The 57671-nt window shown below is 69.9% G+C and carries 49 protein-coding genes (1 of these 49 running past the window's edge); 34 read left to right on the top strand and 15 right to left on the bottom strand.

The features are described from left to right. Together Aco04nite_RS28185 and Aco04nite_RS28180 are read right to left on the bottom strand one after the other, a co-directional pair. Window positions 1-1391: the 5' portion of an SCO2524 family protein gene (locus Aco04nite_RS28185; protein WP_213000287.1), read on the bottom strand. The gene continues 442 nt to the left of window position 1, outside the view; 1391 of the gene's 1833 nt are visible here — the first part of the coding sequence; the start codon lies at window positions 1389-1391; its stop codon lies off the left edge, out of view. Between the two features lie 33 nt (window positions 1392-1424). Next, a complete protein-coding gene (locus Aco04nite_RS28180) occupies window positions 1425-2264 on the bottom strand; it encodes an SCO2525 family SAM-dependent methyltransferase (RefSeq protein WP_213000286.1) in 840 nt (279 codons plus the stop codon). 334 nt (window positions 2265-2598) lie between these two features. Between Aco04nite_RS28180 and Aco04nite_RS28175 the strand changes: the two genes are divergently transcribed. Then, window positions 2599-3960 carry a glycosyl hydrolase family 18 protein gene (locus tag Aco04nite_RS28175; protein ID WP_213000285.1) on the top strand — a complete coding sequence of 454 codons (1362 nt, stop codon included), beginning with the start codon at window positions 2599-2601 and terminating at the stop codon, window positions 3958-3960. Window positions 3961-4025: 65 nt separating this feature from the next. On the opposite strand, the gene Aco04nite_RS28170 is transcribed toward Aco04nite_RS28175, so the two are convergent. Continuing rightward, window positions 4026-4868 carry a hypothetical protein gene (locus Aco04nite_RS28170; protein WP_213000284.1) on the bottom strand — a complete coding sequence of 281 codons (843 nt, stop codon included), beginning with the start codon at window positions 4866-4868 and terminating at the stop codon, window positions 4026-4028. A 37-nt stretch (window positions 4869-4905) separates the two neighbouring features. Between Aco04nite_RS28170 and Aco04nite_RS28165 the strand changes: the two genes are divergently transcribed. From Aco04nite_RS28165 to Aco04nite_RS28150, 4 genes are all read left to right on the top strand, one after another. Next, window positions 4906-6846, top strand: a complete 1941-nt coding sequence (locus Aco04nite_RS28165) for a glycoside hydrolase family 76 protein (protein ID WP_213000283.1) — start codon at window positions 4906-4908, stop codon at window positions 6844-6846. Between the two features lie 118 nt (window positions 6847-6964). Beyond that, window positions 6965-8059 (top strand): LLM class flavin-dependent oxidoreductase, encoded by a 1095-nt coding sequence (locus tag Aco04nite_RS28160; RefSeq protein WP_213000282.1) that lies wholly within the window; start codon window positions 6965-6967, stop codon window positions 8057-8059. Continuing rightward, entirely contained in the window at window positions 8056-8661 is a 606-nt protein-coding gene (locus Aco04nite_RS28155) for an FMN reductase (protein WP_213000281.1), read from the top strand. The genes Aco04nite_RS28160 and Aco04nite_RS28155 overlap by 4 nt, the downstream gene beginning before the upstream one ends. A 201-nt stretch (window positions 8662-8862) precedes the next feature. Further along, on the top strand, window positions 8863-9432 hold the full coding sequence (locus Aco04nite_RS28150) for a histidine phosphatase family protein (RefSeq protein WP_213000280.1): 570 nt from the start codon (window positions 8863-8865) through the stop codon (window positions 9430-9432). Between the two features lie 105 nt (window positions 9433-9537). Here Aco04nite_RS28150 and Aco04nite_RS28145 read toward each other — a convergent pair whose 3' ends face one another. Then, window positions 9538-10632: an ROK family transcriptional regulator gene (locus Aco04nite_RS28145; RefSeq protein ID WP_213000279.1), complete on the bottom strand. Its 1095-nt coding sequence runs from the start codon at window positions 10630-10632 to the stop codon at window positions 9538-9540. Window positions 10633-10679: 47 nt separating this feature from the next. Here Aco04nite_RS28145 and Aco04nite_RS28140 point away from each other — a divergent pair, with 47 nt between their 5' ends. The 4 genes from Aco04nite_RS28140 to Aco04nite_RS28125 all read left to right on the top strand — a co-directional run bounded on the left by Aco04nite_RS28140 (window position 10680) and on the right by Aco04nite_RS28125 (window position 14431). Continuing rightward, window positions 10680-11951, top strand: coding sequence for an MFS transporter (locus tag Aco04nite_RS28140; protein WP_213000278.1), 1272 nt, complete (start codon window positions 10680-10682; stop codon window positions 11949-11951). Window positions 11952-12826: 875 nt separating this feature from the next. Then, entirely contained in the window at window positions 12827-13324 is a 498-nt protein-coding gene (locus tag Aco04nite_RS28135; RefSeq protein ID WP_213000277.1) for a hypothetical protein, read from the top strand. 233 nt (window positions 13325-13557) lie between these two features. After that, on the top strand, window positions 13558-14001 hold the full coding sequence (locus Aco04nite_RS28130) for a GNAT family N-acetyltransferase (protein ID WP_213000276.1): 444 nt from the start codon (window positions 13558-13560) through the stop codon (window positions 13999-14001). A 16-nt stretch (window positions 14002-14017) separates the two neighbouring features. Next, a complete protein-coding gene (locus Aco04nite_RS28125) occupies window positions 14018-14431 on the top strand; it encodes a hypothetical protein (protein ID WP_213000275.1) in 414 nt (137 codons plus the stop codon). Here the strand turns inward: Aco04nite_RS28125 and Aco04nite_RS28120 are convergent. The 4 genes from Aco04nite_RS28120 to Aco04nite_RS28105 form a co-directional block, all read right to left on the bottom strand. After that, window positions 14357-16105, bottom strand: a complete 1749-nt coding sequence (locus Aco04nite_RS28120; protein ID WP_213000274.1) for an L-lactate permease — start codon at window positions 16103-16105, stop codon at window positions 14357-14359. The two genes, Aco04nite_RS28125 and Aco04nite_RS28120, sit on opposite strands and share 75 nt — an antisense overlap. Window positions 16106-16255: 150 nt before the next feature. Further along, window positions 16256-18715: a glycoside hydrolase family 3 C-terminal domain-containing protein gene (locus tag Aco04nite_RS28115; protein ID WP_213000273.1), complete on the bottom strand. Its 2460-nt coding sequence runs from the start codon at window positions 18713-18715 to the stop codon at window positions 16256-16258. A 48-nt stretch (window positions 18716-18763) separates the two neighbouring features. Further along, window positions 18764-19297: an NUDIX hydrolase gene (locus tag Aco04nite_RS28110; protein ID WP_213000272.1), complete on the bottom strand. Its 534-nt coding sequence runs from the start codon at window positions 19295-19297 to the stop codon at window positions 18764-18766. Window positions 19298-19312: 15 nt separating this feature from the next. Beyond that, on the bottom strand, window positions 19313-20593 hold the full coding sequence (locus tag Aco04nite_RS28105) for a hypothetical protein (RefSeq protein ID WP_213000271.1): 1281 nt from the start codon (window positions 20591-20593) through the stop codon (window positions 19313-19315). Window positions 20594-20778: 185 nt separating this feature from the next. Here Aco04nite_RS28105 and Aco04nite_RS28100 point away from each other — a divergent pair, with 185 nt between their 5' ends. Beyond that, window positions 20779-21228 carry a hypothetical protein gene (locus Aco04nite_RS28100; RefSeq protein ID WP_213000270.1) on the top strand — a complete coding sequence of 150 codons (450 nt, stop codon included), beginning with the start codon at window positions 20779-20781 and terminating at the stop codon, window positions 21226-21228. Between the two features lie 60 nt (window positions 21229-21288). On the opposite strand, the gene Aco04nite_RS28095 is transcribed toward Aco04nite_RS28100, so the two are convergent. Further along, a complete protein-coding gene (locus Aco04nite_RS28095; protein ID WP_244876358.1) occupies window positions 21289-21918 on the bottom strand; it encodes a hypothetical protein in 630 nt (209 codons plus the stop codon). A gap of 167 nt (window positions 21919-22085) precedes the next feature. Between Aco04nite_RS28095 and Aco04nite_RS28090 the strand changes: the two genes are divergently transcribed. The 7 genes from Aco04nite_RS28090 to Aco04nite_RS28060 all read left to right on the top strand — a co-directional run bounded on the left by Aco04nite_RS28090 (window position 22086) and on the right by Aco04nite_RS28060 (window position 29676). Beyond that, window positions 22086-23426 carry an efflux RND transporter periplasmic adaptor subunit gene (locus tag Aco04nite_RS28090; protein ID WP_213000269.1) on the top strand — a complete coding sequence of 447 codons (1341 nt, stop codon included), beginning with the start codon at window positions 22086-22088 and terminating at the stop codon, window positions 23424-23426. A 61-nt stretch (window positions 23427-23487) separates the two neighbouring features. Next, entirely contained in the window at window positions 23488-24237 is a 750-nt protein-coding gene (locus Aco04nite_RS28085) for a response regulator transcription factor (protein WP_280519388.1), read from the top strand. After that, on the top strand, window positions 24237-25736 hold the full coding sequence (locus Aco04nite_RS28080) for a sensor histidine kinase (RefSeq protein ID WP_213000268.1): 1500 nt from the start codon (window positions 24237-24239) through the stop codon (window positions 25734-25736). The genes Aco04nite_RS28085 and Aco04nite_RS28080 overlap by 1 nt, the downstream gene beginning before the upstream one ends. A gap of 65 nt (window positions 25737-25801) precedes the next feature. After that, window positions 25802-27028, top strand: a complete 1227-nt coding sequence (locus tag Aco04nite_RS28075; RefSeq protein WP_213000267.1) for an efflux RND transporter periplasmic adaptor subunit — start codon at window positions 25802-25804, stop codon at window positions 27026-27028. Next, window positions 27025-27750 carry an ABC transporter ATP-binding protein gene (locus tag Aco04nite_RS28070; RefSeq protein ID WP_213000266.1) on the top strand — a complete coding sequence of 242 codons (726 nt, stop codon included), beginning with the start codon at window positions 27025-27027 and terminating at the stop codon, window positions 27748-27750. The genes Aco04nite_RS28075 and Aco04nite_RS28070 overlap by 4 nt, the downstream gene beginning before the upstream one ends. Before the next feature lie 85 nt (window positions 27751-27835). Further along, entirely contained in the window at window positions 27836-29050 is a 1215-nt protein-coding gene (locus tag Aco04nite_RS28065) for an ABC transporter permease (RefSeq protein WP_213000265.1), read from the top strand. 8 nt (window positions 29051-29058) lie between these two features. Further along, window positions 29059-29676 (top strand): hypothetical protein, encoded by a 618-nt coding sequence (locus tag Aco04nite_RS28060; RefSeq protein WP_213000264.1) that lies wholly within the window; start codon window positions 29059-29061, stop codon window positions 29674-29676. On the opposite strand, the gene Aco04nite_RS28055 is transcribed toward Aco04nite_RS28060, so the two are convergent. Next, window positions 29677-30453, bottom strand: a complete 777-nt coding sequence (locus tag Aco04nite_RS28055) for a thioesterase family protein (protein ID WP_213000263.1) — start codon at window positions 30451-30453, stop codon at window positions 29677-29679. A 128-nt stretch (window positions 30454-30581) separates the two neighbouring features. On the opposite strand from Aco04nite_RS28055, the gene Aco04nite_RS28050 reads away from it, so the two are divergent. From Aco04nite_RS28050 to Aco04nite_RS28040, 3 genes are all read left to right on the top strand, one after another. Continuing rightward, window positions 30582-33335, top strand: coding sequence for a helix-turn-helix transcriptional regulator (locus tag Aco04nite_RS28050; RefSeq protein ID WP_213000262.1), 2754 nt, complete (start codon window positions 30582-30584; stop codon window positions 33333-33335). A gap of 218 nt (window positions 33336-33553) precedes the next feature. Then, entirely contained in the window at window positions 33554-33799 is a 246-nt protein-coding gene (locus tag Aco04nite_RS28045; protein ID WP_213000261.1) for a hypothetical protein, read from the top strand. Window positions 33800-33970: 171 nt separating this feature from the next. Next, complete coding sequence (locus tag Aco04nite_RS28040; RefSeq protein ID WP_213000260.1) at window positions 33971-35626, top strand: S8 family peptidase; 1656 nt, start codon at window positions 33971-33973, stop codon at window positions 35624-35626. A 342-nt stretch (window positions 35627-35968) separates the two neighbouring features. Here Aco04nite_RS28040 and Aco04nite_RS28035 read toward each other — a convergent pair whose 3' ends face one another. Both Aco04nite_RS28035 and Aco04nite_RS28030 read right to left on the bottom strand, forming a co-directional pair. Next, a complete protein-coding gene (locus Aco04nite_RS28035) occupies window positions 35969-36976 on the bottom strand; it encodes a TerC family protein (RefSeq protein WP_213000259.1) in 1008 nt (335 codons plus the stop codon). 108 nt (window positions 36977-37084) lie between these two features. Beyond that, window positions 37085-37855, bottom strand: coding sequence for a dioxygenase family protein (locus Aco04nite_RS28030; protein WP_213000258.1), 771 nt, complete (start codon window positions 37853-37855; stop codon window positions 37085-37087). Between the two features lie 168 nt (window positions 37856-38023). Here Aco04nite_RS28030 and Aco04nite_RS28025 point away from each other — a divergent pair, with 168 nt between their 5' ends. The 4 genes from Aco04nite_RS28025 to Aco04nite_RS28010 all read left to right on the top strand — a co-directional run bounded on the left by Aco04nite_RS28025 (window position 38024) and on the right by Aco04nite_RS28010 (window position 44032). Further along, complete coding sequence (locus Aco04nite_RS28025) at window positions 38024-38680, top strand: GOLPH3/VPS74 family protein (protein WP_213000257.1); 657 nt, start codon at window positions 38024-38026, stop codon at window positions 38678-38680. Window positions 38681-39047: 367 nt separating this feature from the next. Continuing rightward, a complete protein-coding gene (locus tag Aco04nite_RS28020; RefSeq protein ID WP_244876356.1) occupies window positions 39048-40766 on the top strand; it encodes an APC family permease in 1719 nt (572 codons plus the stop codon). Then, a complete protein-coding gene (locus tag Aco04nite_RS28015; RefSeq protein WP_213000255.1) occupies window positions 40766-41341 on the top strand; it encodes a GNAT family N-acetyltransferase in 576 nt (191 codons plus the stop codon). The genes Aco04nite_RS28020 and Aco04nite_RS28015 overlap by 1 nt, the downstream gene beginning before the upstream one ends. Window positions 41342-43243: 1902 nt before the next feature. Beyond that, entirely contained in the window at window positions 43244-44032 is a 789-nt protein-coding gene (locus tag Aco04nite_RS28010) for a VOC family protein (protein WP_213000254.1), read from the top strand. A 619-nt stretch (window positions 44033-44651) separates the two neighbouring features. On the opposite strand, the gene Aco04nite_RS28005 is transcribed toward Aco04nite_RS28010, so the two are convergent. Next, window positions 44652-45197, bottom strand: a complete 546-nt coding sequence (locus Aco04nite_RS28005) for a cysteine hydrolase family protein (protein WP_213000253.1) — start codon at window positions 45195-45197, stop codon at window positions 44652-44654. Window positions 45198-45421: 224 nt separating this feature from the next. Here Aco04nite_RS28005 and Aco04nite_RS28000 point away from each other — a divergent pair, with 224 nt between their 5' ends. Then, window positions 45422-45979: a TetR/AcrR family transcriptional regulator gene (locus tag Aco04nite_RS28000; RefSeq protein WP_213000252.1), complete on the top strand. Its 558-nt coding sequence runs from the start codon at window positions 45422-45424 to the stop codon at window positions 45977-45979. Here the strand turns inward: Aco04nite_RS28000 and Aco04nite_RS27995 are convergent. Further along, a complete protein-coding gene (locus Aco04nite_RS27995; RefSeq protein ID WP_213000251.1) occupies window positions 45968-46708 on the bottom strand; it encodes a GntR family transcriptional regulator in 741 nt (246 codons plus the stop codon). The two genes, Aco04nite_RS28000 and Aco04nite_RS27995, sit on opposite strands and share 12 nt — an antisense overlap. A 174-nt stretch (window positions 46709-46882) precedes the next feature. On the opposite strand from Aco04nite_RS27995, the gene iolC reads away from it, so the two are divergent. Genes iolC through Aco04nite_RS27945 form a run of 9 tightly spaced genes read left to right on the top strand, consistent with a single transcriptional unit; the run spans window position 46883 to window position 57145 of the window. Continuing rightward, window positions 46883-47827 carry a 5-dehydro-2-deoxygluconokinase gene (gene iolC, locus Aco04nite_RS27990; protein WP_213000250.1) on the top strand — a complete coding sequence of 315 codons (945 nt, stop codon included), beginning with the start codon at window positions 46883-46885 and terminating at the stop codon, window positions 47825-47827. Then, window positions 47820-48692, top strand: a complete 873-nt coding sequence (locus tag Aco04nite_RS27985; protein WP_213000249.1) for a Cgl0159 family (beta/alpha)8-fold protein — start codon at window positions 47820-47822, stop codon at window positions 48690-48692. Before iolC ends, Aco04nite_RS27985 begins: the two co-directional genes overlap by 8 nt. Then, the gene (gene iolB / locus Aco04nite_RS27980) at window positions 48689-49567 is read left to right on the top strand and encodes a 5-deoxy-glucuronate isomerase (protein ID WP_244876355.1); all 879 of its coding nucleotides are present in this window, start codon (window positions 48689-48691) and stop codon (window positions 49565-49567) included. Before Aco04nite_RS27985 ends, iolB begins: the two co-directional genes overlap by 4 nt. Further along, window positions 49564-51810 (top strand): 3D-(3,5/4)-trihydroxycyclohexane-1,2-dione acylhydrolase (decyclizing), encoded by a 2247-nt coding sequence (locus Aco04nite_RS49095; protein WP_244876354.1) that lies wholly within the window; start codon window positions 49564-49566, stop codon window positions 51808-51810. The genes iolB and Aco04nite_RS49095 overlap by 4 nt, the downstream gene beginning before the upstream one ends. Continuing rightward, window positions 51797-53293, top strand: coding sequence for a CoA-acylating methylmalonate-semialdehyde dehydrogenase (locus Aco04nite_RS27965; RefSeq protein WP_213000247.1), 1497 nt, complete (start codon window positions 51797-51799; stop codon window positions 53291-53293). The genes Aco04nite_RS49095 and Aco04nite_RS27965 overlap by 14 nt, the downstream gene beginning before the upstream one ends. Before the next feature lie 18 nt (window positions 53294-53311). Beyond that, window positions 53312-54304, top strand: coding sequence for a sugar ABC transporter substrate-binding protein (locus tag Aco04nite_RS27960; protein ID WP_213000246.1), 993 nt, complete (start codon window positions 53312-53314; stop codon window positions 54302-54304). Further along, window positions 54301-55365 (top strand): ABC transporter permease, encoded by a 1065-nt coding sequence (locus tag Aco04nite_RS27955; RefSeq protein ID WP_213000245.1) that lies wholly within the window; start codon window positions 54301-54303, stop codon window positions 55363-55365. Before Aco04nite_RS27960 ends, Aco04nite_RS27955 begins: the two co-directional genes overlap by 4 nt. Beyond that, complete coding sequence (locus Aco04nite_RS27950; protein ID WP_213000244.1) at window positions 55362-56132, top strand: ATP-binding cassette domain-containing protein; 771 nt, start codon at window positions 55362-55364, stop codon at window positions 56130-56132. Before Aco04nite_RS27955 ends, Aco04nite_RS27950 begins: the two co-directional genes overlap by 4 nt. Further along, window positions 56132-57145, top strand: a complete 1014-nt coding sequence (locus Aco04nite_RS27945) for a Gfo/Idh/MocA family oxidoreductase (RefSeq protein ID WP_213000243.1) — start codon at window positions 56132-56134, stop codon at window positions 57143-57145. The genes Aco04nite_RS27950 and Aco04nite_RS27945 overlap by 1 nt, the downstream gene beginning before the upstream one ends. Here Aco04nite_RS27945 and Aco04nite_RS27940 read toward each other — a convergent pair. Continuing rightward, window positions 57127-57390, bottom strand: a complete 264-nt coding sequence (locus Aco04nite_RS27940; protein ID WP_213000242.1) for a hypothetical protein — start codon at window positions 57388-57390, stop codon at window positions 57127-57129. The two genes, Aco04nite_RS27945 and Aco04nite_RS27940, sit on opposite strands and share 19 nt — an antisense overlap. Between the last annotated feature and the right edge of the window lie 281 nt (window positions 57391-57671).

Below are 57671 nucleotides of genomic sequence, written 5' to 3'. Positions count from 1 at the left end.
AGCAACCGGCCGCGCTCGGTGCCGTCGGACAGCAGACCGGCCAGGCTCAACGTCCGTTTGAGCAGCAGCGGCGACAGATCGGCGACCGTCCACGCGAGCCGGGGCCCGCCGTGGCTCTCGCTGCCCTCCAGGGGGAAGCTGAGACCGGGATGGTGCACGTCGAGGGCCGTCTCCCGCTCCGACGAGCGCCGGGTGATCCGGCTGCGGTTGGCCAGCTCCTCCAGGACGTTGGCCATCCGGGCCATGTCGGCGTTGGGCGCGCGGGTGGCGATCATGTTCTGCATGACCATCCCGCCGACCAGCAGCGTGAAGTAGTCGAACTCGATGCCGTCGGTGGTGCGCCACGGCAGGTCCTCCAGCGGCCACCGGCCGGAGCCGAACGTCGCCACCGCCGCCCAGTAGGACCGGGTCAGCTCGAAGCGCAGCTGCAGCGCCTGGGCCAGTTTCAGCTGGGCCTCGTCGAGCAGGCCCAGCAGCCGGGTGCGCTCCGAGCTGAGCGCCTGGATCGCCTCCAGGGCCACCGTGGTGAAGTAGAGATAGGGGGCGTTCTGCGCGACGCCGTCACGCTGGACCCCCACGTCGGAGGTCTCGATCTGCGGGGCCTCCCGGACGATGCCCCACGACCAGCCGCACTCGAAGAGGCGGTTGGGCAGGTCGAGGTCGCTGCTCTCGGCGGCACCGGACCCGATGGTGACGTCGTCCCGGAGCCGGGCGTTGATCTCCCGCAGCGCCGCGCGCAGCTCCTCGACGACGACCCGCGACGGCCGCCGCTCCTGGTTGACCATGCGGACGAGCTCCTGGCCGAACGCGTCGTCGGCGGAGAACACGTTGACCGCGAAGCTGCGCAGCAGCCCGACCATCGCCGCGGTCAGCCGTTTGCTCGCCATCGCCTCGAGATCGTCCACCTCGGCCTGCAGCGCCGGCCGCGTGACGACCTGGCGGAAGACCCGGGTGAAGCCGACGACTGCCAGCGTCAGCGTGATGCTCACCGAGAACGAGTCGACGACGTCGAGGCCGCGCTGCTCCGCGGTGATCTCGTCGTCGAGCTCCTCGGACCGGAAGTAGGTGCCCCCGGAGAAGACCGGCGTCCCGTCGTCGGAGGTGTAGCGCTTCAGATAGCTGGCGAGGGCCCGGATCATGCGCTGGGGAACCTGGATGTCGTCACCGAGCGCGTCGAGCGCGTCCAGCACGTCGCGGTTGGCCACGTCCGGATTGTCGAGCCGGAAGAGCGGGATCTCCGTGGCGGGTGCCAGGATGCAGAGCAGCTGCTCGGCGTCGCTGATCGAGTTGGCGCCGTCCCGGCCGCCGAACCGCCAGCGATCGTCGGCGTAGGACAGTCGCGCCGTGGCGCGCCAGATGTCGAGGAGCTGTTGCCGTGGCTGGATCTGCATCGGTGTGCCGTCACCTACCCGTCCATCGGTCCGCTACATCTTCTTGCGTCCCGTAACAACGATCATGCCGCCGTAACCGTCGCGCAGATCGTTGCTCTCGACCGGATTGATTGTGACATCCCGCGCAACCCCTGAGAGCGCCCGGAGGATGTCATTCTCGTCCACCGAGCACGCCGGGAACGTGTTCTCACCGACGCGATAACCCGAGGAATTCTTCATGAACGCCGCGGCGAACGGCGCGTGCGCCCGCAACGAGTTGACGAACATGCGGGTCGCGCGCTCGAACTCGTCATCGCGCGTGGTGATCGACTCCGCGACGAAGAACATCGTCCCGATGTCGTACTGCTCCGGCTGGAGACCGTAGACGCTGCCCTTGACCACGCGGGCCCGGCGCGTCAGCAGGTTCAGCGGGTCGTTGATGGTCTGGTACGCACTGCGGCCCCGGATCATCTCCGCCCAGAACTGCTTCCACGTCGGACTCGGCCCGTCCTCCTGCTCCATCTGCTCCGTCAGCCAGGCACGGTTGGACGACGCCCGCTCGTAGAGCGTGATCTCGCCCGTGAACGGCAGCATCGTCAGCGCGGGATAGAGGTTCGCCCCGGCCCCGACGTCGATCGCCTTGGGGCGCCACGTGTCCGGCCACTGCTGCTTCTGCTGCTCGAAGAAGTCCGCGACGATCCGGATGATCTCGCCGTCGTCCGGGCGCAGGGTGCTGTAGTTGTGTGCGAAGTACGCCGCTGAGTCGAAAAGATCCCAGTCGACATCCTCGTTGAGCCGCGGGCCTGCCGCGCTCTCCGCCTGTGCTGCTCCGGCAGGGTTGCCCACGGTTCTTCCTCCGGCGATCTGGGCGGTCAACGCTGGAGTCCCGTTCACGCCGCTCTCGTTGAGCGTAGGTCTCCCACGTGGCGGCCGTTAGGCACGAAATTTCACATGACGTCACCGGCTGGCGGGCCGGCCCAGGTGTGACTTTTAGGTTCTATTGTCGCGTTGTCGGTTTTATTGTCACGTTGTCGGCCGGCGCATGGACCCGATTGCGGTAACGAGCGCTACGGCGTTCAGGAAACGCACAGTACAGGGGGTTGTCATGGGTCAACTCGGCGGGGTCGGACATTGCCCGGACTGGATCTGTTAACAACCCTTGATAAAGATGTTCACAAACGTCAAGATGTGGAGGACCTGCCTGGTCATCGATGTTTCGGGAGTCGCCATGGGCAAACGTCGTACCGTATCCGTGCTGGCCACCGGCGTCTCGCTGGCGCTGGCGACCGTGGTCGCCCTGGCTCCCGACGGCATGGCAGCCACCACAGTGGGTGTTCCTCTGCGCGCGGCGGCCGTGACCTGCACAGCTCCGGCGTGGGCCGAGGGCAGCACCTACACAGTAGGCACGCAGGTCACCTACTCCTCGCGGCTGTATTCGGCACTTGTCACACATACGGCGTACGTGGGAGCAGGCTGGAACCCCGCCGCGACCCCCTCGCTGTGGAGTGACCTGGGCGCCTGCACCGGCACGCCCACAACGCCACCTCCGACGACCACGCCCCCGACAACCACGCCTCCTACTACGACGCCACCCACCACCACCACGCCGCCGACCACCACCCCGCCCGGTGGCAGCACCTGCGCCGTCAAGTCGCGGCCCACCGGGAAAGTCCTCGCCGGATACTGGGAGAACTGGGACGGCGCGAGCAACGGCGTCCACCCCGGACTCGGCTGGGTCCCGATCACGGACAGCCGCCTCGCGCAGCACGGCTACAACGTCATCAACGCGGCCTTCCCGGTGATCCGCTCCGACGGCACGGTGCTGTGGGAGAACGGCATGGACGCGGGTGTGCAGGTGTCGACCCCGGCGCAGATGTGCCAGGCCAAGGCGAACGGCGCGACCCTGCTGATGTCCATCGGTGGCGCGGCGGCGGGCATCGACCTCAGCTCCGCCGTGGTCGCCGACCGGTTCATCGCGACGATCGTGCCGATCCTCAAGCAGTACAACTTCGACGGCATCGACATCGACATCGAGACCGGCCTTACGGGTAGCGGCAACATCAACACGCTCTCGGCGTCGCAGGCCAACCTGATCAGGATCATCGACGGCGTGCTCGCCCGGATGCCGTCGAACTTCGGCCTGACGATGGCCCCGGAGGCCGCGTACGTCACTGGCGGCAGCGTCACCTACGGCTCGATCTGGGGCTCGTACCTGCCGATCATCAAAAAATACGCGGACAACGGCCGCCTCTGGTGGCTCAACATGCAGTACTACAACGGATCCATGTACGGCTGCAGCGGCGACAGCTACTCCGCGGGCACCGTGCAGGGCTTCGTGGCGCAGACCCAGTGCCTCAACGCGGGCCTGACCATCCAGGGCACGACGATCCGCGTACCGTACGACAAGCAGGTCCCCGGCCTGCCCGCCCAGTCCGGTGCGGGCGGCGGCTACATGGCACCGGCGCTGGTCTCGCAGTCGTGGAACAGCTTCAACGGCGGCCTCAAGGGCCTGATGACGTGGTCGGCCAACTGGGACGGCTCCCGCAGCTGGACCTTCGGCGACAACGTGAAAGCCCTCCAGGGCCGCTGAAAGGCGTTCTCACCGGCCACGGCCCGCTGTCGCCCCGTCCCCAGGGCGGCAGCGGGCCGTCCCCCTCACCGGTCGGTGGCGTCGTTCCACATCTGCTCGAAGCGCCGCTTGCGATCCTCCACCCGCCAGTCCGCGACGAGCGTGACGCTGGTGATCAGCGGCGGCACGTCGGGGTCCGGGGCGGACGCGGCGCGCAGCTCGTAGCTGAGCCGCCCGTCGAAGACGATGAAGTCGTAGAGGTCCGTGCGGGTCAGCGAGTCCAGCTGCGACGAGCGCAGCACCCGGGTGCGTACCCCGATCTCCTTGTGCGGTTTCACCAAGTCGTCGATCCAATCGTCACCGGCGTCGGAGGCGTCGTCGATGACGAAGATCCGCCGGATGGCGACGTGGCGCTCGGTGATCGCCTGCCGCTGCCGGGCGAGGTAGTGCCGCCCGAGGTCGGTCGCCCAGAACAGGCCCGCGTCGGCGAAGTTCCCGGGCGCGTCGAACGAGGTCATGCTGGTGGCGTCGATCGTCTCGTACGCGCATTCGGTCAGGTTGAGCAGCCAGTCCCGGTCCTCGCCCTCGTAGACCGCCCACCCCTCGCGCAACCCGTCGAGGGTCTGCGCGAGCCGGCTGAGCTCGTGATCCGCGAACCGGCGCAGCACGACGTCGCTCGAGTCGATGCTCGCGGACGCCGCGACGAGCCGGTCGATGTGGTCGGCCCGCAGCCGCGATTTCCCGGGTCCGGTGTAGAGCTCTGTGACGGCCAGATTCAGATCGACCAGGATCAGAGCCACGAGCACGATGCCCGCGACGAAGACCGCCATCGTCAGCTGCCAGATCTCCGCCTGGCCCGCGGCGCTGGTGAGCAGATAGGTGAGGCCACCCGCGATCGCGGTGACGAGAATCTTGAAACGGACCTTCACGGGCGCCCCCTGAGCCGAGTCACGTTGATTTCACCCGATGGTGCTACCCGGCCGCAATCGGGCGGGCGGCTCATTGATTCTGTTAACAAGACTGTTCATAGACGTTGATAAGCGTCAATATGAACAGATGCTGCGAACCCTGCTCGTTGTCGCCCTGATGGCCACGGCAGTGCCGGCCATCGCCCCGTCCTCATCTGCCCCGGCCGCGTCCGTGACCGCCGCCGCGACCGTCTGCTCGGTGTCGTGTGACACCCGGGATCCCTCGACCGCTCGCCAGGACACGTTCCCGGTTCCCGACAAGACGCAGAACGGGCGGCGGATCTCGCTGCACCTCTCCGATGCCGACGCAATGGCGTGGGGGAGTATCGACAACGGGGGCGCCGGGGATTCCGTGTGGCTCGATCGGAGCTGGGACGGGGGTTCCAGCTGGGACGGGCTGCTCGGAAAGGCGAGCATTCCGGCGACCTGGACCGGCACGCGGACACTGATGTACAACCTCGCGGATCCGTCGCACCACAAGCGTGGCATGGTTCGGGCGTGCGGGGACGCGAGCGGGATCCAGTGCACCGAATGGGTGCGCCTCAAGGCGTGCGATGTGGTCTGTGACGGCGAGACCGCGAACGTCGGTGACGCGGTGCCGGTCCCTTCCGCCGCACTCAGCGGGCGCACCATTTCGTTGCACGCCGACCAGCGCGGAATGCTCTGGGGAACCATTTCCGGCGGGGCCGCGGGCGACGAGATCTGGCTCGACCGGTCGTGGGACGAGGGTGTGAGCTGGCCCGGGGGCTCGTCGCTCGGGCGCACGAGCACCCCGGGCGGCGCGAGCTCGGCGCGCACCGCACTCTTCACTTCCCGAGACATCAGATCCTTGATGTACGCGGGGAGCGTGCGCGCCTGCGGTCGTGCGGTCACCGGATCCAATGGCAGTTGTACGCAATGGGCGCGACCTGCCGCCGACCGTGCCGCCGCGGCCGCTGACGCGTTGATGTACTCGTATCAGCCGGATACCGCGTGGTGGCCGTCGAGCTGGTGGAATTCCGCGGTCGCCGTGACGACGATGATGGACTGGATGGCGCGCTCCGGGCGTACCCAGGAATATGGGTGGGTAGTTGATCGGACCTTCGAAGTGAACAAGGTGGCCTTCCCGGCCGGGGTGAAGAGCAGCGACGCCATCGAGGGGCATTTCATCAGCCGGGCCATCGACGATGCGGCGTGGTGGGGGCTCGCATGGGTGAAGGCCTACGACCTGACGGGTAACCCGAAATACCGCGACGAGGCAGTGATCATCGCCAATTACGTCAACGGCTTCTGGGACACCTCGACGTGCGGCGGTGGCGTGTGGTGGGACCGCGAACGTACCTATAAGAATGCCGTCACCAGCGGTCTGTACGTGCGGCTGGCCGCGTCGTTGCACAACCGGTTGCCGGGCGACACGACGTGGCTGAATCGGGCCGTGACCGGGTGGAACTGGTTCGCCGCCAGCGGCCTGATCAATGCCGCCGGGCTGGTGAACGACGGGCTCACCACTGCTTGCGCGAACAACGGGCAGACCGTCTATACCTACAATCAGGGGCTCGCGATCGGGGCCTCGCTCGAGGTGTGGCGCGCGACGGGGAACGCGAATGCGCTCGCGGCGTCGCGGCGGCTGGCGGACGCGGCGATCTCGTCACCCGTGCTGACCAGGGGCGGCATCCTGACCGAGTCGTGCGACGCCGCCGATCGGACCTGCGACGACAACGGGAAACAGTTCAAAGGCGTGTTCATGCGCTATCTGGGTGACCTCGCCGATGCCACGGGGGAGGCTGGGTACCGGACCTACGCGCGTACCCAGGCGGACAGCATCTGGAATGCGGATCGTGACTCCCTCAACCGGATCGGGCAGCGATGGAGCGGGCAGACGTCCTCGGCGTACCCGAACGCGCGGGACTGGCGCACCCAGGCCTCCGGGTTGGGTGCCCTGATCGCCGCGACCGGCTGAGTGTGACCGAGGCCGCACTTCCCAAAAAGTGTTTGCTCGTGAAATATTTGACGAAGCAAAGAGGTTGTGCGGGTCAGATCGGGACGAGAGGTCCCGGCGGGAAAGCCAGGAGCGGGTCATGCAGTTCGGGATCTTCAGCGTCAGCGACATCACCACCGACCCGACCACCGGTCACACGCCGACCGAGGCCGAGCGCATCAAGGACATCGTCACCATCGCCAAGCACGCGGAGGAGGTGGGCCTCGACGTCTTCGCCCTGGGTGAGCATCACAACGAGCCGTTCTTCTCCTCCTCGCCCACGACGACCCTCGCCTACATCGCCGCGCAGACCTCGACGCTGCAGCTCAGCACGGCGACCACGCTGATCACGACGAACGACCCGGTCAAGATCGCCGAGGACTTCGCCATGCTGCAGCACCTGTCGGACGGCCGCGTCGACCTGACCCTGGGCCGCGGCAACACCGGGCCGGTCTACCCCTGGTTCGGCAAGGACATCCGCGCCGGGATCCCCCTGGCCATCGAGAACTACGCCCTGCTGCACAAGCTCTGGCGCGAGCACACCGTCGACTGGAAGGGCAAGTACCGCACACCGCTGCAGTCCTTCACCTCCACCCCGCGCCCGCTCGACGAGATCCCGCCGTTCGTCTGGCACGGCTCGATCCGCAGCCCCGAGATCGCCGAGCAGGCCGCGTTCTACGGTGACGGCTTCTTCGCCAACCACATCTTCTGGCCGGCCAGCCACACCCAGCGGATGATCGCCCTCTACCGCGAGCGCTGGGCGCACTACGGCCACGGCGACCCGGACACCGCCATCGTCGGCCTCGGCGGCCAGGTCTTCATGGCCAAGAACAGCCAGGACGCGGTCAAGCAGTTCCGCCCCTACTTCGACAACGCCCCCGTCTACGGCCACGGCCCTTCCATGGAGGACTTCACCCGGGAGACGCCCCTCACGGTCGGCAGCCCCCAGGAAGTCATCGACCGTACGCTCGGCTTCCGCGATTACGTCGGCGACTACCAGCGTCAGCTCTTCCTCATGGACCACGCCGGCCTGCCGCTGAAGACCGTCCTGGAGCAGCTCGACCTGCTCGGCTCCGAGGTCGTCCCGGTGCTCCGCAAGGAGTTCGCCAACCTCAAGCCGGCCCACGTGCCGGACGCTCCCACCCACGCATCCCTGCTCGCCGCTAAGTCTTCCCCGGAGGTCTCGGTAGCATGAACCAGCGCTCTCTCGTCGTCATCTCGGCGGGGCTGAGCCAGCCGTCGTCCACCCGCCTGCTCGCGGACCGCCTGTCCGCGGCGGCGGTGGACCAGGCCGCCTCCCTCGGCGTCGACCTGACCGTGCGCGTCGTCGAGCTCCGCGACGTGGCGCACGACCTCATGAACCACATGCTCACCGGCTTCCCGCCGGCGGCGCTCAAGGACGTCATCGAGGCCGTCGAGGCCGCCGACGGGATCATCGCGGTGACCCCGGTCTTCAACGCATCCTTCAGCGGGCTGTTCAAGTCGTTCTTCGACGTCCTCGACAAGGACGCCCTGGTCGACAAGCCGGTGCTGATCGCGGCCACCGGCGGCACGGCCCGGCACTCGCTGGCTTTGGAGCACGCGCTGCGGCCCATGTTCGCGTACCTGCGGGCTGTGACCATGCCGACATCCGTCTTCGCCGCCACCGACGACTGGGGTGGCTCCGAAGATCTTCTCCACGGCCGCGTCGACCGCGCCGCGAGCGAGCTGGCCAGGGAGATCTCCCGGCGCGAGCCCGCCGTGGTCACCGACCCGTTCGCGCTGACCACGTCGTTCGCGGACATGCTCGGCGCCTGAACCGGCCCACTCGGGCTTGGGTCGCCCGGCTCGGGCTTGGGTCGCCCGGCTCCGGCCTGGGTCGCCCGGCTCCGGCCTGGGTCGCCCGGCTCCGGCTTGGGTCGCCCGGCTCCGGCCTGGCAAGATCAACATGCATGACGTTCGTCTCGCTTCGCGCGTGCTCCGAGCGGGGTAGAAATAACGGGACGACAGGGGGACACCATGGGTGAGATCGTGCTCATCCGGCATGGCCAGACCGAGTGGAGCGCCAACGGGCGCCACACCTCGTACACCGATCTGGACCTGACCGAGACCGGCGAACAGCAGGCCCGCGAGGCCGGCAAGCGGTTGCAGGGCCGCACATTCGCAGCGGTGATCTCCAGCCCGCGCAAGCGGGCCCTGCGCACGGCCGAACTGGCCGGCCTCACGGTCACCGAGACCACCGAGAACCTCGCCGAGTGGAACTACGGCGACTACGAGGGCATCACCTCGGCAACCATCCACGAGACCGACCCCGGCTGGAAACTCTGGACCGACGGCGCCCCCGGCGGCGAATCCCCGTCCCAGGTCGCCGCCCGCCTCGACAAGGTCCTGGCCCACGCCCGCACCTTCCTCGACCAGGGCGACGTCGCCCTGATCGCCCACGGCCACAGCCTCCGGGTCGCCGGCGCCCGCTGGATCGGCCTCCCCCCGGCCGGCGGCGCCCTCTTCCGCCTCGACACCGCCACACTGTCAACCCTGGGCTTCGACCACGGCGAGCCCGCCATCGACACCTGGAACGCCGCTTCCTGACGGCTCTTCCCCAGGCCGGTCCCTCTTCTCGGGGCCGGCCTGCCGTCGCTCCACATCCCTCTCGGACCGGCGCGAGCCCTTCCCCGGACCGGCACGAGCCCTTTCTCAGAGCGGCGCGAGCCCCGGAATGCCGTAGCGCGCATCGAGCACCTGCATAGCCGCCCCCGCCGCGATCACATCCTCGCCCAAACTGGACAGCGTCACCTCCACCGTCAGCCAATCCGCCCGCGGCACCTGAGTGCGAACAGCCTCCTCGACCGCGTCCCGGTAGACCTTCGCGTGCCGCAGCAGATCCGCCCCCGCCAGCACCACATGCTCCAGATCGAGCGTCTGCAACAGATTGACCACGCCGACCCCGAGCACCTCCGCGGCCCGTCCCACGTCACCGGCCTCGACAGCCGCGTCGTGCACCGCCTCGATGCACCCCCGCCTCCCGCACGCGCACCGCGGCCCGTCCAGCGCGACGACCGTGTGCCCGAACTCGCCGGCATTCGTGTGGGAGCCCCGATGCGCCGCGCCGCCCAGCCACAACCCGGCCCCGACGCCCGACTCCACCATGATCAGCGCGGCGTCCCGGAAGGCCGCACCGCGCCGCCAGGCTTCCGCCGTCACCCCCGCAGTCACGTCCTTGTCGAGGTGGACCGGCAGACCGAGCACATCCTCGGCGAAAGCCCCCAGCGGGATATCGTGCCAATGCCGCATCCTGTGCGCGTCGCGAACGGTGCCGGCCGCATGGTCCAGCGGCCCGATCATCCCGATGCCGACCCCGGTCAGCCGCCCGTCGATCTCATGCTCCGCGCGCACCTTGTCGATCAGCCCGGCCATCCCGTCGAGCAGATCGCCCGGCGTGAAATCGGCCGGCAGCGCCATCACGGCCGACCACAGCACGGTCCCCGCAAGATCAACCAAGACCATCCGCACCGTACGCCGTGACACGTGCGCCCCGATCGCATAGCGACTGTGGGGGACCAGCTCGTAGACCCCGGCGGGCTTGCCGATCGCGGGCCGGCGCACCCCCGCGGGCGCGACCACGCCCTCCTCGACGAGCCGGGCGAGAACCTTCGAGACGGCCTGCGGGGTCAGCCCGGTCGCGTCCGAGACGGTGTTGCGCTCGAACGTGCGCCAGGTGCGGGCAAGGGCCATGACCAGGGCCTCGTTGTAGTCCCGGAGGAAGGTCAGGTCCGCGGCGATGCGGTGCATAGGATCACACTACCCCCTAACGCAACAGCGTTGCTAAAGTCGTCCCCGTGGAACTTCTCAGCCCCCGTCACCGCTGGACAGCCCTGCTCGCCCTCGCCTTCGGCGGCGTGGCGGTCGGGCTGACCGAGTTCGTCGCCATGGGGCTGCTCCCCGACATCGCCCGCGGTCTGCTCCCCGCCGACTACGCTGCCTCCTCCACCGACGCGGTGGCCAAGGCAGGCTGGATGATCACGGCATATGCGCTGGGTGTCGTCGTCGGCGCCCCGCTGATCGCCGCCCTGACCGCCCGCGTGCCCCGCAAGAAGCTGGTCCTGGGCCTCCTGGTGCTGTTCGTGGTCGGCACGATCGGCTCGGCGGTGGCCCCCACGTTCGGTCTCGTCCTCGTCGCCCGGTTCATCGCGGCACTGCCGCACGGCGCCTACTTCGGCGCGGCAGGCCTGCTCGCGGCGACCCTGATGGGCCCGGGCAACGAGGCCCGCGGCTTCGCGGCGGTCCTCAGCGGCCTGACCGCGGCCAACGTCGTCGGCGTCCCCCTGATCACCAAACTCGGCCAGGCGACGGACTGGCGCGTGGCCTACCTGGTCATCGCCGGAGTCTTCGCGCTCACCCTGCTCGCCGTCGCCCTGACCGTCCCCGAGGTGAAGGCAGCCGAAAGCGGCTCCCCACGCAACGAGTTCGAAGCGCTGCGCCGCCCCCAGGTCTGGCTGGTCGCGGCAACGGCAGCCATCGGCTTCGCGGGCTTCTTCGCCGTCGACAGCTACATCGCCCCGATCACCACGGACGTCACGGGTCTCTCCTCGGGCACCGTCCCCTGGGTCCTGGTCGCCGTCGGCCTGGGCATGACGGTCGGCAACGCCCTCGGCGGCTGGTTCGCCGACCGCGACCTGCGCCGCGCCATGCTCATCGGCTTCCCCGCAATGATCGCCGCCATCGTCTTCTTCGGCCTCGCCGCCTCCACCACGATCGGCCTCTTCACCGGCGCCTTCCTGATCGGCGCCACCAGCCTCTTCCTCGGCCCCACCATGCAGGCCCGCCTCATCACCGTCGCCCCCAAAGCCCAGCTCATGGGCGCCGCCCTCAACCAGTCCGCCATGAACATCGCCAACAGCCTCGGCGCCGCCCTCGGCGGCCTGGTCATCGCCCGAGGCTTCGGCTACGTCGCCCCCGCCTGGGTCGGCGTCGCCCTGGGCATCATCGGCCTCGCCCTCGCCGCCATCAGCTTCGCCCTGGACCCCAAACCCCACCTCAACCCCACCCCCACCCCCGACCAACCCAACCCCACCCCCACCCCCGACAACTCCCACCCCGCCCTCCAATAACCCACCACAAGCTCCAACCCACCCCCACAAACCGTCGGAGGCGATGCGGCTGGTCGCACTGGTAGACGTGCCGGGTGTGCAGGAGGGCCGTGGACCAACCGCCCTGTCCGCAGGGAGCCTGGCCCACGCCATCGCTCCGCTCTCGGTCCCCGGCTACCCCGGGCTCCGCTCTCGGTCCCCGGCTACCCCGGGCTCCGGCCTCGGTCCCCGGCTACCCCGGGCTCTGCCCTCGGTCCCCGGCTACCCCGGGCTCTGCCCTCGGTCCCCGGGTACCCCGGGCTCCCTCCGAGGATCTCGGCTGCGTCCCAGCCTCGGTGGCAGGTGTGGCCCTGCCGCCGGGCCTCGTCAGTCGAGCGCGGCCTGCCCCGGGTAATGTTCCGGGGCCTCGGCTGCGCCCCGGCGCCGTGGGCCACCACCTGAACCCACGCTTCGTCCTTGGGGCGTGCCCGTCCCGCCTCGTCCGTGGGCGTGACCTGACCCCACGCTTTGTCAGTCCTTGAGGCCGGGCTCGCCCGCGTCTTGTTGGTGGGATCCGGGCTGTCTCAAGGCCTTGTTCTTGAGGGAAAGTGTTCCCCGTCGTTGACGGCGGCGCGGCTGGCCGGGCCACACCCCGCGCCTTGTTGGTGGGGTCTGATCTGCCCCGAGCTTTGTCTCTGGGGCTGGGCCTGCCCCGCGTCCTGTTGGTGGGGTCCGACCTGCCTCGAGGCTTTGTTCTTGGGCCGGTCCCGCCGCGTCTTGTTCATGGGGCCTGGCCGCCGCGTCGGGCCTTGTCCCTGGTCGCCTGGCCTGCAGGGAGGTGAAGGCCTGGCCACGGCGCGCCTCTTCCCGGGAAGTAAGCCCCGATTGCCGAGGTGAGGGGATCTGCGGACTTGATCATGTCCACGTGGGGCGGCATGCTGGCGCGGGTGAGTGACGACTACATCCGGTTGATTCCGACGGACAAGCAGTGGCAGCCGGATCCCGTCGGTGCTGCTGCGGCGGTGAGCTATGTGGCGGGTCTGTTCTCGGGGCCGGAGGACGACGTCGAAGAGGTCGAGGCGGAGTTCTATGACCAGGTCACTCTGGTTGATGCCGGGGAGAACACCACCCGGGTGTTCTGCTCGCAGTGCGGGGCGGACATCGGGGTGGGCTGGTTCGCCGACCTGATCGAGGAGCGGGGCGAGACCTTTGACAGCCTCGACTTCGAGGTGCCGTGCTGCGGGGCTGTCGCCGCTCTGGACTCGCATCGCTACGACTGGCCGGTGGGGTTCGCCCGTTTCGAGGTGTGTGCCATGAATGCCACGCGGGCCGGGTATGAGCTCGACGGCGGAGAACTCAGCGAGGTGGCGAGGCTTCTCGGGCATCCCGTCGCTCAGATTCTTGCGCACTATTGATCATTGACCGCACGGAACGCATTCGGCCGCCTGCGTTCATGGACTCAGCGGGATCGTGACGGCGTCCTTGGCGGTTGGTCGGACCAGATAGCGGCCGGCCCCATGTCCCCTCACGGAAGCCGGCAGAGGCGGAAGCCGCAGAGGCGGAAGCCGCAGGGGCGGGAACCGGGGGCGGCCGGAACCGTGGGCAAATCTCGTCGCGTGCCGGTCGAGGGCTCAATAAAGTGCGTTGCATGCGTCTTGAGGTGATCACGCCGGAGAATTATGAGGCGGCGCTGGACATTGCGGTGGCTCCGGGGCAGGAGGATCTTGTCGCGCCGGTGGTGAAGTCGCTCGCGGAGGCGTACGTATTCCCGGAGTTTGCTTGGCCGCGCCTGATCTGCGACGGCGACCGGGTGGTGGGTTTTGTCATGGCCTTTGTCGGCATTCCCTGGAGCGATGGTGGTCGCCGGTCCGGGTTGTGGCGGTTGAACATCGCCGCGGATGCTCAGGGTGCGGGCTATGGACGGTTCGCCGTGGCCGCGGTGTGTGATGAGCTTCGGGGGCGTGGCAGTTCGCGGGCCTACGTGACCTGGGAGCCTCGCGCAGGTGGGCCGGAGGGGTTCTATCTCAGGCTGGGTTTCCGGGCGACCGGGGAAGTCAGCCACGGCCAGACCGTCGGCGTCCTCGACCTTTGAAAGAGTGGGTCCCGGTATGCACAGCAGCCTGACCGAGCACGCCCGGTGCGTGTACGGCGATGAGTTTCAGCCGGATGCGGTCCCGTGCGCCGCGAACCACGATCCGCACTATTTCATCGAGGCGCTGACCTTCGCCGACGCGGACGCCATCCTGGCGATGCTGCGGGAGTTGTCGCCGAACCAGCTGGAGGGGTATCTGCCGGTGTGGGTGCGTAATCTGGCGTACCGGCTGGTGGTGTTGCAGCGGCCCGGTGAGCCGGAACTGATGCGGGAGGCCGCGTTGAATCTGTGGACGTACGGCCCGGACTGGGACGATATCGCGGCGGACCTGGAGCGCCGGGCCGGAATCTTGGAGTCAGGCGGCGGGGACCATCCAGCCGAGGACGGGGGTTCCCTGCAGCGCCACGAGGATGCACATCACGAGCAGTAGCAGGAGGCTCCAGCCGACCACGCGGCGGAAGATGTCGCCCTCCTTGCCGGCCATGCCCACCGCGGAGGCGGCGATGGCGAGGTTCTGGGGGCTGATCATTTTGCCGAGGACGCCGCCGGAGGAGTTGGCCGCCGCGAGCAGGAGCGGGTCCAGGCCCGCCTTGGTCGCCGTCTGGACCTGCAGGGCGCCGAACAGGGCGTTGGCCGAGGTGTCCGAGCCGGTCACCGCCACGCCGATCCAGCCGAGGATCGAGGCCAGGAAGACGAAGGCGCCACCGGTTTCGGCAAGGGCCTGGCCCAGGGTGGTGGTCTGGCCACTTTGATTCAGTACGTAAGCCAGCGCGAGCACCGCCATCACCGTCACGATCGCGTGGCGAAGCTCGGCATAGGTCGCCGCGTAGGCGCGCACCGCCCGGCGGGGTCGGACCCGGAGCACCAGCGCGGTGAGGATGCCCGCGAGGATCATCAGGGTTCCGGCGGCGGACAGCCAGCCCAGCGTGAACGTAGTCGACGCGAGGGGCTTTCCGTTGGCACCGAGGACGTGCAGACCCGGCCAGGCGAACGCCACCGTCCAAGGTTCCTTGGCGAGGGCCGCTTTGACCGCCCCGATGTTCGCGACGGAGAAGATCGCGATGATGATCAGGTACGGCGCATAGGCCCGCGCGACCTCCACCCGCGTGTCCCGCACCACGGTCACCGAGCCGGAAGGCCCCGAGCTGGACGGCCCCGAAGCGGAAGCAACGGAAGTGGACGGCCGGAGAGCGGAAGGCCCGGAACCAGAAGATGCGGACGCCGGGGGAGGGACGGCGAGGTCGGGGGATTCGACCGGGCGCCAGAACCGCAGGAGCAAGACAACAGCCGCCGCGGCCAGCAACGCCGCGATGATGTCGGTCAGCGGAACGGAGATGTAGTTCGACGCCACGAACTGCCCCACGGCGAAGACGACACCCGCCACCAGCGCGGCAGGCCAGGTCTGCCGGACGCCACGCCGCCCGTCGATCACCGCGACCAGCACCAAAGGCACGACGACAGCAAGCAACGGCGTCTGCCGCCCCACCATGGCCCCGAGCATCTCGGTGTTCAGCCGCGGATCATCGCTGGCGCCCGAGGTGACCGTCCCGAGCGTGACGATCGGCGTGGCCAGCGCACCGAACGCCACCGGCGCCGTGTTCGCGATCAGGGCCACCGTCGCCGCCCGCAGCGCAGGAAACCCCAGCGCCATGAGCATGACCACGGTGACCGCCACCGGCGTACCGAAACCGGCGAGGGCCTCGAGCAGCGCGCCGAAGCAGAACGCCACAATGATTGCCTGGATGCGCATGTCCGGGCTGACCCGTTCCATGGAGCGGCGCAGGACGTCGAAATGCCCGCTCGCCACGGTCAGGTTGTAGACCCAGATGGCGTTGATGACGATCCAGAGGATGGGGAAGAAGCCGAACGCGGCACCCTCGCTCGCCGACAGCAGGGCCTGCCCGACCGGCATCGTGTAAACGGCGATCGCGACGATCAGCGCCACCGCGAGCGAGATCAGCCCGGCCAGCCAGGCGCGCATCCGCAGCGCGCCGAGCAGCAGGAAGAGGGTGAGCAGGGGGAGCACCGCGAACAGCGCCGAGAGCCCGACGGAATCGGCGATGGGGTCGGTCACGATCGTGAACTGGTCGGACATGGCTGCCATCCAGGTTCTTCGATGAGTCCTGGAAGGCAATGTAACCGTTATGTGGCCGAGGGGAAACCTAGGGCGCGTCTGAGGGATCACGACGGCCTGCGCCGGGCCCAGCTGCCGCGACACGAAACCTGGACCTCGCCGCAGTCTCGCCGTGATCCCTCAGATGCGCCCTAGTGCGGCGCGGACGTCGCCGAGGCCGCGGGCCGCGATGAGTTCGCCGGGGCCCAGTGGCACCCAGGTTCCGGCCCAGGCCCGCCACATGCGCGGATCGGTGGGGACGGTCACCCGGGCGGACCCGCCGGCGGGCAGGGAGACGGCGGACCAGCCCATGAGGCGTACGGGATGAGCGTTGTCCTGGGGTCTGAAGTAGATCTGGACAACCTCGCGACCGGCGCGCGGGCCGGTATTGGTGACCGTGACGGCCACCGACCCGGACGAATACGAAATGTCAGAATAGTCCCAGGTGGTGTAGCCCAGCCCGTGGCCGAACCAGAAGGCCGGCGCCGGAGCCAGCCCCGCGTCATGACCCCGGTACCCTGCGAACCGCCCCTCGGCATAGGCGAGCACACCGTCCACCGGGGTGACCGACCACGCGGGTGATCCACCGTCCTCGGCCGGGAACGTCGTCACGAGCCGCCCGGCCGGTTCGATGTTCCCGAGCAGCGCCGCGGCGATCGCGTGACCCGCCTCCTGACCGGGCAGCCCGGCCCAGAGGACGGCGTCGACCCGGGTACGCCACGGCATGATCACCGGGCTGGCCGCGTTGACCACGACGATCGTGCGCCGCGCGGCTCCGGCGACCGCCTCGACCAGCGCGTCCTGTGCGCCCGGCAGGTGCAGTGTGCTCTTGTCGACGCCCTCGGTCTCCTGCTCCTCGGTCAGCCCGACCACCACGACGGCGACGTCCGCGCCGGCCGCCGCCCGGACCGCGTCGTCGATCACGTCGACGGTCTCGCGCCGGGCCGGCCGTCCGATCAGGCCGAACAGGCCCGCGGCGCTGAACGCGTCGGTTCCCGAGCCCAGCCGCACGGACGCCTCGAACGTCGTGCCCGCCGTCACCGTGTGCACACCCGTGGAAAGGGGCGGTACCACGAGTTCCTCGCCGAAGTTACGCCCCGTGGTCGACAGCGAGAATGATGACTCGCTGTCACCGATCCGGACGGTCCAGTCGCCGGAGCCGAGCACGCCGAGCTCGGCCGTGCCGGAGCGGGTGATCACGGCGGACAGGACCACGGTGGCCACCGGCTCGGCGTAGCGCTCGTCCAGGCCGGCCGTGGTGGTGGCGTCCGCCGCGTGCCGCCGCTCCAGCTCGGTGCCGCTTTCGGAGAGCAGCTTCACGCGTACGCCCGAAGTGCCGGTTTCCCCGTCCGTGAGAAACCCGCCGCGCGCGGGCACCGGCCTGCTCCGGACCTCGACCCCGTCGACCACGGTGACCAGATCACCCAGCGCACCACGCAGCCCGTCGGCGACGCTGACCTGGTAGGGCGGGGTGACATGCGCCGACCCGCCGCCCATGCCGATGGTCTCCACCGCGTGCCGCCCGATCAGCGCGACGGTCCGCGCCCGATCGAGCGGCAACGTCCCGTTCTCATTGACCAGCACCGTCATCCCCTGCGCGGCCAGCCGCGTCAGCTGAGCCCGCCGCGCAGCACTGTCCGGCGCCACAGCCGACCGGGTATGCCGCGCGGCACTGCCCGGCGCCCCGGCCAGGTGGTCAGCGCGGGCAAGGTGGTCAGCGCCGGTGTCGTCCTTGAGGGCGCCCACCCGCGCGGCGAGCAGCAGCAACCGCCCCAGGTGGTCGTCGATCACCGCCTCGCTGACCTCGCCGGACTCCACCGCGCCCACCAGCGCCTCACCCCACGGCCCGCGCGGCCCGGGCATGACGAGATCCAGCCCGGCGTTCGCGGCCGGCCCGGCCGAGCGGGCCGCGAACCAGTCGGACATGACCAGCCCCCGGTAGCCCCATTCGCCCTTGACGATGCCGGTGATCAGTTCGCGGTGCTCGGTGGCGGGCGTGCCGTTCACCCGGTTGTAGGCCGCCACGATCGCCCACGGGTCCGCGTCGGCGACCACGATCTCGAACGGCAGCAGGGCCACCTCACGCAGCGTCGCCTCGTCCAGTTCGCTGCTCATGGTGTTGCGCGCGGTCTCGCTGTCGTTGGCGACCAGGTGCTTGAGGGCGGCACCCACGCCGAGGTCCTGCATCGCGCGAACGGCGGCGGCGGCCAGCTTCCCGGTGAGCAGCGGATCCTCGGAGTACGCCTCGAAGAGCCGCCCGCCCAGCGGCGAGCGCGGCAGGTTGACGGTGGGCCCGAGCACCACGTGCACCCCGCGGGCGAGGGCCTCCTCGGCGAGGATCCGGCCCGCCTCTGCGGCCGCGTCCTCGTCCCAGAACGCCGCGAGCAGCGTCGGGTTGGGCAGCAGTACGGCGGTCGGCCCGCCGCTGAACGTGGCACCCCGCACCCCGGCGGGACCGTCGGAGACCCGCACCTCGCCCAGCCCGATCGACTCCCGCGAGCCCAGCGTGAACGCCGAGGCGCCGGTCAGCAATGCGACCTTCTCCGGCAGCGACAACGACCGGACGAGCGCACCGCGACCCGCACTCCCCGACGACTTCACCCGATGATCTTCGCCCGTCGGGGGAGCGGCGGCGGGACCGACACCCCCTCAGTGGCCGATGATCCCGCGGGCCAGGGCGCTCAGCAGGGCGCACTGGGTGAACGAGTCGGTGATCTCGCCGGCGGCGACGCCCGCCATCAGCTCGGCGGCGGTCAGCCAGCGGACGTCCGCGACCTCCCGGGAGTCGTCCGGCGCGCCGGGCAACTCCGCGTAGGTGGCGTGGAACAGGTGCACGGTCGAGGCCAGCAGCCCCGAGTTGGGGGTCACCGTGCCGATCGCTTCGAGCGTGTCGGGCGCCGCCCCGAGCTCCTCCTTGAGCTCCAGCTCCGCCGAGAAGAGCGCAGTTCCGGCGGCGAACCCGCGCGGGATGCCCCACTCCCACGACCGCGTCGGGTAACGGTACGTGAGCACCTGCGCGAACCGGCCCGCGTGCGAGGCCAGCATCGCCACCCCCGGCCGGCCCTCGGACTCGACGATGCGCAGGTAACGGCCCCGGGAATCGTCCGCGAACGCCACGTCGTCGTCGTAGACGGTGACGAACCTGTTCGCGTAGACGCGGCGTTCGCGCAGCGTACGGATCATGCGGGCCTCCCGGGGTCAGCGATAGTCCATCGTGTCCGAAACGAGCGACGGCGACCAGCGGTCGGACAGTTCCCCCGCGCGCGCCGCGGCGTGGCGCACGGCCTCGCGTTCGCGGAACACATCGGTCAGGTAGTTCGCGACGCTGGCCAGGGCGGCTCCCGCTCCGGCACCGGCGAGGACCAGGGCCGGGTCGCCGGTCAGCACGCCCACCCCGCCGCCGAGCAGGCTGCCGCCGATGTTGAGCGGTGCGGCCTTCACGTGGGCCCACATGCTGGTCCCGGTGTTCGTGGCGCGGGCGATCTCCAGGGTGTGCTCGGCGTGCCGGCTGATCAGGTAGCGGATGCGCCCGTCCGAGGAGGTGATCTCGAGCAGCTCGTCACGCAGGCGGCGTACCTCCTGCCAGGTCAGCCAGCCGCTCAGCGCGCGGTCGTCGACCAGCTCGGCGGTCTTGGCGCTCAGCGCCAGGCCCATGCCGTTCTTGGCCGCGAGGATCGCCGTCTCGTAGTCGGGGGCGTCGGTGTTCAGGCCCTCGGCGCCGAGCGTGGCCCGGACCAGGCCGTTGTAGGAGATGTTCACGAGCCCGTTCAGCTTCGCGACGGCTTCCGGGCCGGCCTCCAGGGTCCGGATCAGGCTGCGCCACTGGCTGCGGGTCCGCAGGGACGAGGGATCCGACCGTACGCGGGTCAGCAGCTCGCCGACGACCGGATCTTCGGGGAGTGTTTCGAGGCCGGCCCGCACGCGGGCAGCGAGACCGTCGCCGGGCGGTGCCGTGACGCGCATCGGCAGCCCCGCGTCGCGCAGGGCCCGATCGATCTCCACCAGGGCGGCGAGGCGCTGGCGCAGGGGACCGTCGGCGATGCCGTCGACGCCGGGCACGTCCCGGGCGAGCTGGACGGCCAGCTCCCGGCGCAGCTCCGGGTGCTCGTGCAGCTCGGGCCAGGAAGAGAATTCGAAGTCGTCGCGCAGCAGCGCCGAGCCGAACGCGTTGAGCAGGCTGAACCGGTCGGCCGGGTCGGCGGTGTCGCGCAGCAGGGGGTTGTCGACGATGCGCACCTGGATCGCGCCGCGGCGCAGCAGGCCGAGCACCGCGAGCGTCTCGTCGTCGTAGCGCTGCACCGCGCCGAGCACGAGCGGACCGTCGAACGCCTGCGCGGGGGAGAGCACCGGCGTCACCCCGCCGGCCAGCATGTGGATCATCAGCACGCCGGCGGCCTCGACGATCCGGCGGTCGACCTGGGTGGCGGCGGGCGCGAACCCGACGGGGTCCAGGGCGCCGAAGTACGCGGACCGCACCATGCCGCCCCCAGATGTGTCGCCCCAGCTGTGTGGTCGGGTCGTCACTCAAGGTATCGGCTGCGGTCAACGTGCGCGAGAGGGCTCTCGTTTGTCATAGGACCCACAGGTTGTGCACACGCAGCCCCAAGGCTGGTGGCGAAAGGTATGGGGTGTTGGGAACGGGACACGGCTTGGGGGAGTCCGAGATGCTTGTGCAGCTGAATCGCACCGATCAGAACGAGGCGTTCGCGCCCAACCGCTTCACCGGGAGGGCCGACGTCAACACGCCGCGGCCCGAGCCGGTCGTCGCCGTGCTGGGCTATCACGGGCGGGTCGCCGGGCTCGGCGCGCACCTGCCGAGCGGGTGGTCGGTGCGGCACGCGGCCGGGCTCGACGACATCCGCGCCGACGACATAGTGCTGATCAGCGGCGCGAAGGTGCTCGACGTCGTGGGTGCGCGGGCCGTCCTGCCCCGCCGGACCAGGATCGTGGCCCTGGTCGACGACGACGCCGCGGCCGAGCTGGTCGCCGGTGTCCTGTCCGCCGGCGCGGACGTCTGCGTGCGCGGCGGCCAGCCCGCGATCCTCGCCGGTCACCTCGTCGCCTGCCGCCGCCGCCAGCTCACCGACCGCTGGATGAACCTCGAGATCGCTTAGCCACGGTTACAACGATGCCGGCGCCCGTGGGAGCGCCGGCATCGGTCTATGCGGTGAGGGTCAGGGAGTCGGCGACGCGCTGGGCGTCGGCGCGAGGGCCTTGCAGGCCTCGACCGCCTTCTTGGTGGTGGCGTCCGTGGTGTTCAGCGGCGTGCCCTCACCGAGCGTCACACCGTGGTCCGTCAGGCACGTGCGGTAGGCGGCGGTCATGCCGTTGCCCCGGCCCTGGCCGTTTCCGTTGCCGCCGCCCGCCCGGCCGCTGGGCCGCACCGACGCGCAGGCGGTCTGCGCCTTCGCCCAGGTCGCGTCGTCGACGCCCTCGGGCTTCTGGAAGCCGCCCCCGCCACCCGGGAAGCCGCCGCCACGCTGGCCACCGGCGCCCGCGCTGCCGGAGGGCCGCGGCATACCCGACGGGAAGCCGCCACCCTGGGGACCACCGGACGGGAAGGCGCCGCGCGACGCTCCGCCGTTGCGGGCCATGCCGGACGGCATCGTGATGGTGACGCCGTTCTGGCTCAGGCAGCTCTGGTAGGCGGCGAACCCGTTGGCACCGTTGCCGTTACCGCCCCCGGAGGCGTCGGTGGACGAGGAGTCCGATCCGCCGCCGCACGCCGCGGTGACGAGCAGCGCCGCGGAAGCGACGAACAGGCCCGCGAGGCGGCGCGGGGTCATTCTGGAGTTCAGCGGCACGGGTCTCTCCTTGGGTACGCGGACACGACGGTCCAGAGAAGACCGCCCACCTCGTCGCTACGTGGGACGACCCTCGGAATTAGCTATGAGCGGCGGCCGGAGCTTCCGAGGTAACTCCCAGGCGGGACCGAGCCCGCGGCGAGGCCGGGCCGGAACACTCTGCCGACATGGGTATCGGTATGGCCGCCTGGCGCGGGGGAAACCGGCGATGGGTGTGGCTGACGGCCGGTGTGGTCGTGGTGCTGGTGCTCGTCGCGGGAGTGGTGTGGGCGCTGACCGCCGACGCGGATGAGAAACCGGTGGCTGCCGCGACGACGGTGGCGGCGGACAAGGGTGCGGTGACCTCGGAGGTCGCCACGACCGGGACGTTGCAGCCGGCGCAGACGCGCAACCTGTCGTTCACCGTCGCGGGGACCGTGGAGAGCGTGAAGGTGCGCGCCGGCACGGTCGTCACCGCCGGTCAGGAGTTGGCCGGCATCGGTGACGACGACGCCGCTGCCGCGGTCGACGAGGCGCAGGACACCCTGGCCGACGCGCAGGACGCGCTGACCGAGGCTCAGGACGCCGCGGCCGAGGCGACGTCCACGCCGACGACGTCGACGACGGGGTGTGTCGCCCCGGCGGCGTACGCGGATCCGGCCCCGAGCGCGAGCAGCAGCGCCACCGCGAGCCCGACGCCGAGCCGGACCACCACGTCCCCGACCCCGGCGGTGACCACCGGCCCGGCTACCAGACCGACCACCAAGGCCCCGACGAAGACACCCACGAAAACCACCGATCCGGCGCGCGGCGGCGGGGCGGCGCCCACCACGAAGTCGAACCAGAACTGCACCACCACCGGCGGCGGGAACACCGGCGGCGGGAACACCAGCGGCGGGCAGCAGGGTGGGGGACAGGGCAGCGGCGGTGACGCGGTGCTCAGCGCCCAGCAGCGGGTGAACCAGGCCGAGGTGGCCCTGGAGAACGCCGAGGACAACCTCGACGGCACCACGATCACCGCACCGATCGCCGGCCGGATCCTGTCGGTCTCCGGCAAGGTCGGCAGCCAGGTGAGCGGCGGTTCCACGTTCATCGCCCTGGCCGACGTCTACGACATGCAGGTCAGCGCGGACTTCCCGGAGGCCGACGCGGACCGCCTCGCCGTGCGCCAGAAGGCCACCATCGGGCTCGCGGACCGTGCGGGCGACACCCTGGGCGCCACCGTGGTCCAGGTCGACCCGATCGGGACGAGCGACGGCACGCTGGTCCGGTACGGCGTGGTGCTGTCGTTCGACGACGCCCCCAAGGACCTGCTCGTCGGGCAGAGCGCGTCGGTGCGGGTGACCACCGGCTCGGCGCAGGACGTCCTGCGGGTGCCGAGCACCGCCGTGCACGACGTCGCCGGGGACACCGGCACCGTGCTGCGCGACGGGGCCCAGGTGAAGGTCGGTATCGGGCTGCGCGGAGACCAGTACACGGAGATCAAGTCGGGGCTCACCGAGGGTGAGGCAGTGGTCCGATCGTGGTGACCTCAGCGGGCTCTCACGCAATTCATGGGAAATTCAAAGGAACCGTTGATAGTTCTTCCCAGTGCATTCCGATACGCGAGGTTCCGTCGCCCTGTCCGAGCCGCCGGTCGCCCGGCCGACCCGGGTCCTGGTGGTCGACGACGAGCCCAACATCTCCGCGCTGCTCTCGGCCACGTTGCGCCTGGTCGCCTTTGACGTCCGGGTCGCCGAATCGGGTCACGGGGCGCTGGTCGCGGTCGAGGACTTCGACCCGGACCTGGTCGTCCTGGACGTGATGCTGCCGGACCTGGACGGTTTCGAGGTCGCGCGGCGCCTGCGGGCCGCCGGGCGTGCCACGCCGGTGCTGTTCCTGACCGCGCGGGACACCGTCGAGGACCGGGTCGCGGGGCTGACCGCCGGCGCGGACGACTACGTCGCCAAGCCGTTCAGTCTCGAGGAGGTCGTGCTGCGGATCCGGGCGATCCTGCGGCGCAGCCAGCCCGAGCTGGCCCCGGAGGAGACGGGCGTCCTGCGCTACGCCGACCTGGAGATGGACGAGGACGCCCACGAGGTGCGCCGCGCGGGCCGGCTGATCGACCTGTCGCCGACCGAGTTCAACCTGCTCAAGTACCTGATGATCAACTCGGGCCGGGTGGTCAGCAAGGCCCAGATCCTCGACCGGGTCTGGAAGTACGACTTCGGCGGCGACGGGCGCATCGTCGAGTCGTACGTCTACTACCTGCGCCGCAAGATCGACAAGACCGGCCAGCCGCTCATCCACACCGTGCGCGGCGTGGGCTACGCCTTGAGGTTGCCACGAAACGACGACTGATGATCAGGCGGTGGGGGCACTGGACCCTGCGCTCGCGACTGGTGTTGGTCGTGGGCGCGCTGGCCGCGGTCGCGCTGATCCTGGCCAACATCGCCGGGCTGGTGCTCATCCGCGGCTATCTGCGCGACCGCATCGACGAGCAGCTCACCGGGATGGTCCGGCCGTTCTCGTCGAGCGCGCGCCCGGACTTCCCCGCCGGCAACGCCTTCGGGGCGCGGCGGGTGCTGCGGCTCGGCCCGGACCAGGTCGTCTATGTCTACACGGCCGCGGGCACCCTCGACCCGGAGCGCAGCTCGACCGCCGACGCGACCATGCCGCCGGTGCAGCCGCTGGCCGAGGTGCAGGCGCGTGCCGGGAGCGGCAAGCCGTACACCGTGAGTGCCACCGACGGCAGCACCGACTGGCGGTTGCTGGCGGTTGCGATGACCGACACCGGCGGCGTCGCGGTGATCGGCTCGTCGATGTCGGAGGTCGCGCAGACCGTCGACCGGCTGATGGCCATCGACGCCGGGGTCACGCTGCTCGTGCTGGCGCTGCTCGCGGCCGGCTCGGCGTTCGTGGTGCGGATCGGGTTGCGCCCGCTCACCGACATGGAACGGCTGACGACGGCGATCTCGGCGGGCAACCTCTCCGGGCGGGTCGCGGACACCGACCCGCACACCGAACCCGGCCGGCTCGGCGGGGCGCTCAACCTGATGCTGTCGCGCATCGAGGCCGAGGTCTCCGCGCGGACGGCCTCCGAGCGCCGGTTGCGCCAGTTCGTCGCGGACGCCTCCCACGAGTTGCGTACGCCCCTCACGTCGATCCGCGGCTTCGCCGAGCTGTACCGGCGCGGGGGAGCACCGCCCGGCCCCCAGCTCGACGAGACGATGAGCCGCATCGAGGGCGAGGCGGGGCGGATGGGCGTACTCGTGGAGGATCTGCTGCTGCTCGCCCGGCTGGACCAGAAACGGCCGCCGGTGCTGCGCCCGGTGGATCTGCTGGAGATCGCCGCCGACACGATCCGCGACGCGCACGCCCGCGTGCCCGACCGCCCGGTACGCCTCGCCGCGCTGGACGACGACAGCGACACGTTCGAGCCGCCCACGGTCCTCGGTGACGAGCACGGGCTGCGCCAGGTCGCCACGAACCTCGTCGCGAACGCGTTGCAGCACACCACGTCGGCCACCGTGACGGTGCGGGTCGGGCGCGTCGAGCGGTACGTGCCACGACGGGGAGTGGTGTCGTCGGGCGTCGCCGCTCTGGGCGTACCCCTCGCGGTCATGGAGGTCTCGGACGACGGCCCGGGCGTGCCCGCCGAGCACGCGCCCCGGGTCTTCGAACGGCTCTACCGGGCGGATTCCAGCCGGTCCCGCGGCAAGGGCGGCGGCTCGGGCCTGGGTCTGTCCATCGTGGCGGCGATCGTCACCGGGCACGGCGGGTGGGTGGAACTCGACTCCACGAGGGGTAAGGGCGCCACTTTCCGGGTATTGATCCCCGCTGAGGGTGACCGGCCGTGAATCTCAAAGGTGGCTCCCAGGTTACGCCGAACCTCCCTTGAGGGGGCGTCGCCACAGTGTCCGTCATGCCTGCCCCCCGCCTGGGTTCCCTGCGCCGCCCCACCGTGGCGGTCAACGCCGCCCTCGGGCTCCTGCTCGCCGGTGGCGCCTTCTGGGCGTACGAGACGTTGTCCGGCCCGGACACCGGTACCGCCGCAGCGGCGTCGACCCGTTCCGTACCAGTCCAGCAGGGCACCGTCACCGCCTCAGTCACCGCCGACGGCTCGCTGGAGAGCGCCAGCTCGGCCAGCGCCAGCTTCGTCACCGGCGGCACCGTCACCAGCATCTCGGTGAAGGTCGGTGACAAGGTCAAGAAGGGCCAGGTCCTGGCCAAGGTCGATCCGGCCGCCGCGAACCGTACGCTCGACGCCGCCAACGCCGACCTCGACGCCGCCCAGGCCTCCCTGGCCCGCGCCGAGGACGCCGGCTCCGACACCAGCACCGCGTCGAACGAGGTGACCCAGGCCCGGCTCGCCGTCGACGAGGCGGAGGCCGGGGTCACCGGCACCACGCTGAAGGCCCCGATGGCCGGCACCGTGGTCGCCGTCAACGGCACGCTCGGCAGCTCCTCCTCGGGCACCGGAACCTCCTCGTCCTCCTCCGGCAGCCAGGGCGGCGGCAGCCAGGGCGGCGGTCAGTCCTCCTCCACCACGACCTCGTCGTCCTCGACGAGCGACTCCGGATTCATCGACCTCGCGGACCTGACGAAGCTGCAGGTGACCGCCGCGTTCGCCGAGGCCGACGCGACGAAGCTCAAGGAGAAGCAGACCGCGACGGTGACCTGGAACGCGCTCAGCGGCACCGAGCAGAGCGCCAAGGTCGTCGCGGTCGACCCGCAGGCCACCACCAGCAACAACGTGGTCACGTACGGCGTCACGCTCAGCCTCGACAAGGTGCCCACCGGCGCGAAGCCCGGCCAGACGGTCTCCGTCTCGGTCACCACCGGTTCGGTCACCGACGCGCTCTACGTCAACTCGGCGGCGCTCACCAGCGTCGGCAACCGGCACACGGTCACCGTGCTGGCCAACGGCGTCGAGGAGACCCGCTCCGTGGAGATCGGCCTCGAGGGCGACCAGGCCACCGAGATCACCTCCGGGCTGACCGCGGGCGAGCAGGTCGTCATCAAGACCACCACCACGACCACGAGCGGCACCGGGACCGGCGGCGGCTTCGGCGGCCTGACCGGCGGGGGCGGCGCTCCCGCCGGCGGCGGCTTCCAGGGTGGCGGCGGTCAGGGCCGGGGCACCCGATGAGCAAGCCCGTCCTCGACGTCCGCGAGCTCCGCAAGATCTACGGCACCGGCGAGGCCACCGTGCACGCGCTGCGCGGGGTCTCGCTCACCGTGGACCGCGGCGACTACGTGGCGATCATGGGCTCGTCCGGCTCCGGCAAGTCGACGTTGATGAACATCCTCGGCGCCCTCGACGTACCGACCTCGGGGCAGTACCTGCTGGACGGCGTGGACGTCAGCCGGCTCGCCGACCGCCAGCTCGCCCTGGCCCGGAACCGGCTCATCGGGTTCATCTTCCAGGCGTTCAACCTCATTCCGCGTACGTCGGCGGTGGCGAACGTCGAGCTCCCGCTCGCGTACGCCGGGGTCAAACCGAAGGAACGCCGCCGCCGGGCCATGGCCGCGCTGGACGTCGTCGGTCTCGCCGACCGTGCCAAGCACGAGCCCAACCAGCTCTCCGGCGGCCAGCAGCAGCGGGTCGCGGTGGCCCGGGCCCTGGTCACCGAGCCGGCCCTGCTGCTCGCCGACGAGCCCACCGGCAACCTGGACTCCCGCTCGACCGACGACGTGCTGGAGGTCTTCGACCAGCTCAGCACGGCCGGCCGGACCATCGTGATCATCACCCACGAGACCGAGGTCGGCGATCGCGCCAAGCGGCTGATCCGCCTCGTCGACGGCAGCATCGTCCTCGACCGGCGCCAGGCCCCGGTCCTCAGCGCGGCAGGACGGCATTCACAGGCATGAGCGACTGCACCGAGCCTCGCTCACGGCGAGCCGCAGACGGCCCGGAACGGCGAGGGCCAGAAGCGCATGCGAAAGGTAAGCACAGTTGAGTTTCTTCGAGGTTGTCCGGTTCGCGCTGCGCGGGCTGTCGGCGAACAAGCTGCGGTCGGCCCTGACGATGCTCGGCATCCTGATCGGTGTCGCCGCGGTCATCCTGCTCGTCGCGGTCGGCAACGGCTCGGCGAAGGCGATCAGCGACCGGATCGAGGCGCTGGGCACCAACACGATCACCGTCATGAGCTCCGGCGGCGGCGGTGGGGGCGGTGGCTCCACGGCCAAGCTCACCCCGGAGATCGCCGACGCGCTGATCGACCCGACGCTGGCCCCGGACGTCGCCTCGGTGTCGCCGGTGGTGAGCTCCTCGGCCACGCTCACGTACGAGGGCACCGACCACGACGTGACCAGCTTCGTCGGCACCACCGCGGGCTGGTTCACGGCCTCCAACACCCCGGTGGGCACCGGCGCCGGCTTCACCGCCGACGACGAGGCCCAGGCCCGGCGGGTCGTGGTCATCGGCCAGACCGTCGCCGAGGAGCTCTTCCCCGGTGTCGACCCGATCGACAAGCAGGTCACCGTCAGCGGTGCCCTGTTCACGGTGGTCGGGGTGCTGAAGGAGAAGGCCTCGACCGGCTTCCAGGACAGCAACGACACCGCGGTCGCCCCGCTGTCGGCGGTGCGCGAGGTCCTCACCGGGTACGGCTCGATCAACTCGATCCTCGTCGAGGCGACCGACCCCGGCAAGGTCGACGCGGTGCAGTCCGAGGTGACCACGATCCTGAACCAGCAGCTCAAGGTCGACGCGACCAGCGGCAGCACGAGCACGCCGTACCGGATCCAGAACGCCTCCCAGCTGCTGGAGACGCAGACCGAGACGGCCGACACCTTCACCACGCTGCTCGGCGCGGTGGCCGCGATCAGTCTGCTGGTCGGCGGCATCGGCATCACCAACATCATGCTGGTCACGGTCACCGAACGGACCCGTGAGATCGGCATCCGCAAGGCGCTCGGGGCACCCCGGCGGGTCATCCTCACCCAGTTCCTCATCGAGGCCACGCTGCTCAGCGTCCTCGGCGGCGCGCTGGGGGTGGCGGCCGCGCTGATCGGCAGCAGCTTCACCATCGTCGGGGTGAAACCGGTCATCGTGCCCAGCTCCGTCGGGCTCGCCCTCGGCGTCTCCATCGCCATCGGACTGTTCTTCGGTGGCCTGCCCGCCAGCCGCGCCGCCCGGTTGCGCCCCATCGACGCCCTGCGTTACGAGTGAGGACCGCTGTGACCCCTTCGAACGACGACACCGCCGTCCTGCGGGTGCCCCCGGCGCCGGCCGACGACGACCTCAACCACGAGGACGGCCTCGCCGCCGAGCTCGCCAAGGCCGCACCGCGGCAGTGGTTCAACAAGGTGACGATCGGCCTGCTCGCCGGCGTCCTGCTGGTCGGCGGCTTCGTCGGCGGCCTCGAGGTGCAGAAGAACTACGGCACCAGCGCCACGGCCGCCGGCCGCGCGGGCGGCGCTGGCGGCGCTGGCGGTGCTGGCGGTGCTGCCGGCCGCGGAAACTTCGGCGGTTACGGCGGCACCAACGGTGGCGGTTTCCCGGGCGGGGGCCAGAACTCCGGCGGCGGCGCGGCACCTGGAGCGGCGGCCCCTGGGGCGTCCGCTGCCGCCGCCGGACCCACCACCGGCAAGGTCAAGCTGGTGGACGGCACGACCATCTACGTCGAGACCTCCGACGGCAGCGTCGTGACCGTACGCACCAGCGGTGACACCAAGGTGCAGACGGCGTCCACCGGCAAGCTCAAGGACTTCAAGGCCGGCGACCCGGTCAGCGTCCAGGGCAGCGCCGACGCCGACGGCACCGTCACCGCGACCACCGTCACCAAGAGCAAGTAGTCACAGCGGCCTGACCGTCAGGATCTGCTCGGCGCGGCCCACCGGCCCGTGCACGTCGTGCAGTGTCGTGCTGGTCAGGCCGTGGCCGTCGGGGCCGAACGCCACCGTGGTGTCCAGGCCCGTCCATGACCCCGACGGCTGCCGGTAGAGGTGGATCGTGAGGTCCAGGTTGGGGAACATCCACTCCTTCGGCGACTCGCGTACGACGATGCCGTTCGCGGTGTCGACCAGCTTGACCCACTCCGCGAGGGGGCTCGCCGGCTCGTCGCGCAGCAGGGTTGCCTGCGAGCCGACCCAGACGGCGCCGCGCCCGGGCCGGATCTCCCCGGCGGGGCGGGCCTCGATCGAGGTGATGTAACCGCCGGGCCACACCTGCGACATCGCGTACGCGGGAAGCGTCTCGGGGTCCGGCAACGGCTCCGGCTGGCCCCCGGCGACCGCGGACGTGTCGGCACCCGCCATCCGCCAGACCCGCGCGCGGACGGCGGGGCGCCCGCGGGCCACGACCACGGCCTCCAGCAGCTCGATCGTGCGGCCGGGACGCACCACCTCGACGGTCAGCTCGAACTCCTCGAGCTTGAGCACGCCCAGGATGTCCATGCTGATCCGCGCGGTCGCCAGCGCGTCCCCGCCCCGTGCCTCGACCATCCGGTCCACCTCGTGCGCGATCAGCCCGGTCATCGGGGCGATGTGCTGCTCGTCGGTGGCCCAGGCACCCCCGGTCAGCTCGGAGGGCTGGAACCGGTGCTCGCCGGTGCGAGCGAAGTAGCTGTTCACAGGATGGAGCGTAAACGGGAACCATCACACCGGTGATCTGACCAAACCCGTATGCATAGTTGTTGATGCGTGTAACCGAACCTTCCTAGTCTGAATGCATCGACAAGTGTTCACCGGGGAGATGACTCGTGGTTGTGCTCGGCAGGGCGGCACTGCTGTCCGCCATCGAGGCGCGGCTCAGCGCCGGTGGCGGGGTCGCGTTGCGCGGTCCCGAGGGCATCGGCAGGAGCGCGCTGCTCGACGTCGTCTCGGCCACGGCCGCGGCGCGGGGAGAGCTCGTCGTGCGGCTGCGGGCCGTCGAGGCCGAGCGCCTGCTTCCGTACGCCGGGATCGCCGACCTCGTGGCCCAGTTGCCGGGCGCCGCCGTCGCAGCCCTGCCCCCGGCTCACCGCGCGGCCCTGACCGGGTTGCGCCGGGGCGCCACGCCACGCGCCGGTGCCCCCGCCCTGGCCCGCCGGCTCGTGCTGCCGGGTCTGCTCGCGTGGTGTGCCCGCACGGCACCGGTGCTGCTGGTCCTCGACGACGTGCAGTGGCTCGACGCGGCGTCCGCCGGGCTGATCGGGTTCGCCATGCGGCGCGGTCCCGGGCCGCGGATCCGCGTGGTCGCCGCGCAGCGCCACCCGGGTGACGCCGGGCCGCACCGGGCCGCGCGGCTGTGCCCGGCACCGGTCTCCGATCTGCTGGTGCCGCCGCTGGGCACCGACGACCTCACCGAGCTGCTGGAGTCGCGCGGACTGCCCTGCCGCACGGCGACCCGGCTGCACGAGGCGAGCGGCGGCAACCCGTTCCTCGCCCTGGAGCTCGGCGCTGCGGTCGCCCCGGGCCCCGCGTGGCGGCCCGCGCCGCTGCCCGAGCCGGTGCGCGCGCTGCTGCGGCGCAGGCTCGACGCCGTGCCGCCCGCGGTGAAGTCGACGTTGCTGGTCGCGGCGCTGGCCACCGAGCCGGTGCGGCCCACGCTGGTGCGCGCCGGTTATGAGGACGCCGTCCGGGATCTGCGCACGGCCGCCGCGGCGGGCATCGTGGAGCTGGACGGGGAGACGATCCGGTTCACGCCGCCGGCGCTGGCCACCGTGCTGGCCGAGGACGCCGGCGCGGCCCGCCGCGCGGGGGTGCACGACGCGCTCGCCGACGCGGCGCTGGACGAGACCGTGGCGGTGCGCCACCGGGCCCTGCGCAGCGGACGCCCCGATGCCGACGTCGCGCGGGATCTGGTCGCCGCCGCCGAGCGTGCCCTCGCCCGCAGCGCCGGGCGTACGGCCGCCGAGCTCTACCTGCTGGCCGCCGACAGGTGCCCGCGCAGTCTCGCCGCCGACCGCTTCGGCTGGCTGATCGCCGCGGCCGGCACCGCCGCGACCGCGGGCGCCCCCGAGATCGCGGGACGGGCGGCCGAGGCCGTGATCGCCGCCGTCGACGCGCCCGCGCGCTTCCGCGTACGGGCCAGGGTCGTGCTGCTCGACCTGGCCGGGCAGGCCCTGGCCGACATGGGGGAGACATTCGCCGCGGCGGTGCACGAGGCGGGTGACGATCCGGCGTTGCTCGCACCCGTGCGCCTGCGCCAGACCTGGGCGGCCTTCCTGATCGGCGACGTGAACGCCGCCGTCGGGCACGCATCGGCGTCGGCCCGGGCGGCACGCACGGCGGGGGACAGCGGCACCGAGGCGATGGCGTTGTGCGCGCTCGCCCAGGTCCAGCGGCTGCGCGGGGAGGAGACGTGGCGGCTGACGCTGCAGCGGGCCCTGCGCCTGCCCGCCGCGCTGCTGCCGGGCTGGCTGCACATGAGCCCGCGCTACGCGGCCGCCCGGTTCGCGATGATGGACGACCGCCTCGACGAGGCCCGCGCCGAACTGCTCATGCTGCTCGCGGTCGCGGAACAGGACCGCACCGGCGAGGCCCTGGTCGAGGTCCTGCGCAGCCTGTCGGAGGTGGCGACCCGGGCGGGCCGCTGCAGAGACGCCCTCGGGTACGCCCACCGCGCCGTCGCCGCCGCCGGCCGCGCGGGTCTCAGCCCGGGACCCACCTGGTACACGGCGGCCGTCGCGGAGCTCGCCGGTGGCAGTCTCGCCGCGGCTTCCGGGTATGCGCGCCGGGGCGTACGAGCCTCCGAACAGGAGGGTGACGCCCTCTACCTGCGCCGCAACCTGCACGCGCTGGGCCAGGCCGAGCTGCGCGCCGGTGACGCGCGGGCCGGGGTCGCCGCCCTGCGCCGGTTGCGTGACCTCAGCGACGCCGGCGACCCGATGATCGTGCGCTGGCAGGGCGATCTGGCAGCCGGCCTGGCGACGCTGGGCGAGCACGAGGAGGCGGCCGCGACCCTCGCCGACGCCCGCGCGGCAGCCGTACGCCTCGGTGCCGGTCCCGCGCTGGACGGCTACCTGGACCGCGCCGCCGCGATGGTGATGTCGGAGAGCGGCGAACCCGATTCCGCGGTACGGCTCTCCGAGTCGGCGGCGCAGCGCTTCGAAGGCCTGCACCAGCCCCTCGAACAGGCCCACGCCCTGCTCGTGCAGGGCGGCGCGGAACGCCGTCGCCGCCGCTACGCCGCCGCGCGGGTGGCGATAGGGGCGGCGCTCGCGATCTTCCTGGCCGCCGAGGCGAAGCCATGGACCGAGCAGACCGAGCGCGCGCTGGCGCGTACCGAAGGAACCACCGCGCCCCCCGCGGACCTCGGCCTGACCTTCACCGAGGCCCGCATCGCGGGTCTGGTCCGCGACGGAGCGAGCAACCGCGAGATCGCCGCCCAGCTGTTCCTCAGCGTGAAGACGGTCGAGGCCACCCTGACCCGGGTCTACCGCAAACTCGGCGTCCGCTCGCGCACCCAGCTGTCCCAGCGCCTGCCCGCGATCCGCGTCTTCCCGGATCCAGAAACGTCGATCAGCGCTTAATGGCCGTTAGAATAAGCTCTGTTGTGGTGCAAAACACGGCAGCCCACTGACCTGCGGCGTTACCCGTAAAGGTGACCTGGGCTACCCGTTTTCGGTGGCCCGGGTCACTTTCCCATCGAGGGTTTTACCTGGATGATTTGGCGCTGTCTCCCGGACCGGCAACTCTTGAGTTCGAAGGCGATGACGCCCTCGCTCACCAGTCCGTAAGGAGAAGGCAGATGCCACTCAAGACGATCATCAGGTCCGCTCAGGTCACCCTGGCCAACCGCCGCACCGAGCGCCGCGCGCGCCAGCAGCTGTGCGCCGAGCTCGCGGCCTTCCAGACCCCGGCCGAACGCGCCGAGCTCGACCTCATCCTGGGCCGCCACAGCGTCGAGGAGACCCGCGAGATCCGCGAGATCCTCAACCAGCAGGACTACGAACGCCAGCGCGCCTGGCCCGTGGTCACCGGTTATAGCCGCTGACCGCGCCACCCCCAACGACGAAGCCCCGGCGATCCCCGCCGGGGCTTTCTCGTGTCCCGCAACCGTTTCGCACCCGGCCCGGCCCGCTTCGTTCCGCGATCCGCCTGTCCTGCAACCGTTTCGCGCCCGGCCCGACCGCTCGCTTCACGGCACGCCTGCCGAACGGAGGGTATGCGAGTATTCCGGTCCCGGCCCGCTGCCGGTCTGCTGGTCGTCACCACTGTCGCCGGCGTCGCCGTCGCGACCGCCCCGGCTGCCGACGCCGCGCTGCCGGGTCGTCCCACCCGGGTCGTCAGCACCACCTTTGACGACGCCGGCCGCCCGGTGATCACCACGCGGACGGCGACCAGCCAGGCAGCCGCCCTGCGGTACGTCCGGGAGGGGCGGCAGGGGCCGGCCACGGTGGAGCTCGACACTCGCGTGACCGTCGAGGACGTGCCGGCGGGCTCCGACCCGTACCGTGGCGATCAGTGGGATTTTGCCAAGATCGGCGTGGCGCAGGCATGGGAGCACTCGACCGGCTCCGGGGTCGTCGTGGCGGTGATCGACACCGGTGTCGACGCGACCCACCCGGACCTGGCCGGCCACATCCTGCCCGGCATCGACTACGTCGCCGGCACCACGGGGGCCAGCATCGACCCGAACGGCCACGGCACCCACGTCGCCGGCACGATCGCCGCGATCACCGGTAACGACGTGGGCATCTCCGCGGTCGCCCCGGACGCGAGGATCATGCCGATCCGGGCCCTGGGCGCCGACGGCAGCGGCAACATGGCCGACGTCGCCAAGGGCATCGTCTACGCCGCCGACCACGGCGCCGACATCATCAACATGTCGCTGGGCGCGGACGAAGAGATCACGGCGATGACCAACGCGATCACCTACGCGCGCGGCAAGGGCGTCACCGTCGTGGCCGCCGCCGGTAACGACGGCGAGAACGGCAGCCCGGTCAACTACCCCGGCGCCGACCCGGGCGTCATCGCGGTCGCCGCCACCGACTCGTCCGACCAGGTCGCCCCGTTCTCCAACCGCGGCAGCTACGTCGACATCGCCGCGCCCGGTGTCCAGATCCTCAGCACGTACCCGACAGGCTCCGGCTACGCGACCGACAGCGGCACCTCGATGGCCACCCCGCACGTCGCTGCGGTCGCCGCGCTGATCAAGGCGTACCGGCCGGCCGCCACCCCCGACCAGATCGAGCAGACCCTCGAGGACACCGCCGTCGACCTGGGCGTCGCCGGTAAGGACACCGGTTACGGCTGGGGCAGAGTCGACGCCGCCGCGGCCCTGAACGTCACCGAGACCACGGCGGTCACCGTCAGCACCGGCCCTCGCAGCGTTCTTTACGGAACCCCGATCACCACCCGATACACGGTCACCGCCGACGGCAGCGCCGCCGCGAACCGGGCGGTCCAGATCTGCACGGCGACCGCGTCCTCGGTGTTCACCTGCACCGACACCACCACCACTGCGGCCGGCGTCATCACCGTCACGGCCACGGCAACCGGCGTGCGACGGGTACGCCTCACCGTGCCGGCCACCGGCGCAACCCTCGCCGTGACGTCACCAGTCACGACGTACACGGTCGGCACGAAGGTCACCGCGACCCGGGCCGCCGCCCGTACCCTGACCATCACCCTGACCGGGGCTGCCGGGCAACTGGTCCGCCTGCAGCGCTCGACGAAGAGCGGCTGGAAGCAGGTCACGTCCTACCGGGCGGCCGGCACCCGCACCGTCACCGGCCTTGTCACCGGAGCCCGCTACCGGGTCGTCGTGCCCGCCACCAGCGCGCTCACCGGCTCGACCAGCACAACCGTCACGATGTAGCGGCTGCCCTCCAGGCGGTTAGGTGGCCATGTCGGCGAACGGTCCACTGTGGCGTGGCTGCGAACCAGTTGCCGAGCTGGGAGGTTCGCGCGCTGCGGCCGTACATGAAGCCTGGCCTGATGATGGTGTGCCGCAGACCGGAAGCGGCGAGCTCCTGCTCGAGCTGGCAGCGGGTTCGCGGGGTCGCAGCGCGGTGGCCGTCCTTACCGATACAGGCCTTGACCGTACGCGCTCAGTACCTCGCCATCGCCCGCCGCGTGGTGCTCGACCTGATCGACCCGGCGCACCACGAGGCCCTCGGAGACGCCTTGCGCAGCATCGCCGAGGGCCTCTGACCCCAGGTCAGTGCTTCGCTGGATCGTCCTCGTGGGACCGCGCGCTCAGACTGCCGGCGTGTGCCTTGGCCGACGGGTCGTTGCGGGTCTTGAGCAGGCTGGCCACCGTCGTGATGATCAGAACGCCGATGATCACGCCGAGCGAGACCGGGGTGCTGATCACCGGGGCGTCGTGCCAGATGTCCTCGTGCAGCCAGTGCAGCACCAGCTTCACGCCGATGAACGCCAGGATCAGCGACAGGCCGGTCGACAGGTAGACCAGCCGGTCGAGCAGGCCCTTCACCAGGAAGAACAAGGCCCGCAGGCCCAGCAGGGCGAAGGCGTTGGCGACGAAGACGATGTACGCCTCCTCCGTCACGCCGAACACCGCCGGGATCGAGTCCAGCGCGAACAGCAGGTCGGAACTGCCGATCGCGATCAGCGTGATGAACAGCGGCGTGGCCATCCGCTTGCCGCCGATGCGGGTGAACATCTTGCCGCCGTCGTAGTCGTCGGTCACCGGGAAGAACCGCTTGGTGGCCTTGACCAGGGCGTTGTCCTCCACGCTGGGATCCTCGGCCCGGTGCCGGAACAGCTGCACCGCCGTGTAGATGAGGATCAGCCCGAAGATCAGGAACATGAACGAGAACAGCGACAGCAACGTCGCGCCGAGAGCGATGAAGATGACCCGCAGCACCAGCGCGATGATGATGCCGAAGGTCAGGACCTCCTGCTGATATTTCTCGGGCACGGCGAACGTACCCATGATGATCACGAAGACGAAGAGATTGTCGACCGACAGGCTCTTCTCGACGATGTAACCGGCGAAGTACTCGGTGCCGTAGTTCCAGCCGGCCACCTGGGCGAACACCACGCCGAACGCGATCGCGACGGCGATGTAGAAGACCGACCAGGCAGCGGCCTCACGGAACCCGACGGCGTGCGGTTTCAGCACACCGAGGGTCAGGTCGAGGGCGAGCAGGGCCACGATGACCGCGATGGTCAGCGTCCAGCCGAGCGCGGTGACCTCAAGCATCAGGTAACAACCTCCGGGCGTCGTTGCGAGGGGGTACTCGGCTTATGAATACCCATAGAATCCCTGCTCAGACTGGGAGAAACCTGTAAAGCCGGTCTGACCTTTTTGCTATCGCACCACGAACGAGCGCTTCGACAGGCCCATCCAGAAGCCGTCGATCGGCTGGTCGGCGCTCTGCTCCGGGTCGCTCGACGCGCCCAGCGTCAGGAACATCGGGGCGAAATGCTCGATCGTCGGATGCGCGTACGGCATCCCGGGCGCCTTGTCGCGGAAGCTCGCCAGCTCGTCGACGGCCCCGCGGGCCAGCAGCTCGGCGGTCCACGCGTCGAACTCCCGGGACCAGCCCGGCGCCTTGGCGTCCTCCCGCCAGTCGCGCAGGAACGGCAGGCCGTGCGTGGTGAAGCCGGACCCGACGATGAGTACGCCCTCGTCGCGCAGCGGCGCCAGCCGGCGGCCCAGCTCCAGCAGGCGGTCGGGCTCGAGGGTCGGCAGGGACATCTGCAGCACCGGGATGTCGGCGTCCGGGTACATGACGGTCAGCGGCACGTACGCCCCGTGGTCCAGGCCGCGGGTGGTCCGCACGACGTGCTCGTTGTCGGGCATCAGCTTCTCGATGCGAGCGGCCAGCTCCGGTGCGCCCGGCGCGCTGTACCGCGTCTCGTAGTACTTCTGCGGGAAGCCACCGAAGTCGTACACCAGCGGCACGGACTCGGTCGCGCCGAGCATCAGCGGCGCGGACTCCCAGTGCGCGGACGCCATCAGGATCGCCTTGGGCCGGGGGAGGCCGGCGGTCATCTCCTTGAGCTGCGCCACCCACGTGGGGTTGTCGACCAGCGGCGGGGCGCCGTGACTGATGAAGAGCGCGGGCAGGGTGCTCATGACTGGCCTCCGTTGATGCTTCAACTAACTGCCTCCGACGATACGACGACTTAGTTGAGCCGTCAACTAAACAAGCTCGCCTCCCGTAGCGACTCACGTGAAATGAAACACTTTCCCTATGCCTACTGTGCATTGCGCAACTAGTCATACTCAAGGCACACTTCCGGAGTGCTTCCCGAACGCACCTCTCCGCAATCGCTGCTCGCCGACGACCTCTACCTGGCCGCCCACGACACCGTTCACGGCAAATGCGTGCTCACTCCGGCCACGCTCGGCCTGGGCCTCTCCGGCGGAATCCTCGCCGAGCTCATCCTCCGCCGCCGCATCGACCTGCGGGGCGACCGGCTGAGCCTGCTCGACGGCCGCCCGACAAGCGACATCGCCTCCGCCGCGGTCCTCGGCCAGATCGAACACGAGAACCGCCGCGGCGTCCGTGACTGGATCGCCTACCTCGCCACCGGCATCGCCACCGACCTCGTCGCCCGTCGCCTCGCCAAAACAGGAAAAGTCGAACGCCACGCCCGCCGCAGCCTCTTCGGCACCCGGCTCACCTTCGTCCCGGTCGACACGGTCACCTCCGGCCGCCCGGCCACCCGCATCCGCATCTCCGCCGACCGGCGCGAGCTGCTCGCCATCCCCGACATCGTCCTCACCGGCCTCGTCTTCGCCACCGGCCTCGACCAGCACGCCCTGATCGCCCTCCACCCCACCGGCCGCAACCACCTCCTCGACCAGATCCACCGCCGGCTCCCCCTCCCACTGCACGACCTCGTCGGCCACGCCGAAGCAGCCGTCGGCGACGCCGTCATGGCCCGCCGCGCCTAGCTTCCGCCCCCCGATCGGCTCCGGCCGCCTCCCGCTTCGGAACCCCGCGCCTGTCTCCCGCTTCGGAACCCCGCGCCTGCCTCCCGCTTCGGAACCCCGTGCCTGCCGCACTTTCAGAACCCCGCGCCTGTCTCGCCTGTCTCGCCTGTCGCGCTTGAGAACCCCGCGACTGCCTTGTTACCCGGCACCCTTGTGACCTGCGCCTGCCTCGTGAAGGAAGCCGGAGCACCGCCGGCTCCCTTTCCGAAACAGGCCCTGAACCCCCTCAACCCCGCTCCGCGCTGGTCGTTTCGCGCCGATCGGTCTGGTCTGCATGCCCTCTTCAGGAAGAGCACCCCTCATGCCTTACACGCCACACGGATCCGCCATGCTCACGAACGCCCTGGCCCGCAACCGGCTCGGCGTTGCCTCGGTCGTCTTCTTCGTCATGTCGGCGGCCGCCCCACTGACCGTCGTCGCCGGCGTCGTACCCACAGGCCTCGCCGTCACCGGCCTCACCGCGATCTCGATCGCCTTCGTCGCGGTCGCTCTCGTCCTGGCCGTCTTCTCGGTCGGCTACGTCGCCATGGCACGACACATCGCCAACGCGGGAGCTTTCTACGCGTACGTCTCCCGTGGACTCGGCCGTCCCCTCGGCGTCGCCGCCGCATGGGTCGCACTCGCGGCGTACAACAGCTTCCAGGTCGCCAGCTACGGCGGCATCGGGGCGATCGCCGCACCCCTGTTCGCCGAATGGTTCGGCATCCAGCCACCCTGGTGGCTCATCGCCCTCGCCGCCTGGGCCCTGGTAGCCGTCCTCGGCGTCCGCGACGTCGCCGTCAACGGCAAAGTCCTCGCCACCCTGCTGGTCGCCGAGATCATCCTCGTCGTCCTCTTCAGCCTCGCCGACCTGACCACCGCCGGATTCGTACCCTCCACCGCCCCACTCGACCCGGGCGGCCTCGCCGGCGCCGGCGCGGGCGCCCTGCTCGTCATGGCGGTCACCGGCTTCGTCGGCTTCGAGCAGTCTGTCGTCTTCAGCGAAGAATCCCGCGACCCCCGCCGCACGGTCCCGCGCGCCACCTACCTGTCCATCCTGCTGATCACCGCGCTCTACGCCTTCTCAGCCTGGGCGATGATCTCCGCCGCAGGCCCGAACGCAGTCCACCGCGCCACCACCGAAGGCCCCGAACTCTTCTTCACCCTCCCCGCCGCCGAACTGGGCGACCTCGCCGTAGACCTGGGCCACGCCCTGTTCCTCACCTCCCTCATCGCCGCCATGATCTCCTTCCACAACATCATCGCCCGCTACACCTTCTCTCTGGGCCGCGAAGGAGTCCTACCCCGAACCTTCGGCCGCACGGTCCCCGCCACAGGAGCCCCCAAAAACGGTTCCCTCGCCCAATCCGCCCTCGGCCTTCTCGTGATCCTCACGTACGCCACCCTCGGCTGGGACCCCCTCGTCCAGCTCTTCTTCTGGGGCGGCACCACAGGCGCCCTCGGCGTCCTACTCCTCATCACGGTCACCTCGGCAGCAGTAATCGGCTTCTTCCTCCGCACCCCCTGCGACGAATCCATCTGGCACCGCGCAATAGCCCCCACCTGCGCCACCCTCCTCCTCCTGGCATTCACCACAGCCGCTTTCACCACCATCGCCACCCTCTTCGGCGTAACCCCCGGCTCCCCTCCCACCTGGACGGTCCCCCTCGCCTACACCCTCCTGGCCGCAGCAGGCGCAACCTGGTCCCTAACCCTCCGCCTAACCCGCCCCACCACCTACGAAGGAATCGGCTGGGGCGCCCGCAGCACCCGCTTCCACCCCACCGAGGAAGCCCCACCCACCACCAACCCCGACGCCAGCAACTCCCTGCCCGGCGATTCCTTGCCCGGCGATTCCTTGCCCGGCAACTCCCCGGTCAGCGACTCCCTGCCCGGCGCCGTTCCCGACACCGACGTCACCGTCAGCTGGGCCCTAAGTAGCAACCTCCCTGGGGCCAACGTCGCTGCCCGCAAAGTCCCGAACAGCGATATCCCCGGTGTCAACGGGTCTGTCAGCGGAATCCCCGGCAGCGGAATCCCCGGCAGCGATACCCCCGGCGGCGCCTGATGACCTCACCCATCCGCCATGCCCGCCCCAACGAAATCCCCTCGGTGGCAGCCCTCATCGCCCACGCCTTCAACAACCTCGCCCAGACCCACTCCCTCGTCCCGCACGCCGACCACCGCCTCCCCGTGATGACCGCCTACTTCGAACTGGCCATCACCGCCGCAACGGTCCACGTGATCCCCGACCCCGACGACCACCCCATAGCCACATCGGTCTGGTTCGACCGCACCCACCCCGAGCCCCCGAACCCCACCTACGCCAACCACCTGGCCACCATCACCGGCCCCTACCTGCCCAACTTCCAAGCCCTCGACAACCTCCTCGCCGCCCACCACCCACCAGAACCCCACTGGCACCTGGCCTTCCTCGCAGTCCACCCCCACCACCGTCACTCCGGCCACGGCGTAGCCCTTCTCACCCACACTCACGCCACCCTGACCACGCCGGCCTACCTGGAAGCCACCAACGAAGCCAACCTCCGCCTCTACCGCCGCCACGGCTACAAAACGCTCCACCCCTTCGCCATCCACCTCCCGGACGGCACCCCTTTCTACCGAATGTGGCGACGCCCCTGAACAGGCCCGCGCATCCTCCCGCTGCCCGCCAGCCGTGAATAGCGCACACGGTTTCATGTACGCCTTAGTGAATTGAAGCCGCTCGTTGGTCCTCAACTGGCCTGCCGCTTTCGGCCTAGCCTCGAATTTGACAAGAACCTCTTCGGGGTGGCGACCTTCCCGTATTCGTAAGCCAAAAACTTGCTGCCCCAAATAAAGTGCGATGGTGTCTGGCCGTGATGGGATCCGATCCAGCAATCATAGGCGCATCGGCGTTAACCCCTACCTGACGCGAACGAGTCAGCCGAGCGTGTCGTACACTCTCGCCAATACTCGTCTTCCTGGCTTTTCTTCTCCACCCGGTTGGCGCACGCAATGGCGTTTCCATAAGTGCTGGTGTTCCCTGCGGCGGCCGCGTTGGCAGTGGCTTTTCCTGTGGCGACAGTGACCGCGTTTGGAGCACAGGCTTCAGTCGCGTCGCTGGTACAGGCCCGGGTGGCGTGAGCTTGGCCGGGTGTGAGGCGGGGGTGGGGCCGGCCGAAACGGGCTTGGACTGCGCCGATGCGTCCGATGGCGCCTCCGCTGGTGACGGGCGTGACCACGGTTGAGCCTGCGGTGCGCGGCCAGTCAACGGTGCCGCTGTCGTTGGTCTCGTCGGCCTTAGGGTGTCCGACCGCTGGGACCTAGCGAGTGCTGGAGCGGCATGCGGCCGTGGCTCGTCCGGAAGCGGCGGCTGCTGCCAGCCAGGCATTGTCGGGGCAGTGGCCGGCTGGATGGCTGGGCCGTGCTGCTGCTGAAGCAACGGTTCTTGAGGTGACGACTGTGCAGGCGCTCTTCGCTGTCGGAGTCTCGGTTGAGGCAGTGGCGATGGACGCTGTGGTGGCGTTGGTGGGGGTTGCGATGGCGTTGATGGCCGCTGCTGGAGGGGCTGCGGTTGCAATGCCGGCAGCTGGCGCTGCGGCGAGTGAGGCTGCGGGCGTGGCGGCGGCGATGGCGGCGGCGGCGGGGATGGCGGCGGCGGCGGGGATGGCGACGGCGGGGATGGCGATGGCGGCGGCGATGGCGGGGATCGGCGTGGGCGTGGGGTCGCCGGCGGGATCGGGAGGCGGGCGATGTCGTCCCAGAGGAGTCCACTTCTCTGGTGGATGCGCGGGTTTCCCTCGGCGGCACGAAGCTGGCGCAGGCGTTCCTTGTAGAGCCGGTACTTGCCCCACTCGCGTCGGTGTTCATGATCGCGACGGAATTCGTCGCGCGCGGCTGAATAATTGCGCGACCGGGTCCGGTCGCGCATTCCGGCGACCTGTGCTGCGCTGAAAATCTGTAACTGCCCCACGCGTCGATTATGGCGCCGCCCCGCATGATCGATCCACCCCGATCGTAGTTTGATCATGCCAAATCGGAGTGACCTGGAGCGCGCTCTCGGTGAACGTGATATGAGCTACATGCGGGTCGCTGTTCAAAGCTGAAACGGATACGATGAGGCCCTGGTTCTGCGGCGGGTTTAGGCAGCTGTGGAATTGAGTGTTACGCGTGATCATTGATTACTCAGGGCTTGGTCAAGGTGACCCGCGGGCACCTATGCAGCTGGGCACCTATCGGGGTGGAACCGAGCCGCTCGGAACCGAGCGAGCAGAAGCTGGCCGGCGGAAGCTGGCGGCCCGGAGCCGATCGAGTGGAGCCTGGGCGGCCGGGAGTTGGACGGCCGTGAGTTGGCCGCTGGGAGTTGGACGAGCATGAACTGGGCAGGCGGGAGTCGGCGACCGGGAGTTGGGCGGCCAGGAGTTGGGCGGCCAGGGGTGGACGAGCGTGAACTGGGCCAGGCGGGAGCGGGGCGGGGCGGGATTGGGTGAATGGGAGGTGGGGGTGGGCGTGGCGTGGGTTAATGCGTTGTTGTCGAGGTGACGGCGTGTCTACTGTGCGGTGATGCGGACGCTGACGATGGCTTTTGACGCGCGCGATGCGGTTCGGCTGGCGGAGTTCTGGGGCGGTTTGCTCGGCCGGGAGGTTGTCGAGGCCGGGGGCGAGGCGCTGCTGCCGGGGGATGACACGCAGGTGGGGCTTCGGTTCGTGTCGAGCGATTCGGAGAAGGCCGGGGCGAATCGGCTGCATCTGCATCTGACCAGTGCGACCAGCGCTGACCAGGAGCGCACGGTGTCGGTGGCTTTGGAGCTCGGGGGTGCGCACCTTGATGTGGGGCAGTTGCCCGAGGAGGGGCACATCGTGCTGGCTGACCCGGAGGGTAACGAGTTCTGTGTAATCGAGGCGGGCAACAAGTTTCTGGCCGGGTGTGGGTTCCTCGGCGAGGTTGCCTGTGACGGCGGGCGGGAAGTCGGCGTCTTCTGGAGCGAGGCGATGGGCTGGCCGTTGGTGTGGGACCAGGATGACGAAACTGCTATCCAATCCCCGCGCGGCGGTACGAAGGTTGCGTGGGGTGGGCCCTCGCCGGCCCCGGAGCCGGGCACGAGTCGGCAGCGCTTCGACGTCACTCCTGCCTGTGGCGATCAGCTGGCGGAGGTCGAGCGGTTGATTGCCCTCGGGGCCACGCTGCCCGAAGTTCGCCTAGACAGTGCTTACGGCGCAGGCCCCGCAGGCCCCGCGTACGGCGTGGGCCCCGCGTACGGCGCGGGCAACGCGGAGGTTGGGGGAGGCGTCGGTGGTGTGGTTGTGATGGTCGATCCCGGTGGCAATGAGTTCGTGGTGCGTGCTGGCTGATTTTCGGCAGGCGTACGCCAGGCCGCACGAGGTGCCGCCTGATGTGCTTGCTCAGGTTGGTGTCGGGGAGTCGAGCAGTATGGGGTGGTTCACCCTGCCGGATCGATCGACCATGGTGCCGGCTGTTGCAATCGCCAGGTTCGGGGGCCAGCAGCGCTTTCGAGCCTGGTGTCGGGGGATCGGCTGATGCTGACCAGCGCGAAAGGTTGACTGGCTCGCCTCGCCGAGGTGGGGCCAAGGCTGGCGGGCCGAGCCGGCGCCAAGGCTGGCGGCTGAGCGGCGCCAAGGACCTGCATGCCGAAAACGATGTAGGAGCCCTTGCGTCATAAGGGGGTGCCGAGGGCCGCTTGCCGTGAGCGGCGTTGAGGCCTGCTTGCCGGAAGCGGTCTCGAGGTCTGCTTGCCGCAACGGGTCTCGAACCCTGCTTGCCGCAAGGGGTCGCGAAGTCTGTCTGTTGTCGGGGATGCCGGGGTTTGCTTGTGAGCGGTGCCGGAGAGCTGGGTTGCCCATGCGATGCCGAGAGTCGGGGCTTACCGACGCGGTCGGTCTGGTGATGCCGGGTTGACCGCAGACCGTCCGGGGAGGACAGGCGGTGCGGGAGTGGGCGGGGCTGGGCGGGTTATAGGGATTGTTTCCAGGTGGCGATGGTGGTGACTGTGGCCTGGGTGGGGAAGATTTTTTCGGTGAGGATCTGGTGGACTTCGGGGTCGTTGTCGAGGCAGGCGTCGGAGAGGACCGTGAGGGTGAGGTCTCGGTCGGCGGCTTCTCGGAGGGTGGAGAGGACGACGCCGCTGGTGGCGCAGCCGGTGAGGGTCAGGTGGGTGATGGCGCCGGCTCGGAGGATGAGGTCGAGGTCGCTGCCGGTGAAGGCGCTCACCCGGCGTTTGGTGATGATGATGTCGTCTTTTTCGGGGGCTACGGCGGGGTGGATGGCGGTGGCTTCCGGGGGTGCGGGGGGCTTGGCTACGGCCAGGGCGCCGAACATTTTGTTGGTTTTGCTGACTTCCTGGTAGCCGGGGCGGAAGCCGACCACCACGTAGATGACCGGGAGGCCTGCTGTGCGGGCGGCGGCGATGGCGTCGGCCAGGCGGGGGAGGTAGGTGTCGTCGGGGTAGCGGCTGAGGACGACGGGCTGGACGTCCATGACGAGCAGGGCCTGGGTCATAGCGGGCGGCTCCAAGTAGGCAGGGCGACAGGGGTTCAGCAGGGCGGGTAGGTACGCAAGCAAAGAGCAGGGCGGGTAGGTACGCAAGCAAAGAGCAGGGCGGGTAGGTACGCAAGCAAAGAGCAAGGCGGGTAGGGGTGCGGGGAAATGTAATCAGTTGATGACTTGGTAAGGTAGCCATGTTGGGGGGCGGTGTCAACAAGTGATTACGTGGGGATGGGGGTGTGGTGGAGCGGCGGCGGGATTCGGGGCAGACCAAGCGGGATTTGTTGGGGGCTGCGCGCGTACGGTTCATGCGGTTGGGGTTTGATGGCACGACCTTGCGGGATGTGGCGGCGGATGCGGGGGTGAATTTGGCCCTGATCAAGCGCTATTTCGACTCGAAGGAAGGGCTGTTCAAGGCGGCGCTGGCGGCGACACCCGGGCCCGGCGAGTTTCCTAGTGATCGCGATGCGCTCGTGGCGGAGCTGAGCCGTCAGCTGTCCGTGGACGCGTGGCCGGAGTTCGGCGAGCACCCCGTGCTGATGCTGTTGCGCGTCTCCGAGAACGAGAACGTCGAAGAGTTGCGCCGCAAAGCCATGGAGGACTTCAGCAACAGGTTGCTGGAGGTGTCGGGGGACGGCGAGATGCTGCGGGCCCAGTTGTTGCTGGCGCTGGGCGTGGGCGTGGCGGTCATCCGGTCGGGGGTGGGGCTGCAACCGCTGAGCGGCGCGACGGCGGAGGATCTGGCGGGCCCGATCAAGGACGTGGTGGACGCGCTTTTAAAAAGATCAGTGAGTTGAAAGGCTGAGCTCGAAGCTGTAGCGGCTGGCCCGATAGACGTGTGAGCCGTATTCGAGCACGTGCCCCGCGGCGTCCCAGGCGGTGCGGCTCATCGTGAGCAGGGACGCGCCGCGTTTCTCCGTGAGCGTGCGGGCCTCCGCGGACGTGGCCGAGCGGGCGCCGATCATCTGTGTCGCGATCTTCGGGACGTGGCCCGCACGGCGCAGGAGCTCGTAGAGGCCGTGTTCGGCCAGGTCGGCGCGGTCCGGGCGGAGCACGCCGAGGGGGATGGCGTTGTGCATGAGGGCGAGGGGTTCGCCGCCCGCGTACCTCAATCTCTCGATCCAGGTGACCTCGGTGCCGAGCTCGATCTCCAGGGCGGCGGCCGCCTGCGCCGGGACGGGCATGACAGTCAACTGCAAGACCTCGGTCCGGGGTGTACGCCCGGAGCTGACCAGATCGTCGTACAGGCTGGACAGCTCGACCGGGCGCCGGACCTTGGGGTGCACGACCTGTGTCCCGACGCCCCGTTTGCGGATCAGCATGCCGCGCTCGACGAGGTACTGGATCGCGCGACGGATGGTCGGGCGGGAGACGCCGAGCCGTTCGGCGAGGTCGATCTCGTTCTCGATGCGGGCGCCGACGCCGATCTCCCCGCGCTCGATCAACGCCTGCAGCCGCGACGCGACCTGGAAGTAGAGCGGCACCGGACTGGATCTGTCCAGACGGGCGTGCAGTTCGGGTGCCATGTGGACCCTCCTCGACAGGCGTACACCGCCATGTGAGTTTGTCAGGACAAAGTATTGACCTGGAAGCGTCCACGTTATTACATCGAAACCTGTTCATGGCGCCGTCATCGTGCGCGGCATCCGCGGCTTGAAGGTCGCTTCGAGCAAGCCCTCATCCTTCCGCAAGGAGGACGCGTGGCCGTTGACGAAGTACTGACCATGGGACGTATCGGTGTTGATCTGTATCCACAGCAGATCGGTGTGCCGCTGCCCCGGGTGCGCACGTTCGAGAAGTTCCTCGGCGGCAGCCCCACGAACGTCGCGGTCGCCGCGGCACGCTACGGCCGGCGCAGCGCGGTGATCACCCGGACCGGCGCCGACCCGTTCGGCACCTACCTGCACGAGGCGCTGCGCAGCTTCCACGTCGACGACCGGTTCGTGACGGCCGTGCCGGGCCTGCCCACGCCGGTGACGTTCTGTGAGATCTTCCCGCCGGACGATTTCCCGCTCTACTTCTACCGCTTCCCCAAGGCCCCGGACCTCGAGATCCACAAGTCCGAACTGGACCTGGAAGCGATAAAGAACGCGGACATCTTCTGGGTGACCGGAACGGGTCTCAGCCAGGAGCCCTCGCGGGCGGCGACGCTGACGGCCCTGAAACAACGCGATAAATCGGACATGACGGTCTTCGATCTGGACTATCGGCCGATGTTCTGGGAGTCCCGCGAGGAGGCCCGGCACTGGTACCAGCAGGCCCTGCCCTACGCGAGCATCGTGGTCGGCAACCGGGACGAGTGGGAAACGGCCGGCACCACCCCGGACGACGGCCTGGCCATCGTCAAGCAGGGCCCCGACGGGGTGACAGCCCGCCGCGGCAGAGCGGGCGGCGAATCGGGCGCAGGCAAGGACGCCGGCGTGGAGGAGGTCAGCGCCAAGCCGATTCCGGTGGATGTGGTGAACGGGCTCGGGGCCGGGGACGCGTTCGGTGGGGCGCTCTGTCACGGGCTGTTGAGCGGCTGGGATCTGGCGACGGTCATCGGGTTCGCCAACGCCGCCGGGGCGATCGTGGCGTCGAGGATGGCCTGCGCGGATGCGATGCCGACCGAGGACGAGGTCCGGGCGGTGATGGCTCGTGCGTGACCTTCAGGATCTGATCACGGCGCGGGTCGACCGGCCGTATGCGATCGCCTCCGCGGCCCGGCGCCGGCACCGTCCCGCGTCGTGGCGCGGGGAGCACGGCCGGCTGATGATCATCGCGGCGGATCACCCCGCGCGGGGTGCGCTGCGGGCCGGTGCCGATCCCCTGGCCATGGGAAACCGGGCCGACCTGCTCGACCGCATCTGCACCGCGCTCGCCCGTCCCGGCGTCAACGGCGTGCTCGGCACCCCCGACATCCTCGAGGATCTGCTGCTGCTCGGCGTACTCGACAACAAGGTCGTGATCGGCTCCATGAACCGCGGCGGGCTGGCCGGGACCGTGTTCGAGGTGGACGACCGGTTCACCGCGTACGACGCGGGCAGCCTGAACGCGTCGGGGTTCGACGGCGGCAAGATGCTGTTGCGCATCGACCCGGCGGACGGGGGCACCGCACGGACGCTGCAGAGCTGCGGGCGGGCCGTGGGGGAGCTCGCCGCGCACCGGCTGATGGCGATGGTCGAGCCGTTCATCTCGCACCGCGACGTGGACGGGCGGTTGCGCAACGAGCTGACCGCCGAGGCGATGATCAGGGCGACGTCGGTTGCCGCGGGGCTCGGGGCGACCAGCGCGTACACGTGGCTGAAGGTGCCTGTGGTCCCGGACATGGAGCGGGTGATGGCGGCGACCACGCTCCCCGCGCTGGTGCTGGGCGGTGAGGTGTCCGAGGACGCCGATGCCGCGTACGCCCGATGGGCCAAGGCTCTGGCCCTGCCCACCGTGCAGGGTCTGGTGATCGGCCGAAGCCTGTTGTATCCGGCGGGCGGGGACGTCGCGGACGCCGTCGACCGGGCGGTGAGCCTGCTGTGAGCCATCTGCTGCGACGCGGCGAGGGCAGGACCGGGCCGTTCGAGCTCGCCGTGACACCGGCGAGTGCCGGCTGGGGTTACAGCGGGCTGCGGGTGCTCGACATGGGCATCGGCCAGCGGGTCAGCTTCCACACCGGCGACGCCGAGACGATCGTGCTGCCGCTCTCCGGGGGCTGCGACGTGACCTGCGACGACGAGCGGCTGACGCTGACCGGGCGGCGCTCGGTGTTCTCCCGCGTGACCGATTTCGCATACCTGCCGAGGGATTCGTCGGTGACGATCCGGGCGGGCAACGGTGGCCGGTTCGCGCTGCCGAGTGCCCTGGCGACGAGCAAGCTGCCGTTCCGCTACGGCCCGGCCGAGTCGGTGCCGGTCGAGCTGCGCGGCGCCGGGCAGGCCAGCCGGCAGGTGAACAACTTCTGCACGCCGGAGTCGTTCGAGGCCGAGCGGCTGATCGCGGTCGAGGTGCTGACCCCGGGCGGCAACTGGTCGTCGTACCCGCCGCACAAGCACGACGAGACCACCGAGGACGAGATCGCCCTCGAGGAGATCTACTACTTCGAGGTCGCGGGGTCGCCCTCGGGTGCGCCGGGCGCCGGCTTCCAACGTGTGTACGGGCACCCGGGCCACGACATCGACATCTGCGCCGAGGTACGCAGCGGCGACGTCGTCCTCATCCCGTACGGCTGGCACGGCCCCTCGATGGCCGCCCCCGGCTACGACCTGTACTACCTCAACGTGATGGCCGGCGCGGGCGAGCGCAGGTGGCTGTTCTCCGACGACCCCGTGCACGGCTGGGTCCGGGGTTCGTGGAGCCACCAGGAGATGGACCCGCGGCTGCCGCTGACCTCCATCCGCGAGAGGAGACGATCGTGAGGCTGACCGTCGCGCAGGCCGTCGTACGGTTCCTGGCCAGCCAGTGGACCGAGCGCGACGGGGTCGAGCAGCGCGCGATCGCGGGCGTGTGGGGCATCTTCGGGCACGGCAACGTCGCCGGGATCGGCCAGGCACTGCTGCAGGCCCAGCGCACCGGCTCGGCGGATCTGCCCTACCGGCTTGCGAGGAATGAGCAGGCCATGGTGCACGCGGCCGCCGGCTTCGCGAAGATGAAGAACAGGCTCTCCACGTACGCCTGCACGGCATCGATCGGCCCCGGCTCCACCAATATGCTGACCGGAGCCGCCCTCGCCACCGTGAACCGCCTCCCCGTCCTGCTGCTCCCGAGCGACGTCTTCGCGACCCGCGCGGCATCCCCGGTGCTGCAGGAGCTGGAGGACCCCCGCACGTACGATGTCACGGTCAACGACGCCTTCCGCCCCCTGTCCCGCTTCTTCGACCGCATCTGGCGCCCCGAGCAGTTGCCGTCCGCCCTGCTCGCCTCGATGCGCGTGCTGTTCGACCCCGCCGAGACGGGCGCGGTCACGATCAGCCTCCCGCAGGACGTGCAGGCCGAGGCCTGGGACTTCCCGGACGACCTGTTCGCCCGCCGCGTCTGGCACGTCGCCCGCCCCGCCCCCGAGCCGGCCGCCGTCGTCCGCGCCGCCGCCGTGATCCGCGCCGCCCGTAGCCCGCTGATCATCGCGGGCGGGGGAGCGATCTACTCGGAAGCCTCCGCGGAGCTCGACGCGTTCGCCCGCGCGACCGGCATCCCCGTCGCCGACACTCACGCCGGCAAGGGCGCACTGAGCTGGGACCACCCGCAGTCGGTCGGCGGCATCGGCTCCACCGGCACCCCGGTCGCCAACCGCCTGGCCCGCGACGCCGACGTCATCATCGGCATCGGCACCCGCTACAGCGACTTCACCACCGCTTCCCGCACCGCCTTCGCCAACCCCGGCGTCCACTTCGTCAACATCAACGTCGCGAGCTTCGACGCCCACAAGCAATCCGCCACCGCCCTCGTCGCCGACGCCCGTTCTGGGCTGACGGCTTTAACCGCCGAAATTGGTGATATCGCAATAAATCAGGACACGGTGGTGAGCCGGCGTGAGGTCGCGGCTTGTCCGGAGGAAGACGCGTCCGGCCAGCGTGAGGCGATGTCCGGCCGCAATGAGTGGGTGTCTGAACATGGGGAGGTAGGGGACGAGCAGCGGGAGGCCGTGTCGGTCCAGGGTGAGGCTGCGTCGGGCGAGCGTGAGGCCGCGTCGGGCAAGCGGGAGGCGGCCGCCCGGCAGCAGGGGATGGCGGCCGCTGAGCGTGCGGCGGTGTCCGAGCAGGGAGAAGTGATACCCGGCCCACGCGAGGAGTGGCCCGCCCAGGGTGAGGGGGTCGCCGGGGAGCAGGAAGTGGCGCCCAAGTGGCGGGGAGAGGCGGTTTGGCAGCGGGGTGTGGGGGGCTGGCGGGCGGAGGTGGTGGCTTGGCAGCGGGTCGTCGACGAGGCGTACCACCTGAATCATGGGCCGTTGCCCGCGCAGAGTGAGGTGATCGGGGCGGTCAACGACGCGTGCGGTGAGCGGGACGTCGTGGTGCAGGCGGCGGGAAGCATGCCCGGTGACCTGCAACTGCTGTGGCGGGCTCGCGATCCGAAGCAGTACCACGTCGAGTACGGCTACTCCTGCATGGGCTTCGAGATCGCCGGCGCCGTGGGGATCAAGCTGGCCGACCCGACCCGCGAGGTCTACGCCCTGGTCGGCGATGGCTCGTACCTCATGATGGCGCAGGAGATCGTCACCGCCGTCGCCGAGGGTCTGAAGCTGGTCATCGTGCTGGTGCAGAACCACGGGTTCGCGTCGATCGGCGCGCTGTCGGAATCGCTCGGATCGCAGCGTTTCGGCACGAGTTATCGCTATCGCGGCGCGGATGACGACTACGACGGGGGATATCTGCCCGTCGACCTCGCGGCGAACGCCGAGAGCCTCGGTGCCGCCGTGATCCGGTGCCGGACCATCGCCGACGTGACCGAGGGGCTCAAGCGCGCCCGGGATGCCGATCGGCTGACCGTGGTGCATGTCGAGACCGATCCGCACTCGCCGATTCCGTCCTCCGAGTCGTGGTGGGACGTGCCGGTGAGTGCGGTTTCCGAGCTGGAGAGCACCCGGGAAGCACGGGCGGGTTACGAGGCTGCGAAGCGTGGCCAACGTCAGTATCTCCAGGGGGGACCTGCCCATGTCCGTCATTGAGCACTGGATCGGCGGCAGCCCCACCGCGGGCGCCGGGGGACGCCGTGGTGCGGTGTTCAACCCCGCGACCGGGCAGCAGCAGCATGAGGTGGTGCTCGCGGATCACGCGGACGTGGACGCGGCCGTTGCCGCTGCGACGACGGCGTTCGGGTCGTGGGGGCAGGCGTCGCTCTCCGCGCGTACCAAGGTGATGTTTGCCTTCAGGGAGCTGGTGAATGCGAATGTGCAGGAGCTGGCGGGGATCATCTCGGACGAGCACGGCAAGGTGCTCAGTGACGCGGCGGGGGAGGTGCAGCGGGGGCTCGAGGTGGTGGAGTTCGCGTGTGGCATTCCGCAGCTGTTGAAGGGTGATTATTCCGATCAGGCCTCGAGCGGCGTGGACGTGTTCAGTTTCCGCGAGCCGCTCGGGGTGTGCGCGGGGATCACGCCGTTCAATTTTCCGGCGATGGTGCCGATGTGGATGTACCCGGTGGCGATCGCGTGCGGGAACACGTTCGTGCTCAAGCCCAGCGAGCGGGACCCCTCGGCGGCGAACTTCGTCGCGGAGCTGTGGCGCCGGGCGGGGCTGCCCGACGGGGTGTTCAACGTCGTGCACGGTGACAAGGTGGCCGTCGACGCGTTGCTGCAGCATCCGGGTGTCGCCGCGATCTCGTTCGTCGGGTCGACGCCGATCGCGCGCTACATCCACCAGGAGGCCGCCGCGTCCGGGAAGCGGGTGCAGGCGCTCGGTGGTGCCAAGAACCACGCGATCGTGCTGCCCGACGCCGATCTGGAGTTCGCGGCCAATCACCTCGCCGCCGCGGCGTTCGGGTCGGCCGGGGAGCGGTGCATGGCGATCTCAGCGGCGGTCGCGGTCGGCGGCGCGGGTGACCCGCTGATGGAGCTGGTGTCGCGTAGAGCGGCCGAGGTGGTCGTCGGCCCCGGCCGGGACCCGCGCAGCGAGATGGGCCCGGTCGTGTCCGCCGCCGCGAAGCAGCGCATCGAGTCACTGATCGGCACCGGGGAGCAGCAGGGTGCGAAGGTGCTGGTCGACGGGCGCGGCCTGAGCGTCGAGGGGTTCGAGGACGGCTTCTTCGTCGGGCCGACCGTGATCGACCAGGTGGAGACCGGGATGGACGTCTACACCGAGGAGATCTTCGGCCCGGTGCTGTCGGTGGTGCGGGCCGAGTCGGTGGATGCCGCGATCGCGCTGGTCAACGCGAACCCGTACGGTAACGGCACCGCGATCTTCACCGGCAGTGGCGAGGCCGCACGGCGATTTCAGCGCGGTGTGCACGTCGGTATGATCGGCGTGAATGTGCCCATCCCGGTCCCGATGGCGTACTACTCCTTCGGCGGCTGGAAGGACTCCCTGTTCGGCGACCGGCACATCCACGGTCCCGAGGGTGTCTCGTTCTACACCCGTGGCAAGGTCGTAACCTCCCGGTGGCCGCACGTCACCAGCGTGCACGGCGCATCCCTGCAATTTCCGACAGCTCTGTAGAACCTTTGGAGAATCAAGATGATCTTCTCGCGAGGTGCGCGCATCGTCGCGCTCGCCGCAGTCATAACGCTCGGCGCCACCGCATGCAGCGGCGGCGGACGGGTGAAGACCGACGACAGCGACAGCGCGGAGGGCGCGAACGCCGCGGGCAGCTCCGGCTTCACGGTGGCCTTCGTCACCCATGAGACGCCCGGTGACACGTTCTGGGACAAGGTCAAGGCGGGCGCGCAGCAGGCCGCCAAGGACGAGGGCGTCACGCTCAAGTACTCCAACGACCCCGACGCCACGAAACAGGCGGTGCTGATCCAGAACGCGGTCGACTCGAAGGTCGACGGCATCGCCACCACCCTGGTCACGCCGGACGCCCTCGCGGGAGCGGTGAAGTCGGCGACCGACGCGAAGATCCCGGTGGTCGGTCTCAACGCCGGCATCGACCAGTACAAGCAGCTCGGCGCGCTGATGTACTTCGGCTCCGACGAGACCGTCGCCGGGCAGTCCGCCGGGCAGCGCATCGCCACGGCCGGGGCCAAGCACCCGCTCTGCGTCGTCCATCAGGCCGGCTCGGTCTCGCTAGAGGCCCGCTGCGCCGGGGTGAAAAGCGCCGTGCCCGGAACGGAGAACATCCAGGTGAACGGTGCGGACGACGCGGCAGTGGTGTCGACACTGCAGGCCAAGCTGTCGCAGGACAAGTCGATCGACTACATCGTCACGCTCGGTGCCCCGATCGCCCAGGACGCGCTCAAGGCCCTCGCCGCCGCCGGCAGCACGGCGAAGCTGGTCACCTTCGACCTCAACACCGAGATCGCCCAGAACATCGCGGACGGCAAGATCGAGTTCTCCATCGACCAGCAGCCGTACGCGCAGGGGTATCTGGCGGTCAGCTCGCTCTATCTCTACCTGAAGAACGGCAACGACATCGGCGGCGGCAAGCCCGTCCTGACCGGCCCGTCGTTCGTCGACAAGGACAACATCGCGAAGATCCTGCCGTTCACGAAGAGCAACACGCGATGAGTCACAGCGTGCAGGCGGCGCCGCCGATGCCGGCGCCCGCGGAACCCCCGAGGTTCCGCCGCAGTCTCTCCAGCCGGGTGCTCGGCCGCCCCGAGGTGGGCGCGCTGGTCGCGGCGATCCTGATCTTCGTGTTCTTCCTGATCGCGGCGCCGGCGTTCCGCTCCGCCGAGTCGTTCTTCACCGTGCTCTACCAGTCGTCGACGATCGGCATCGTCGCGGTCGGCGTGGGCCTGCTGATGATCGGGGGCGAGTTCGACCTCTCCGCCGGCGTCATCACCACCACGGCCGGCCTGGTCAACTCGATGTTCTGCTGGTACTTCGGGGTCAACCTGTGGGTCGGCGCGCTGCTGTCGCTCGCGTTCTGCCTGCTCATCGGGTTCGTCAACGGCTATCTGGTGATGCGCACCGGCATCCCGAGCTTCCTGATCACGCTGGGGACGTTCTTCGTGCTGCAGGGCGCGAACCTCGGCGTGACGAAGCTGGTCAGCGGGTCGGTCTCCAGCCCCGACATCAGCCAGATCCAGGGCTACGACTCGCTGGGGAAGATCTTCGCGTCCAGCTTCAAGGTCGGCCCGGTCACGGTCTGGATCACGGTGCTCTGGTGGGCGCTGTTCGTCGCCCTCGCCGCGTGGTTGCTGCAGAGGACAAGGACGGGCAACTGGGTGTACGCCGTGGGCGGCGCAGCGGCAAGCGCACGCGCGGTGGGCGTACCCGTCGTGCGTACCAAAATCGGCCTTTTCATGGGTGTCTCGTTTTTGGGCTGGTTCGTGGGGATGCACACGCTGTACCGGTTCAACACGCTGCAGGCCGGTAACGGCGTGGGCAACGAGTTCCTCTACATCATCGCGGCGGTCGTCGGTGGCACGTTGCTGACCGGCGGCTTCGGCAACGCCGTGGGTGTCGCGATCGGCGCGTTCATCTTCGGCATGACCAGCCTCGGCATCGTCTACGCGGGCTGGGACCCCAACTGGTTCAAGGCGTTCCTCGGCGTCATGCTGCTGCTCGCCGTGCTCGTGAACCTCTACATCAAGCGGATGGCGACGAGCCGGAGGCTGTCATGACGACGCTCATCGAGATGGAAAACGTCGGCAAGTCCTACGGGGCGATCCGTGCCCTGCGGGACATCAGCCTGAAGGTCAACGCGGGCGAGGTCACCTGCGTGCTCGGCGACAACGGCGCGGGCAAGTCCACCCTCATCAAGATCATGTCGGGGCTGCACCCGCACAACGAGGGCGCGCTGCTCGTCGACGGCGAGAAGCAGACGTTCAGCTCCCCGCGCGAGGCCCTCGACCACGGCATCGCCACGGTCTACCAGGACCTCGCCGTTGTCCCGCTGATGGAAGTCTGGCGCAACTTCTTCCTCGGCGCCGAGATCTCCGCGGGCCGGTTCCCCCTTGCCGGCCTGCGGATCAAACAGATGAAGCGGATCGCCGACGAGGAACTGCGCAAGATGGGCATCGTCGTGCAGGACATCGACCAGCCCATCGGCACGCTCTCCGGCGGCCAGCGGCAGTGCGTCGCGATCGCCCGGGCCGTCTACTTCGGGGCGCGGGTGCTCATCCTCGACGAGCCGACCGCCGCGCTGGGCGTCAAGCAGTCGGGCGTCGTGCTCAAGTACGTCGCCGCCGCCCGGGACGCGGGGCTCGGCGTCGTGTTCATCACGCACAACCCGCACCACGCGTACCTCGTCGGTGATCATTTCATCATCCTCAAGCTCGGCACCGCCGTCCTCGACAGGACCCGCGACGAGGTCGACCTCGACGAGCTGACCACCCAGATGGCCGGCGGCGACGAGCTGGCCGAGCTCTCCCACGAACTGGGGCGCTGATGCTGACCGTTGGAGTCATCGGAACCGGCATGATCGGCCAGGACCACCTCCGCCGGATCACCAGGGTCCTCGCCGGCGCGACCGTCACGGCGGTCACCGACGTGGACGCCGACCTCGCCAAACGGGTCGCCGAGGGCCTCCCCGGCGCGGTCGTCCACCAGACGGGCGAGGAGTTGATCGCCGACCCCGCCGTGGACGCGGTCGTCGTCTGCTCGTGGGGACCCACCCACGAGCAGTACGTCCTCGCCGCGATCGCCGCCGGCAAACAGGTCTTCTGCGAGAAGCCCCTCGCGACGACCGAGGAGGCCTGCCGCCGGATCGTCGCCGCCGAGGTCGCCGCCGGGCGCAGACTCGTGCAGGTCGGCTACATGCGCCGGTACGACGCGGCGTACCGGGCACTCAAGGCGGCGATCGAGAGCGGCGAGATCGGCAACCCGCTCATGATGCACTGCGCGCACCGCAACGCCGGGGTGCCGGGCTTCTACGAGAAGGAAAGCATCATCACCGACACCGCGGTGCACGAGATCGACATGGTGCGCTGGATGTTCGGCGAGGAGATCAGTTCCGCGCGCGTCCTCGTACCGAGAAAGAACCGCAACGGAGGCGACCTGCAGGACCCTCTGCTGCTGATCCTGCAGACCGAGGGCGGCGCACTGATCGACGTCGAGCTGTCGGTGAACATCCGCTACGGCTACGACATCCGCGGCGAGGTCGTAGGGGAGGACGGCACCGCCTCACTCGGCTCGCAGAGCCCGGTCGTCGTACGCGGCGGCGGCCGGGTCGCGAGCCCGGTGCCACTCGACTGGCGGGAACGCTTCGCCCGAGCCTACGACGTCGAACTGCAGGAATGGATCGACTCCGTCGCGTCCGGTGGATCGCCGACAGGCCCCAGCACCTGGGACGGCTACGCCGCCGCGGTGGTCTCCGACGCCGCGGTCGAGGCGCTGCGCAGCGGTTCCCTGGTCGCCGTCAGCCTGATGGAGCGGCCCGCGCTCTACGAGGTGGTCGCCTGAGGATCGCGCTGGATCCGTACACGCCGCGGTCGGTTCCGCTCCTGGATCTTCCCGGGCTGGTCGCCGACCTGGGGTACCAGCACATCGAGCTGTCCCCGCGCGCCGACCTCCTGCCGTTCCTCCTGCACCCGAGGGCCGACGGCGCCGGGGTCAAGGCGTTCCGGAAGCCCCTCGCCGCGGCGCAGGTCCAGGTCGCGTCGGTGCTGCCGCTCGACAAGTGATCCGGCCCGGACGAGGACGAACACCAGGCCGCCGTCCGCCGCGTCGAGGCGGGCCGGCAGCAGCAGGTCGCCGGCACTTCCTCGGCCACGTCCTCGGGCTTTTCTGCCAGCACTTCCTCGGGCTTCTCTTCGGGCTCTGATGCGCTGTTCGAGATGCTCGGGATCACGCGGGTCTCGCTCGCCAGGCCGGTTCCGGTCGCCCCGTCCTCGTCCTTCACCGCGTCCAGCCGCGGGGTGACCGTCACCGCCGGGAACACCGGCTGGGCCGCGGACCCGACGTCGCGGCGCGGGCCATCCGCGTCGGC

It is taken from the genome of Winogradskya consettensis (assembly GCF_018332715.1).
Lineage (GTDB): Bacteria > Actinomycetota > Actinomycetes > Mycobacteriales > Micromonosporaceae > Actinoplanes > Actinoplanes consettensis.
This window is presented reverse-complemented; position numbering and strand designations above follow the sequence as displayed.

Coding starts and splice junctions, on each gene's coding strand:
- Aco04nite_RS28175 (WP_213000285.1), top strand. CDS start 2,599: ATGGGCAAACGTCGTACCGTATCCGTGCTGGCCACCGGCGTCTCGCTG.
- Aco04nite_RS28165 (WP_213000283.1), top strand. CDS start 4,906: ATGGTGCTACCCGGCCGCAATCGGGCGGGCGGCTCATTGATTCTGTTA.
- Aco04nite_RS28160 (WP_213000282.1), top strand. CDS start 6,965: ATGCAGTTCGGGATCTTCAGCGTCAGCGACATCACCACCGACCCGACC.
- Aco04nite_RS28155 (WP_213000281.1), top strand. CDS start 8,056: ATGAACCAGCGCTCTCTCGTCGTCATCTCGGCGGGGCTGAGCCAGCCG.
- Aco04nite_RS28150 (WP_213000280.1), top strand. CDS start 8,863: ATGGGTGAGATCGTGCTCATCCGGCATGGCCAGACCGAGTGGAGCGCC.
- Aco04nite_RS28145 (WP_213000279.1), bottom strand. CDS start 10,632: ATGCACCGCATCGCCGCGGACCTGACCTTCCTCCGGGACTACAACGAG.
- Aco04nite_RS28135 (WP_213000277.1), top strand. CDS start 12,827: ATGTCCACGTGGGGCGGCATGCTGGCGCGGGTGAGTGACGACTACATC.
- Aco04nite_RS28130 (WP_213000276.1), top strand. CDS start 13,558: ATGCGTCTTGAGGTGATCACGCCGGAGAATTATGAGGCGGCGCTGGAC.
- Aco04nite_RS28125 (WP_213000275.1), top strand. CDS start 14,018: ATGCACAGCAGCCTGACCGAGCACGCCCGGTGCGTGTACGGCGATGAG.
- Aco04nite_RS28120 (WP_213000274.1), bottom strand. CDS start 16,105: ATGGCAGCCATGTCCGACCAGTTCACGATCGTGACCGACCCCATCGCC.
- Aco04nite_RS28110 (WP_213000272.1), bottom strand. CDS start 19,297: ATGATCCGTACGCTGCGCGAACGCCGCGTCTACGCGAACAGGTTCGTC.
- Aco04nite_RS28105 (WP_213000271.1), bottom strand. CDS start 20,593: ATGGTGCGGTCCGCGTACTTCGGCGCCCTGGACCCCGTCGGGTTCGCG.
- Aco04nite_RS28100 (WP_213000270.1), top strand. CDS start 20,779: ATGCTTGTGCAGCTGAATCGCACCGATCAGAACGAGGCGTTCGCGCCC.
- Aco04nite_RS28090 (WP_213000269.1), top strand. CDS start 22,086: ATGGGTATCGGTATGGCCGCCTGGCGCGGGGGAAACCGGCGATGGGTG.
- Aco04nite_RS28080 (WP_213000268.1), top strand. CDS start 24,237: ATGATCAGGCGGTGGGGGCACTGGACCCTGCGCTCGCGACTGGTGTTG.
- Aco04nite_RS28075 (WP_213000267.1), top strand. CDS start 25,802: ATGCCTGCCCCCCGCCTGGGTTCCCTGCGCCGCCCCACCGTGGCGGTC.
- Aco04nite_RS28070 (WP_213000266.1), top strand. CDS start 27,025: ATGAGCAAGCCCGTCCTCGACGTCCGCGAGCTCCGCAAGATCTACGGC.
- Aco04nite_RS28045 (WP_213000261.1), top strand. CDS start 33,554: ATGCCACTCAAGACGATCATCAGGTCCGCTCAGGTCACCCTGGCCAAC.
- Aco04nite_RS28040 (WP_213000260.1), top strand. CDS start 33,971: ATGCGAGTATTCCGGTCCCGGCCCGCTGCCGGTCTGCTGGTCGTCACC.
- Aco04nite_RS28035 (WP_213000259.1), bottom strand. CDS start 36,976: ATGCTTGAGGTCACCGCGCTCGGCTGGACGCTGACCATCGCGGTCATC.
- Aco04nite_RS28030 (WP_213000258.1), bottom strand. CDS start 37,855: ATGAGCACCCTGCCCGCGCTCTTCATCAGTCACGGCGCCCCGCCGCTG.
- Aco04nite_RS28020 (WP_244876356.1), top strand. CDS start 39,048: ATGCTCACGAACGCCCTGGCCCGCAACCGGCTCGGCGTTGCCTCGGTC.
- Aco04nite_RS28015 (WP_213000255.1), top strand. CDS start 40,766: ATGACCTCACCCATCCGCCATGCCCGCCCCAACGAAATCCCCTCGGTG.
- Aco04nite_RS28010 (WP_213000254.1), top strand. CDS start 43,244: ATGCGGACGCTGACGATGGCTTTTGACGCGCGCGATGCGGTTCGGCTG.
- Aco04nite_RS28005 (WP_213000253.1), bottom strand. CDS start 45,197: ATGACCCAGGCCCTGCTCGTCATGGACGTCCAGCCCGTCGTCCTCAGC.
- Aco04nite_RS27995 (WP_213000251.1), bottom strand. CDS start 46,708: ATGGCACCCGAACTGCACGCCCGTCTGGACAGATCCAGTCCGGTGCCG.
- Aco04nite_RS27965 (WP_213000247.1), top strand. CDS start 51,797: ATGTCCGTCATTGAGCACTGGATCGGCGGCAGCCCCACCGCGGGCGCC.
- Aco04nite_RS27960 (WP_213000246.1), top strand. CDS start 53,312: ATGATCTTCTCGCGAGGTGCGCGCATCGTCGCGCTCGCCGCAGTCATA.
- Aco04nite_RS27955 (WP_213000245.1), top strand. CDS start 54,301: ATGAGTCACAGCGTGCAGGCGGCGCCGCCGATGCCGGCGCCCGCGGAA.
- Aco04nite_RS27950 (WP_213000244.1), top strand. CDS start 55,362: ATGACGACGCTCATCGAGATGGAAAACGTCGGCAAGTCCTACGGGGCG.
- Aco04nite_RS27945 (WP_213000243.1), top strand. CDS start 56,132: ATGCTGACCGTTGGAGTCATCGGAACCGGCATGATCGGCCAGGACCAC.